Annotated in this window: 50 protein-coding genes (1 of these 50 only partly in view); 31 read left to right on the top strand and 19 right to left on the bottom strand. The window is 47.2% G+C overall.

Annotated features, from left to right (window positions below):
- Positions 1-231 carry the beginning of a class I SAM-dependent methyltransferase gene (locus ACYVGR_RS24140; RefSeq protein ID WP_460961564.1) on the bottom strand. 507 nt of this gene lie to the left of the window's left edge, so 231 of the gene's 738 nt are visible here — the first part of the coding sequence; it begins with the start codon at positions 229-231; its stop codon lies off the left edge, out of view.
- Between the two features lie 174 nt (positions 232-405).
- On the opposite strand from ACYVGR_RS24140, the gene ACYVGR_RS24145 reads away from it, so the two are divergent.
- The 3 genes from ACYVGR_RS24145 (at position 406) to ACYVGR_RS24155 (ending at position 2,183) form a co-directional block, all read left to right on the top strand.
- Positions 406-804 (top strand): c-type cytochrome, encoded by a 399-nt coding sequence (locus ACYVGR_RS24145; RefSeq protein ID WP_460961566.1) that lies wholly within the window; start codon positions 406-408, stop codon positions 802-804.
- A gap of 155 nt (positions 805-959) precedes the next feature.
- On the top strand, positions 960-1,421 hold the full coding sequence (locus ACYVGR_RS24150) for a hypothetical protein (RefSeq protein WP_460961568.1): 462 nt from the start codon (positions 960-962) through the stop codon (positions 1,419-1,421).
- A gap of 162 nt (positions 1,422-1,583) precedes the next feature.
- Positions 1,584-2,183, top strand: a complete 600-nt coding sequence (locus ACYVGR_RS24155; RefSeq protein ID WP_460961570.1) for an HD domain-containing protein — start codon at positions 1,584-1,586, stop codon at positions 2,181-2,183.
- A gap of 36 nt (positions 2,184-2,219) precedes the next feature.
- Here the strand turns inward: ACYVGR_RS24155 and rlmB are convergent, their stop codons facing one another.
- Together rlmB and ACYVGR_RS24165 are read right to left on the bottom strand one after the other, a co-directional pair.
- A complete protein-coding gene (gene rlmB / locus ACYVGR_RS24160; RefSeq protein WP_460961572.1) occupies positions 2,220-3,047 on the bottom strand; it encodes a 23S rRNA (guanosine(2251)-2'-O)-methyltransferase RlmB in 828 nt (275 codons plus the stop codon).
- Positions 3,020-4,459, bottom strand: coding sequence for a GWxTD domain-containing protein (locus ACYVGR_RS24165; RefSeq protein ID WP_460961574.1), 1,440 nt, complete (start codon positions 4,457-4,459; stop codon positions 3,020-3,022). Before ACYVGR_RS24165 ends, rlmB begins: the two co-directional genes overlap by 28 nt.
- 338 nt (positions 4,460-4,797) lie before the next feature.
- On the opposite strand from ACYVGR_RS24165, the gene ACYVGR_RS24170 reads away from it, so the two are divergent.
- From ACYVGR_RS24170 to ACYVGR_RS24180, 3 genes are all read left to right on the top strand, one after another.
- Positions 4,798-5,565 carry a class I SAM-dependent methyltransferase gene (locus tag ACYVGR_RS24170; protein WP_460961576.1) on the top strand — a complete coding sequence of 256 codons (768 nt, stop codon included), beginning with the start codon at positions 4,798-4,800 and terminating at the stop codon, positions 5,563-5,565.
- 102 nt (positions 5,566-5,667) lie between these two features.
- Positions 5,668-6,093, top strand: coding sequence for a hypothetical protein (locus ACYVGR_RS24175; protein WP_460961578.1), 426 nt, complete (start codon positions 5,668-5,670; stop codon positions 6,091-6,093).
- Positions 6,094-6,155: 62 nt separating this feature from the next.
- Positions 6,156-6,512 (top strand): hypothetical protein, encoded by a 357-nt coding sequence (locus ACYVGR_RS24180; RefSeq protein WP_460961580.1) that lies wholly within the window; start codon positions 6,156-6,158, stop codon positions 6,510-6,512.
- Positions 6,513-6,528: 16 nt separating this feature from the next.
- Here ACYVGR_RS24180 and ACYVGR_RS24185 read toward each other — a convergent pair whose 3' ends face one another.
- On the bottom strand, positions 6,529-7,800 hold the full coding sequence (locus tag ACYVGR_RS24185; protein ID WP_460961582.1) for an asparagine synthetase B: 1,272 nt from the start codon (positions 7,798-7,800) through the stop codon (positions 6,529-6,531).
- A gap of 142 nt (positions 7,801-7,942) precedes the next feature.
- Here ACYVGR_RS24185 and ACYVGR_RS24190 point away from each other — a divergent pair, with 142 nt between their 5' ends.
- Positions 7,943-10,504: a M1 family metallopeptidase gene (locus ACYVGR_RS24190; RefSeq protein ID WP_460961584.1), complete on the top strand. Its 2,562-nt coding sequence runs from the start codon at positions 7,943-7,945 to the stop codon at positions 10,502-10,504.
- A gap of 101 nt (positions 10,505-10,605) precedes the next feature.
- Here ACYVGR_RS24190 and ACYVGR_RS24195 read toward each other — a convergent pair whose 3' ends face one another.
- Entirely contained in the window at positions 10,606-10,908 is a 303-nt protein-coding gene (locus ACYVGR_RS24195; RefSeq protein WP_460961586.1) for a hypothetical protein, read from the bottom strand.
- A 142-nt stretch (positions 10,909-11,050) separates the two neighbouring features.
- Between ACYVGR_RS24195 and ACYVGR_RS24200 the strand changes: the two genes are divergently transcribed.
- Together ACYVGR_RS24200 and katG are read left to right on the top strand one after the other, a co-directional pair.
- On the top strand, positions 11,051-11,773 hold the full coding sequence (locus tag ACYVGR_RS24200; RefSeq protein ID WP_460961588.1) for a lysoplasmalogenase: 723 nt from the start codon (positions 11,051-11,053) through the stop codon (positions 11,771-11,773).
- Positions 11,774-11,927: 154 nt separating this feature from the next.
- Positions 11,928-14,219, top strand: coding sequence for a catalase/peroxidase HPI (katG, locus tag ACYVGR_RS24205; protein WP_460961590.1), 2,292 nt, complete (start codon positions 11,928-11,930; stop codon positions 14,217-14,219).
- A gap of 105 nt (positions 14,220-14,324) precedes the next feature.
- Here katG and ACYVGR_RS24210 read toward each other — a convergent pair whose 3' ends face one another.
- Positions 14,325-14,603, bottom strand: coding sequence for a YtxH domain-containing protein (locus tag ACYVGR_RS24210; protein ID WP_460961592.1), 279 nt, complete (start codon positions 14,601-14,603; stop codon positions 14,325-14,327).
- Between the two features lie 179 nt (positions 14,604-14,782).
- Between ACYVGR_RS24210 and ACYVGR_RS24215 the strand changes: the two genes are divergently transcribed.
- The 8 genes from ACYVGR_RS24215 to ACYVGR_RS24250 all read left to right on the top strand — a co-directional run bounded on the left by ACYVGR_RS24215 (position 14,783) and on the right by ACYVGR_RS24250 (position 25,045).
- Positions 14,783-15,637 (top strand): bifunctional transcriptional activator/DNA repair enzyme AdaA, encoded by an 855-nt coding sequence (locus ACYVGR_RS24215; protein WP_460961593.1) that lies wholly within the window; start codon positions 14,783-14,785, stop codon positions 15,635-15,637.
- An 84-nt stretch (positions 15,638-15,721) separates the two neighbouring features.
- On the top strand, positions 15,722-16,414 hold the full coding sequence (locus tag ACYVGR_RS24220) for a 2OG-Fe(II) oxygenase (protein WP_460961594.1): 693 nt from the start codon (positions 15,722-15,724) through the stop codon (positions 16,412-16,414).
- The gene (locus tag ACYVGR_RS24225) at positions 16,411-16,671 is read left to right on the top strand and encodes an Ada metal-binding domain-containing protein (RefSeq protein ID WP_460961595.1); all 261 of its coding nucleotides are present in this window, start codon (positions 16,411-16,413) and stop codon (positions 16,669-16,671) included. The genes ACYVGR_RS24220 and ACYVGR_RS24225 overlap by 4 nt, the downstream gene beginning before the upstream one ends.
- 312 nt (positions 16,672-16,983) lie before the next feature.
- Positions 16,984-18,096, top strand: coding sequence for a sensor histidine kinase (locus tag ACYVGR_RS24230; protein WP_460961596.1), 1,113 nt, complete (start codon positions 16,984-16,986; stop codon positions 18,094-18,096).
- 17 nt (positions 18,097-18,113) lie between these two features.
- Complete coding sequence (locus ACYVGR_RS24235; RefSeq protein WP_460961597.1) at positions 18,114-18,884, top strand: LytR/AlgR family response regulator transcription factor; 771 nt, start codon at positions 18,114-18,116, stop codon at positions 18,882-18,884.
- Between the two features lie 232 nt (positions 18,885-19,116).
- A complete protein-coding gene (locus ACYVGR_RS24240; protein WP_460961599.1) occupies positions 19,117-19,389 on the top strand; it encodes a hypothetical protein in 273 nt (90 codons plus the stop codon).
- Between the two features lie 537 nt (positions 19,390-19,926).
- Complete coding sequence (locus ACYVGR_RS24245) at positions 19,927-23,217, top strand: SusC/RagA family TonB-linked outer membrane protein (RefSeq protein ID WP_460961601.1); 3,291 nt, start codon at positions 19,927-19,929, stop codon at positions 23,215-23,217.
- A 91-nt stretch (positions 23,218-23,308) separates the two neighbouring features.
- A complete protein-coding gene (locus ACYVGR_RS24250) occupies positions 23,309-25,045 on the top strand; it encodes a RagB/SusD family nutrient uptake outer membrane protein (protein ID WP_460961603.1) in 1,737 nt (578 codons plus the stop codon).
- Positions 25,046-25,152: 107 nt separating this feature from the next.
- Here ACYVGR_RS24250 and dnaE read toward each other — a convergent pair whose 3' ends face one another.
- From dnaE to ACYVGR_RS24270, 4 genes are all read right to left on the bottom strand, one after another.
- Complete coding sequence (dnaE, locus tag ACYVGR_RS24255; RefSeq protein WP_460961605.1) at positions 25,153-28,788, bottom strand: DNA polymerase III subunit alpha; 3,636 nt, start codon at positions 28,786-28,788, stop codon at positions 25,153-25,155.
- Between the two features lie 157 nt (positions 28,789-28,945).
- Positions 28,946-29,380: a hypothetical protein gene (locus ACYVGR_RS24260; protein WP_460961607.1), complete on the bottom strand. Its 435-nt coding sequence runs from the start codon at positions 29,378-29,380 to the stop codon at positions 28,946-28,948.
- 149 nt (positions 29,381-29,529) lie between these two features.
- Positions 29,530-30,834, bottom strand: a complete 1,305-nt coding sequence (locus tag ACYVGR_RS24265) for a serine hydrolase domain-containing protein (RefSeq protein WP_460961610.1) — start codon at positions 30,832-30,834, stop codon at positions 29,530-29,532.
- A 125-nt stretch (positions 30,835-30,959) separates the two neighbouring features.
- Positions 30,960-32,249, bottom strand: coding sequence for a spinster family MFS transporter (locus ACYVGR_RS24270; RefSeq protein ID WP_460961612.1), 1,290 nt, complete (start codon positions 32,247-32,249; stop codon positions 30,960-30,962).
- 228 nt (positions 32,250-32,477) lie between these two features.
- Here ACYVGR_RS24270 and ACYVGR_RS24275 point away from each other — a divergent pair, with 228 nt between their 5' ends.
- The gene (locus ACYVGR_RS24275) at positions 32,478-32,702 is read left to right on the top strand and encodes a hypothetical protein (RefSeq protein ID WP_460961614.1); all 225 of its coding nucleotides are present in this window, start codon (positions 32,478-32,480) and stop codon (positions 32,700-32,702) included.
- A gap of 121 nt (positions 32,703-32,823) precedes the next feature.
- Here the strand turns inward: ACYVGR_RS24275 and ACYVGR_RS24280 are convergent, their stop codons facing one another.
- From ACYVGR_RS24280 to ACYVGR_RS24290, 3 genes are all read right to left on the bottom strand, one after another.
- Positions 32,824-34,113: an NAD(P)/FAD-dependent oxidoreductase gene (locus ACYVGR_RS24280; protein ID WP_460961616.1), complete on the bottom strand. Its 1,290-nt coding sequence runs from the start codon at positions 34,111-34,113 to the stop codon at positions 32,824-32,826.
- A 135-nt stretch (positions 34,114-34,248) separates the two neighbouring features.
- Positions 34,249-35,589 carry a TldD/PmbA family protein gene (locus ACYVGR_RS24285; protein WP_460961618.1) on the bottom strand — a complete coding sequence of 447 codons (1,341 nt, stop codon included), beginning with the start codon at positions 35,587-35,589 and terminating at the stop codon, positions 34,249-34,251.
- Between the two features lie 108 nt (positions 35,590-35,697).
- A complete protein-coding gene (locus tag ACYVGR_RS24290; protein ID WP_460961620.1) occupies positions 35,698-37,341 on the bottom strand; it encodes a TldD/PmbA family protein in 1,644 nt (547 codons plus the stop codon).
- A gap of 450 nt (positions 37,342-37,791) precedes the next feature.
- Here ACYVGR_RS24290 and ACYVGR_RS24295 point away from each other — a divergent pair, with 450 nt between their 5' ends.
- The 3 genes from ACYVGR_RS24295 to ACYVGR_RS24305 all read left to right on the top strand — a co-directional run bounded on the left by ACYVGR_RS24295 (position 37,792) and on the right by ACYVGR_RS24305 (position 39,856).
- Positions 37,792-38,283 carry a hypothetical protein gene (locus tag ACYVGR_RS24295; RefSeq protein ID WP_460961622.1) on the top strand — a complete coding sequence of 164 codons (492 nt, stop codon included), beginning with the start codon at positions 37,792-37,794 and terminating at the stop codon, positions 38,281-38,283.
- Between the two features lie 223 nt (positions 38,284-38,506).
- Positions 38,507-39,376 carry a hypothetical protein gene (locus tag ACYVGR_RS24300; protein WP_460961624.1) on the top strand — a complete coding sequence of 290 codons (870 nt, stop codon included), beginning with the start codon at positions 38,507-38,509 and terminating at the stop codon, positions 39,374-39,376.
- A gap of 3 nt (positions 39,377-39,379) precedes the next feature.
- A complete protein-coding gene (locus tag ACYVGR_RS24305) occupies positions 39,380-39,856 on the top strand; it encodes a nuclear transport factor 2 family protein (RefSeq protein ID WP_460961626.1) in 477 nt (158 codons plus the stop codon).
- Between the two features lie 124 nt (positions 39,857-39,980).
- Here ACYVGR_RS24305 and ACYVGR_RS24310 read toward each other — a convergent pair whose 3' ends face one another.
- A complete protein-coding gene (locus tag ACYVGR_RS24310; protein WP_182461052.1) occupies positions 39,981-40,496 on the bottom strand; it encodes an acyl-CoA thioesterase in 516 nt (171 codons plus the stop codon).
- Between the two features lie 303 nt (positions 40,497-40,799).
- Here ACYVGR_RS24310 and ACYVGR_RS24315 point away from each other — a divergent pair, with 303 nt between their 5' ends.
- The 8 genes from ACYVGR_RS24315 (at position 40,800) to ACYVGR_RS24350 (ending at position 51,147) form a co-directional block, all read left to right on the top strand.
- The gene (locus ACYVGR_RS24315; protein ID WP_460961629.1) at positions 40,800-41,807 is read left to right on the top strand and encodes a fasciclin domain-containing protein; all 1,008 of its coding nucleotides are present in this window, start codon (positions 40,800-40,802) and stop codon (positions 41,805-41,807) included.
- A 250-nt stretch (positions 41,808-42,057) separates the two neighbouring features.
- On the top strand, positions 42,058-45,129 hold the full coding sequence (gene polA / locus ACYVGR_RS24320; RefSeq protein ID WP_460961630.1) for a DNA polymerase I: 3,072 nt from the start codon (positions 42,058-42,060) through the stop codon (positions 45,127-45,129).
- Between the two features lies 1 nt (position 45,130).
- Positions 45,131-45,547 (top strand): element excision factor XisH family protein, encoded by a 417-nt coding sequence (locus tag ACYVGR_RS24325; protein ID WP_460961632.1) that lies wholly within the window; start codon positions 45,131-45,133, stop codon positions 45,545-45,547.
- The gene (locus ACYVGR_RS24330) at positions 45,532-45,873 is read left to right on the top strand and encodes an element excision factor XisI family protein (protein ID WP_460961634.1); all 342 of its coding nucleotides are present in this window, start codon (positions 45,532-45,534) and stop codon (positions 45,871-45,873) included. The genes ACYVGR_RS24325 and ACYVGR_RS24330 overlap by 16 nt, the downstream gene beginning before the upstream one ends.
- A 159-nt stretch (positions 45,874-46,032) precedes the next feature.
- Complete coding sequence (locus ACYVGR_RS24335; RefSeq protein ID WP_460961637.1) at positions 46,033-47,775, top strand: serine hydrolase; 1,743 nt, start codon at positions 46,033-46,035, stop codon at positions 47,773-47,775.
- A 318-nt stretch (positions 47,776-48,093) separates the two neighbouring features.
- Positions 48,094-49,269, top strand: coding sequence for an MFS transporter (locus ACYVGR_RS24340; RefSeq protein ID WP_460961639.1), 1,176 nt, complete (start codon positions 48,094-48,096; stop codon positions 49,267-49,269).
- A 94-nt stretch (positions 49,270-49,363) separates the two neighbouring features.
- Complete coding sequence (locus tag ACYVGR_RS24345; RefSeq protein ID WP_460961641.1) at positions 49,364-50,329, top strand: SPFH domain-containing protein; 966 nt, start codon at positions 49,364-49,366, stop codon at positions 50,327-50,329.
- Positions 50,330-50,418: 89 nt separating this feature from the next.
- On the top strand, positions 50,419-51,147 hold the full coding sequence (locus tag ACYVGR_RS24350; RefSeq protein ID WP_460961643.1) for a universal stress protein: 729 nt from the start codon (positions 50,419-50,421) through the stop codon (positions 51,145-51,147).
- 142 nt (positions 51,148-51,289) lie between these two features.
- Here ACYVGR_RS24350 and ACYVGR_RS24355 read toward each other — a convergent pair whose 3' ends face one another.
- The 4 genes from ACYVGR_RS24355 to ACYVGR_RS24370 are packed head-to-tail and all read right to left on the bottom strand — an operon-like array spanning position 51,290 to position 53,734.
- Positions 51,290-51,769 carry an OsmC family protein gene (locus ACYVGR_RS24355; protein ID WP_460961645.1) on the bottom strand — a complete coding sequence of 160 codons (480 nt, stop codon included), beginning with the start codon at positions 51,767-51,769 and terminating at the stop codon, positions 51,290-51,292.
- Between the two features lie 4 nt (positions 51,770-51,773).
- Positions 51,774-52,424, bottom strand: coding sequence for an FMN-binding negative transcriptional regulator (locus ACYVGR_RS24360; RefSeq protein ID WP_460961647.1), 651 nt, complete (start codon positions 52,422-52,424; stop codon positions 51,774-51,776).
- 41 nt (positions 52,425-52,465) lie between these two features.
- Positions 52,466-53,098, bottom strand: coding sequence for a LysE family translocator (locus tag ACYVGR_RS24365; protein WP_460961649.1), 633 nt, complete (start codon positions 53,096-53,098; stop codon positions 52,466-52,468).
- Positions 53,099-53,104: 6 nt separating this feature from the next.
- Positions 53,105-53,734 (bottom strand): pyridoxamine 5'-phosphate oxidase family protein, encoded by a 630-nt coding sequence (locus tag ACYVGR_RS24370; protein ID WP_460961651.1) that lies wholly within the window; start codon positions 53,732-53,734, stop codon positions 53,105-53,107.
- Positions 53,735-53,791: 57 nt separating this feature from the next.
- Here ACYVGR_RS24370 and ACYVGR_RS24375 point away from each other — a divergent pair, with 57 nt between their 5' ends.
- On the top strand, positions 53,792-55,369 hold the full coding sequence (locus ACYVGR_RS24375) for an aminotransferase-like domain-containing protein (protein ID WP_460961653.1): 1,578 nt from the start codon (positions 53,792-53,794) through the stop codon (positions 55,367-55,369).
- Positions 55,370-55,496: 127 nt separating this feature from the next.
- Positions 55,497-55,841 (top strand): thioredoxin, encoded by a 345-nt coding sequence (gene trxA / locus ACYVGR_RS24380; protein WP_182461038.1) that lies wholly within the window; start codon positions 55,497-55,499, stop codon positions 55,839-55,841.
- Between the two features lie 93 nt (positions 55,842-55,934).
- Here trxA and ACYVGR_RS24385 read toward each other — a convergent pair whose 3' ends face one another.
- Entirely contained in the window at positions 55,935-57,653 is a 1,719-nt protein-coding gene (locus ACYVGR_RS24385) for a pyruvate dehydrogenase complex dihydrolipoamide acetyltransferase (RefSeq protein ID WP_460961656.1), read from the bottom strand.
- Positions 57,654-57,671 lie beyond the last annotated feature (18 nt).

Raw genomic sequence — 57,671 nt, forward strand, 5'->3', positions numbered from 1 at the left:
CGGCTTTTTAACAGCCAGAAGGAGTTGCGTTTCGCTAATATCGGTAGCTTCTACCTGATCAAACATAGCGGCTAATGCCCCCGCGACCTGCCCGTTTCCAGTGGCGCAATCCCAGGCATTTTGTCGATTCCCAACCAATGAGAGCACAAAATCATATAATTCGACAGGGTAGTCGATTCGGTATTGGGCGTATAAGTTGGCGTGGCCAGAGAAGCGATCGAGAGGTTGCATAGGTTTTGTTTTCGCAAATTTTAAACGTTTTAAACGAATAGTTGTCTAATGTTTGGTTTAATAGGAAAAAGCGCAGTCAAAATTGGGTTATCGTTTGAAACCGTCTATTTTTGCGAGACTGACCTATAGGCCGATTATCAATCAATTCGTCCATTTATTGTTTACCCGATTCTCATGAAAAAAACGTTTGGCATTCTTATCGCTTCGGCTGCGCTCGCCGTTGCCTCTTTCGACGCTAACGCTCAGGCACCAGCCGATATTCCGGCAGATATGAATGCCCTGATGCAAAAGTACACCTGTATCGCCTGCCACCGCCCTAATCAGCGTCTGGTTGGACCAGCGTATGCTGATGTAGCCAAGAAAAAATATTCTGTCGATGAAATTGTGAAGTTGATTTATACACCTAATCCTTCGCACTGGCCAGGTTACCCCCCAATGGCACCAATGACCCAAGTGCCTAAGGAAGACGCAGTGAAACTGGCTACCTGGATCAATTCGCTCGACGATAGTCCAAAGACAAGCACCAAGAAAACGAAAACCACGACCAAGAAAACGACGAAGAAAACAGCCTAAGTTGCTTTCTTATTTGGTTTCTAATAAATCAAAAAGGCCATTCTCATTCGGGAATGGCCTTTTTGCATGAACAACTAACAGATGATTTATTTTATTCTAAAATACTACCTACTTCAATGTCACCATAAGTCAACATTTTACTTATATTTGCTTCCATGACACCCGACAAGAGACTTAACCAGATAGAACCTGTACTAGCTGACTTCGTGCAGAAAGTCGACCGCCTGATTGAAGGCAACGGCCAGATAATTAACGAAGTATCCAAAATTCCAGGTATTGAAAGTAAACTAGCTGATATTCAGCAACAAGTAGCTAAAATACCGGGTATTGAAAATAAAATATCTGGTATCGAACAGCAAGTAGCCAAAATACCTGGTATTGAGCAGCAAGTCTCCAAAATACCTGGTATCGAACAGCAAGTAGCCAAAATACCTGGCATTGAACAGCAAGTAGCCAAAATACCTGGCATTGAACGTACTGTTGCAATTACTGCCAAAGGGTTGGCTGAACTAACAGTGAATATCAATAACCGCTTTGATCAGTTTCAACAGGAATTAAGTGACGTTAAGACAGGTCAGCAACTTATCTTACAAATTCTTCGAGAAAAGCTACCCTAAACCAAGGCATTTGGTAAAAACTTAAGTTTCCAGATATAACCCAAAAAAGTCCCAACTTAACAGATCTGAGGTTGGGACTTTTTTTATGCAAAGAGCGGTTAACTTTATAGAGCCTGGAATTATTCCTGAATCTGATTTAGGGCAACTTTCAATCCGTCTACAATGCAGCCAGATCAGTTACTAAAGCAAATTGAATTTATCAAAGAGATCGACAAGATCAAATACATTCAACGGAAGACAAAGCTCTTCAACAGCGACCGAAACGAAAATGACGCTGAACACAGCTGGCATCTGGCAATGATGGCTATCGTGCTGGTGCAACACGCAAATACCCCCATCGATCTGTTGAAAGTGTTGAAAATGCTCTTGATCCACGACATTGTCGAGATTGATGCTGGCGACACGTTTATCTACGATTCCCAAAAAAACCATACGAATACTGACGAGGAGCGCCTAGCCGCCGAACGTATTTTTGGCCTGTTACCAGCCGAACAAGCTACCGAATTTATCGAGATCTGGGAAGAATTTGAGGCTAGCCAAACCGATGAAGCCAAGTTTGCCAGAGCTATGGATCGACTGGAACCTTTACTTCAAAACGCATCCAACAATGGCGGTACCTGGCAGGAGTTTGGTGTCGATTATAGCGAAGTTTACGCAAAGAAGCAGGTTATTAACTATGGGTCTGCTACCATCTGGCAATATGCCGAGCAACTCCTAAATGATAGCGTTGAACGGGGTATACTAAAAAAAGCGGCTTTATAAGGCCGCTTTTTCAATGTAAATTCGGTACGTTATGGATTACTCGGCTGCTTCAATGGCCATACTTCGTTGACGCACGGCTTCGTAAAGAACCACGCCCGTAGCCACCGATACGTTTAATGAACCAACTGACCCCAGCAGTGGAATCTTGACATGCGTATCGACCATTCGCAGCAATTCGGGCGAAATACCATCTTCTTCCGAGCCCATAATAACAGCGAGCGGACCAGTAAGATCGGTGTTCCGTTCGTACAGGTCACGGCTCGATTTTTCAGTACAGGCAACCACCGTAATACCGGATTCCTGTAAGTATTTCACGGTTTCAGTCAGGTCTGGTTCGCGGCAAACCGAAATATAGTTCAGTGCTCCCGATGATGTTTTCATGGCATCGGAATTGATTGCAGCAGCGCCCCGGCCAGGTATTACGATGCACTGAACACCCGTACACTCGGCTGTGCGGGCAATTGCACCGAAGTTACGGACGTCCGTAATCCGATCCAGCAACAGGAAAAAAGGCTGCTCTCCACGCTCATACACATCGGCAATCACGTTCGATAGCTTGACATACTGCACCTGAGCAATCAGACAGACAACGCCCTGGTGGTTTTTCCGAGTGAAACGGTCAAGGCGTTCGGCGGGTACTCGCTGAATCGTAACTCGTTTTTGAAAAGCCAGATTCTGGATATCGGGGTTACTTAATTCCTTATCCATGTATAGCTTGTCAATCTGTTGATCAGATCGTAATGTCTCGATGACAGACTGAATGCCAAACACCATCTCGTCGGGTTCGGGACGAAATTGCGGACGGGAATTGTTCGTTCGATTATGTTTGGGGCGATTTACTCGCGGATTGCGCCGGTTCTCCATGCTTCGACAATCGGATACCAAATTGGCTGATACTCAATATAGCGTACCAACTCGTAATGGTCCTCGACAAATTGATTCGGTTTCTTTGTGAATGTAAAATTAACCTCCGAGACATTAGCCCGGCGATTATAAACCCACACTTCGCGCTCTCGGTTCCGCTGCACCCGATCCGGTGCACCCAGCACAATGTAAATCATGCCTTTATCAGTTTTCCAACCTTCTTTGTAAGTCGTAAACAACCGATTGGCTTCTTCAACCCGATCAAAATAAGCTTTGAGCGTTTTTCGAGCCACATCTTCATTTCCCGACATCATGCTCAGCCAGTATCGGTCAAAGGCTTTCTTTGTATCCTGTGCCTGATTCAATTCACCAATCTCGCTGCTGGTGCTCATGTATAACACAGGTTTGATGAGTTTGGCAGGCCGGGTCAACTTAGGAAACCGTTTATCAGCTACAACCAACCCAATGCCTGTAGCGTCGGTTGTGTCTTCCACAAAATAGTAGAGTCCTTCCTGAGGTAATACAAAGGGCTGATTCGTGGTAATGCTCAGCGTCGAATCGATCGTCAACGATTTGGCACCTGAACGGGGCGAGGTATTCATCGGTGACGAAGCAGCTTCGAAATCATGTCGATAACGGACACCAAACAGGGTTTTACTGGTTCCGCTTACATCGCGAATAACAACTGTATCGCCTGCATTCACATAATTACGCAGTTGTGGCTGTTTATTGTCCCGACTAAACAAGGTAAATCGATCGCTCAATTTGGTGGTCGTAAACCGTAGCGACAAGTCATTACGAGCTTTAGTCCCGCTGTTTGTCTCGGTAATTTCAGTCAGCAGAACAGCATTAGTAGCTCCTTTAGGGCGTTTAATATCAAAGGTCAGCGTCAGATGATCGCCATCATGGCCTACGTTCTGCGTGGTTAATGGAACCGTCCCATAACCCAGCCGTTCGCGATTGTTGTAGTCAGGGTACATGACGTAAGCAATCAGGAAATGTTCCACAAAATCGGCGGGATTCAGGATAGCTTCGCCCGTTGGCGTTTTGGCTGTTAAGTCCATATACACTCGCACATTGGACGTATCGATGGCCAAAAATTTTCCTTTGATCGAGGTAACCACCCATTCTCCACCTTTGGTCGACATGGCAGGCCCTGTACCAATAGCGGGTCCATCATTCGTTTTAACGGGAGCAGGGGCCTGAGTCGTAGCCGGGCGCGAATCGGATGGTGTAGCAATCGTTGTACGCTGCCCATCGTCGGCACGGGGAGTAGCCGGACGGCTAGCCTGATTACGCTGGGCCTCCGTGCGGGCATCATAGGCCGCATTGACACGCGCCTGCTGCGTTTTTTTATTGCTTGAACAGGCCGACAGAATGGTAATAATGAGTAAAGCAGACAGAATACGCATAAACAACGGTACATTTCAGCTAGATAAGTCAGGGCGCGTTTGTCGTCTTTAACAACCGTAGCTGTAACTCATCCAATAGGTCTGGTTCTAAAAGTAATTCTTTCGTTGAACTAGTGCTCGTCCAATTTAGCTTCTATAGAATCAAAAGAATCTATAGAAACAGGTAGAATCTATTTTGTCAAAGCACTAGTTTATTGATAACGAAAAAACAGGCCGGTTCGCCTTATGAACCCGCTTCATTTTTCTTTCCTTCTACAAAAGAGTAATTTTACAGATTCAATTGCAACAAAGACGTTAACTAGTTAGCTATAGTCTACAGCAAACGTCCCGAACTAGCTATGTATAAGACCACAGAAATTACCTCAGCCGAAATCGCATCCGACAATCCAGTCCACCAGCGCCTGCTTTTCCCTTATGTCGAAGCAGCCGAAATGGTCGATGGAAATGTACTCGAAATTGGTTGCGGCTGGGGCCGTGGGTTAGAATTACTGACGAAAGCCGCTAAACATTATACAGGCATAGACAAGAATGAAGAGCTAATTAAGGCACTTCAGGCCGAATACCCTGGCTCAACGTTCATCGCTGCCAACATTCCCCCACTTAGCACGCTTGCTGACAATACGTTCGATTACATCGTAACGTTTCAGGTTATTGAACATATCGAGAACGACGATTTGTTTATCAAGGAAGCCCATCGCGTACTGAAACCAGGCGGTAAGCTGTTGCTGACAACGGTCAATAAAACGTTCTCGCTCACCCGAAATCCCTGGCACGTTCGGGAGTATTACGCCGACGGATTAAAGTCGTTAATCACGAAATACTTCCCCAAAATTGAAACGCGGGGAATTCACGGCAACGACAAAGTGATGACCTATTATGAGCAGAACAAAGAGTCGGTCAAAAAACTGACCCGCTTCGACATCTTTAACCTGCAATATCGTCTACCCCGCCGACTGCTCCAGGTTCCTTACGATCTGATGAACCGCCTGAACCGTAACCGGCTCCTGCAAGCCGATGGTCTGGCCGCTCAAATCAACTATACTGACTACCTCGTTAGTAACGACCCAGCCGGAAGTCTGGACTTCTTTTACATCGCAACGAAGTAATCGGGCACGGTTAAAGTGGTTGTACACCAGACTACCACTCCGGTGTTCCGATCCGTTCCAACGTTCCGATTAGTTAATGGGTCTCATCATAAAAAGTAAAAAATGATGAGACACTTTCTACTTATTTGCCTCGGTCTAACTGGTCTGTTAGGTTGTGAACAGGGTATTCAATCGGGATGTCGGTCAGTTTCAGAAACTGTAGATGTTAATAAACCGTCTCCTAATAGCATTGAACCCTTCAGTCCCGATTCGGCGCGGGTGTTTATGTTTGAATATAACTTCAACGAGCCGATATCTGTCCTGGTCAACGATAATCTTATAGCACAGAAACAACTGGAAGCTTCAACCAATGGGTTAGCTGGTAGGTTGTTGGTAAAAGCGCGGCCAAATGATGAAATAGTTCTTAAAACGACCAATGGCTGCGCTCATTTCAACCTAAAGGATGGTTATAAATACCTGTATATAACCCGAATAAATAATAAAGATTGGGCTATAGCCTATGCTAATTACGGCCGGGGTTATTTTTAAAACAGGTTTTCGACTGTTACCCTCAAGTTCTAAATACGATCATTTCCGATCGATACTCAACCATGAAACTATTTTTCGTTTTCTGTTTAAGTCTGTTCCTGGCCAACACGAGTTTTGCCCAGGTGTATGTTGATGGCGTGGCGATTGATACAACCAACACGCCTTTCTGCCAATTAGTCTGTACAAATGCCGGTGGTTTGTCCAGAGCGCGTGTCCTGATTGATTACGGACAACATTTTGTCGATAACGGCCTCAATCGTCAGAAAATAGCGGGTCCTGATAAGCAAGTAATTACATTCAATTCCAGCATCGATGCCCTGAATTTCATGATTCGAAACGGTTGGGAACTGGTCAAATTCAACCTCAAAGGCGAGACGTTTATTTATCTATTGCAGCGAAAGAAGGAGTTGAATAGATAAATCTCCCCTATCCTTTCTACGTTTTCCGTTTCTTCTTCCGGGCCGAAGGGAACAATACGTTATTCAAAATGAGCCGGTAACCGGGCGAGTGCGGGTGTAGATTCAAATCGGTGGGATTACGGAAGCCACCACCCCCACGCAATCCTTCTGGATCATGGCCACCATAAAACGTCCATTGGCCCTTACCAACTTCGCCGTAGAGGTAACGGTCCGACGATTTGCCTTCGCCCATGACTAAGCTACTCGGCTTCACAGCTCCCTTCCGAAAGGCCGTTGTCTGCCCAAAAAATTCCTTGATAATCGACTCGTGATTCTGCGTTAGCATAGCCGGAATGACATCCCACTTGGCCGAAAAATTAAATAGCTCAAAGAAACCCTGTGGCTGGTCGAAACCACGACCACCGGCAGAATTAATGTCTGAAAACGTTGAGAAACCCCGGTAGCCATTGTCCGATTCGAGCGTGAAATTGCCAAAGGCAAACGTTTTGGTAAAATCAAGCTTCTGTTGAGCATTGGGGTCCATATCGTCGCCATCATAGCTGCTCCCAACAATATCGACGCCATCGGCCGCCAGGGCAATGTCGAGCGTTTCGGCGGCTGAACACATGGCAAATAAATAGCCTCCACCCGCGCAGAATGCCTTAATGGCTTTAGCAACCGCCAGCTTCATCTGCGATACTTTCGCATAACCATATTTACGGGCAATGTCTTCCTGAGCTTTAATATCGGCTAAGGTCTGCCGGTGCATGTTTCGGCCATACTGCCCTGTAAAATCCTCGTGGTGTAAATGCAGCCAGTCATATTTTGCCAGATCACCTTTGAGAATTTCTTCGTCGTAAACGACTTCATACGGGATTTCGGCGTAGGTGAGCACCAAGAGCACAGCATCGGTATTTTCGAACTCAGCCGGGCTCACTTTTATTGGTGAATACACAATGATTTTTGCCGCTTTCTGAAGCGTCACCACATTCATATTCACATCAGGATCGGACAGTTGCTGACGAATGGAAGCGGCCTGCCCATCTGAAATTGTCTCGAACGAGACACCCCGAACCCGGCATTCGGTTTCGACGGCAGTGGTATACTTGATCATAAAACTGCCACCCCGGTAGTTCAGCAGCCAGTCAACGTCCTGATCGTCTTTTAAGACTTTGTACGCAATGCCATACGCTTTCAAGTGGTTGGTTTGCCGATCGTCCATCGGAATCAGGACGTAATTGGCCAAAACAGGCATAGTATTGCCCAAAATTGCCAGCAATAGCAGCAGAAAAGATAGGTGCTGTTTCATAGAGTACCTTATTTTTGACCAACAAATTAGTTGTCATTGATTGCCATACGCTGTCGGGAAGGTCATTCATTGGTAAACTACGGAATGACTACCGCGAGGACGCCCCCGCACTGACCATCACTGACTATTAAATGACCATTCTATGACTCGTTACGGCATCACTCTATTCCTCTTTTTCTTCATCGCCATGCTAGGCAACGCACAGTCTACACCAGCCGTCGAAACGGGCGTATCGCAAACACTGGCTAAAGCGCGCAGGCAACAAATCAGCCAACTGGCGTATGCACTAAAGTTCGACATTCCAGCGCAGAAAAACCAACTAATTCCAGCCAGCGAAACAATATCCTTTAACTGGGCCCGCACCACGGCTCCACTTCAGATCGACTTTAAGGAAGAACGTACTCATATCCAGAAAGTTTCCGTCAATAAAAAGGAGATTCCGATTGTATTTGAGAGCGAACATCTGCTGATTTCTACTGCTTTTTTGCAGCCTGGGAAGAACACAATTTCAATCCAGTTTACGGCGGGGAATCTGTCGCTGAATCGGAACGATGATTACCTCTACACACTGCTTGTTCCTGACCGTGCCCGAACCGTTTTCCCCTGCTTTGATCAGCCCGACCTAAAGGCCACATTTCAACTGTCGCTGACGATTCCAAAGCTCTGGCAGGCGATGGGCAACGCTTCGGTGAAAGACTCATCTATAATGGGCGAACGCAAAACGGTCAATTTCCAGGTCTCCAACATTATTCCCACGTACTTATTCTCGTTTGTAGCCGGTAAATTCACACCTGTAACCCGTACGCTTAATAGCCGTTCCATGACGCTCCTGCACCGGGAAACCGATACAACCAAAATTCGCCTGAGTACAGAGCCACTCTTTAAACTTCATGCCGATGCACTGACGTTTCTGGAAGACTATACCCAAATTCCTTACCCGTTCCAGAAGTTCGACTTTGCCGCCATTCCCGATTTTCAGTACGGTGGTATGGAACACGTGGGTGCCATCGACTACCGGGCATCGGCGTTGTTCTTAGACAATGGAGCTACGCGCGATCAGCGACTGGCACGGGCCAGTGTTATTTCGCACGAAACGGCGCACATGTGGTTTGGCGATATGGTTACGATGCGCTGGTTCAATGATGTCTGGCTAAAGGAGGTTTTCGCCAATTTCATGGCCGACAAAATCACAGAAGTCTCTTCAGCCGATGCCAATTACGATCTCCAGTTTGTAGTCGATCATTTTCCAGCCGCTTATGCCGTTGATCGAACTGAAGGCGCTAACCCAATTGGGCAACCGCTTGCTAATCTGAAAGAGGCTGGCACGCTCTACGGCGGTATTATCTACCACAAGGCACCTATCATGATGCGACAACTGGAGCGACTCATGGGAAAAACAGCCCTACGCGACGGCTTGCGCGAATACCTCAAAAAATATGCATTCGGCAACGCAACCTGGGCCGACCTGATTGCCATTCTGGACGCTCGAACACCCGCCGATCTGGCTACCTGGAATCACGTCTGGGTCAACGAAACGGGTCGGCCAAAATTTACGTACCAGCTTGATGGAAAGGGTGGCACGATTAAGCAATTCGTCATTTCACAACAAGCCGAAGATGGCTCCAATCGGTTCTGGCCGCAGCGTTTTGAATTATCTTTAGTCTATCGCGATCACGCCGAAGAATTTACTGTGGACATGAACCAGCCACAGATTACACTGAAAGAGGCAATCGGGAAGAAAACTCCAATTTACATCACCTTTAACTCGACTGGACAAGGTTACGGGATATTTCCGGTTGATACAGCAACAGTAATCCAAATAAATGTGACCAAAAATCCAGTTACGCGGGCTGCCACATACATTAATCTATACGAAAACATGCTCTCGGGCCAGGGCATTTCTCCCGCCCAATTAGCATCGGCAAATCAACAATGGCTCCGAACAGAATCAGAAGAATTGAATCTTCGACTGATTACTAACCAACTGTCAGATATTGTCTGGAATTTTACCCGACCTGAAAAGCGTCCGGCTCTCGCGGCTTCGGTTGAGCAGGCAGCCTGGCAAGCAATGGAGCAGGAAACCGCATCTGGTAAAAAGAAACTCCTCTTTCGCTTATACCAGAACATTGCGCTCAGTGATGAAGCTAAAGATCGACTGTATGCCATCTGGAATGAGCAGAAAGCACCCACTGGCGTAACGCTCACCGAAGATGATTATACATCGCTGGCTCTTGCATTGGCTGTACGAGATTACCCGGTTGAGGGAATTCTGACGAAGCAATTAGCACGCATCAAAAATCCAGATCGTAAAAAGCGGCTCACGTTTATGATGCCTGCTCTATCGGGCAATGTAGCTGAACGCGACCAGTTTTTTGCCTCCCTAGCCAGCGAAAGCAATCGGGAGCGCGAGGCCTGGGTTGTCGATGCCCTGGGCTATCTACATCATCCCCTACGAACCGAAACCTCAGCAAAGTATCTGCCTAAAAGTCTGGAGCTGTTGGACGAGATTCAGCGGACAGGCGATATTTTCTTTCCCGAGCGTTGGGTAAGCTCTACCTTATCGAGCTATCAAACACCGGAAGTAGCGCAGCTCATTCGCAAATTTCTGGCCGACCGGCCCAATTACAACCCGCGTTTACGAGCCAAGTTGCTGCAAGCCGCCGACAAACCATTTCGAGCTAGTAAGTTGGTTTACCAACCCTAGAATCTGGCTTTGTAAAATCATTTCGTTGTGCCCCCACAAAACTATAAAAGGCCAACTGTGTGAGTACAGTTGGCCTTTTACCTAATTGTTAATTATCCCCTTTAGCTAGCTGCTTCGATGGCCGCAGCTGCTTCGGCCGCTGCAAGGGCTGCGCTGTTTTTCTGGGCATAGTCGTCACGCTTACTTTCGAAGTGGGAAAAAATCTCGGTAATCGTGTCGAGGTTTTCGCCGATTTTACCGTGCATCGTACCCAGATTCTTCTCCAGATAAGAGTCATTTAACCCATTCATATTATCCACTTCAATCTTACCTATTTTCTCGATTAAAGCCGTCTGGCTGTTTTGCAGGTCTTCCAGTTCACGAACAATCTTGTTCATCAACTCAAACTTCTGTAGCTTATCCATATTATTTTTTGTTGAGTATTGTTTTATAAACGAGCTATCTACAAAATGGTTTGATTTTAGTCACTTTTGAGCAGCAAGCAGTAGATATGCTATCGCCCTTTATTCTGTATGCAAATGGACATTCTGCTGTTCGTTAACCACCATGTATACAAAGCCGCCCCTACTTTTCACCATCGCATTTATCGCCATAACCTGCCTCGAAATGCTGGGCGATACGCTATCCATCCAGTGGCTACATTATGGTTGTAAACCGCTTATTATGTTGCTGCTCCTGGGATATTGCTGGCAACAGTATCGAGTAGCAACTTTTCCGTTAGTAATCCGCTGGCTAATGATCGGCATGGTATTCGCCTTGTTGGGCGATGTTTTTTTAATGATTCGTGAAGTCGATTTGTTTGCCCCAGGGTTGGGCGCATTCCTGATCATGCAGTTGTGCTATAGTCGGGCATTCTGGTTATCCATTCGTCAATCCGGGATGCTACTCACCATTCAATCGGTATGGAAACCTGCGCTGCCTTTCCTGGTATACCTCGTTATTTTCCTAATCCTGCTTAGGCCAGCCTTTGCACAAAATCCAGCTTTGCAGGCCTTGTGGTGGCCAGTTGTGATATATGCTATCTGTCTGAATACGATGGGGTTGCTCGCCGTACTGCGTCAGGGTGCGTTAAAGTACGGCTGGGTAGTTGCTGGCGCGTTGTTATTTATCCTGTCCGACTCACTCATTGCTATCGATAAGTTCCTGCAAACCATCACGGGGGCAGTCTGGTTGATCATGAGTACATACGCGGCTGCCCAATATATGATTGTCAGGGGCACTCTGACCCATGAACAATCAACTCGACCACTCCATCAAGCTGGCAGCTAAACCATATAGTATTTATCGATACGATAATCAATTAAATCAATTTGATTTATAATTCTCATCCTAGTAACCTTGCACTTGTAAATCACTTCATCGTCTTTTCGAAAGTTATATTAACCTACATTTTCAGACAAGTCCTTAACAATAAGCTGTAAAAATGGAAAACAAATCAGGAGACATTAGTCAATGCCCGTTTCACAACGGAACGCTAAAAAGCGAGCCTGCTAAAAAAGTTAGCGCTGCTGGTGATGGAACCCAAAACCGCGATTGGTGGCCCAATCAGTTAAAGGTGAACATGCTTCGTCAGCATTCTTCATTGTCTGATCCCATGGGGGAAGGCTTCAACTACGCCGAAGAATTCAAGAGCCTTGATCTGGAAGCCGTGAAAAAGGACCTTCATGCGTTGATGACTGACTCCCAGGACTGGTGGCCAGCCGACTTCGGTCACTATGGACCTTTGTTCATCCGCATGGCGTGGCACAGTGCGGGTACGTACCGCATCGGCGATGGTCGTGGTGGAGCAGGTGCAGGGCAACAACGGTTCGCTCCACTCAACAGCTGGCCTGATAACGTCAGCCTCGATAAAGCTCGCCGGTTGCTTTGGCCAATTAAACAGAAATATGGTCGGAAAATCTCCTGGGCCGACCTGATGATTCTTACGGGCAACGTTGCACTGGAATCGATGGGCTTCAAAACGTTCGGTTTTGCCGGTGGACGTGAAGACGTTTGGGAGCCAGATCTGGATATTTACTGGGGTTCTGAAAAAAAATGGCTGGGTAGCGATCTGCGTTATGCGGGTGGTTCTGAGGGCGTAGATGAGCATAGTGTATTGGTATCCGACGAAGATCCAAATGGCAAAATCCACGCTCGCAATCTGGAAAAACCACTAGCGGCTGCCAACATGGGCTTAATCTATGTAAACCCAGAAGGACCAGACGGGAACCCCGATCCGCTTGCTTCAGCAAAAGACATCCGCGATACATTCGGACGTATGGCCATGAACGACGAAGAAACAGTTGCCCTGATTGCGGGTGGCCACACGTTTGGCAAAACCCATGGTGCGGCTTCGTCGGAACACGTAGGACCTGAACCAGAAGCAGGAGATATTGAATTACAAGGCTTTGGCTGGGCTAACAGCTACGGCTCAGGCAAAGGTGGCGATACCATCACCAGCGGCCTGGAAGTAACCTGGACGACTACACCAACGCAGTGGGGCAATGGTTTCTTTGAGAACCTGTTCAAATACGATTGGGAACTGAGCAAGAGTCCAGGTGGCGCTCACCAATGGGTGGCCAAGAATGCAGAAAGCATCATTCCTGATGCCCATGATGCGTCGAAAAAGCATGTACCAACCATGCTCACCACCGACCTGAGCCTGAAGCTTGATCCTGGTTTCGAAAAGATTTCACGGCGTTTCTACGAAAATCCCGACGAGTTTGCGGATGCCTTTGCGCGTGCGTGGTTCAAACTGACTCACCGCGATATGGGTCCTCGTGCTCGCTACTTAGGTCCTGAAGTTCCAGAAGAAGTACTGATTTGGCAAGACCCAATCCCTGCTGTTGATCATGCGTTGATCGATGAAAATGATGCGGCTGCGCTGAAAGCCAATATTCTGGCTTCTGGCCTGACTGTATCTGAGCTAGTATCTACAGCCTGGGCTTCGGCTTCTACCTTCCGGGGTTCCGATAAACGGGGTGGTGCCAACGGAGCACGTATTCGCCTGGCTCCTCAAAAAGATTGGGCGGTAAACAATCCAGCTCAACTCGAAAAAGTGTTGGGTATCTTAGGAAGCATCCAGGAAGAGTTCAACAGCACGCAGGCCAACGGCAAGAAGGTTTCACTGGCAGACCTTATCGTTTTAGCGGGTTCTGCAGGCGTTGAAAAAGCAGCCAAAGACGCAGGGCAGGATGTAACTGTGCCGTTTACGCCGGGTCGTATGGATGCGTCGCCCGAGCAAACGGATGTCGAATCATTTGCCGTACTGGAACCTATTGCCGATGGATTCCGCAATTACCTGAAAGGTAAGTTCACGGTATCGACTGAAGAGTTGTTGATCGATAAAGCGCAACTGCTAACCCTAACGGCTCCTGAACTGACTGTTTTGATTGGTGGTATGCGTGCTTTGAATACGAACTACGACGGTTCAAAACACGGTATTTTCACAGAACGACCAGGTGTGTTAACGAACGATTTCTTCGTCAATCTGCTCGACATGAGCACCGCCTGGAAAGCCGTAGCCGATCATAAAGAAGTATTCGAAGGACGGGACCGGAAAACGGGTGAGTTGAAATGGACAGGCACTCGTGCGGATCTTGTGTTTGGCTCAAACTCCGAACTGAGAGCCGTTGCCGAAGTGTACGGAAGCTCCGATGCCCAGGAAAAATTTGTGAAAGACTTCGTAGCGGCCTGGGCTAAAGTGATGAATCTTGACCGCTTCGATCTGGCTTAATTCGTTTCTTTCTCCAATACAAACAGCGCCGGGTAAACTACCCGGCGCTCGTTTTTTTATGACAACTTAAACAGGCTCATTAACATAGCAAGCCGTTTATCGTTGCTAGGCGGCATCTGGTTTCTTACCCAGAATATCATGGATAGTGGCTTCGGCATCCGGGAAATTGGTTTTTAGCATCTCCGCAAGCTGCGTTTTCAATTTCTCGAAATACTCGGGTGCGTTATCGATGGCCCCTTCGGCTTCTGTTTTGAGTTGCATTCCCTTCTCTTTCAGGTCGGCCATCAGTTTCTGACCATCTTCTGTTTGGGCATACTTGTTAAGGGCTACTCCGGCCGCAGCTCCGAGAATAAACGTGGCTAAGTGTTTCGCGTTGACAGACATTGGTTTTGTTTTTAGTTGGTTAAATTACCAGACCAACCTACCCAATAGTTTTTAGAATGCAGCATGCAATGTGAGCAGTTGTGCATTTAGACTGTTCAACGGTCAAAAACTCCGCAAGAATCGGGTTTCCTCCCAGTGCAGGTATTCCGACATTTGTATAGGTCAAACAACAATATCAGATGACAACTGCAAGCACCTACACCTATCAGCAAATTGCCCGCGCTATCGAACACCTCACCAATCACTTTCAGGAACAACCATCGTTGGGCGAACTCGCCGAGAAAGCCAACCTGAGTGAGTTTCATTTCCAGCGACTCTTCACTGAATGGGCGGGCGTTAGTCCTAAGAAATTCAGCCAATATCTAACGCTCGAACACGCGAAAACCCGACTGCGGAATGGGGCTCCGCTGAGCGATGCTGCTCATGAAGCCGGGCTTTCGGGTACGGGTCGGTTACACGATTTATTCGTCACGATTGAGGGGGTTACACCGGGTCAATTCAAACAGGCGGGTTCTGGACTTGTGCTTTCGTATGGTGTTTTCGAAAGCCCTTTTGGGCCGTATCTGCTAGGAGCAATAAAAGGTAAAATTGCTCTTCTTCATTTCTTAAACGAGGGCGATGAGCTTGAAACGATTCTGACAACCGCCTGGCCAGAAGTTGTATTACAGCAGGACAAAGAGGTTGTGCAATCGCTTGCCAATCAGATTTTTCCATCAACTAAGGGCGCAATCTCGACGCAATCGCTGCCGGTTTTGCTACGGGGTTCCGCTTTCCAGCTTAAAGTCTGGGAAGCTTTACTCAAAATTCCCGAAGGGCGGCTGGCCAGTTACGACCAGATTGCCGAAGCGATCGGGCAACCTACGGCCTCGCGGGCGGTTGGCACGGCTATCGGCAGCAATCCTGTTGGTTATTTGATTCCGTGTCATCGGGTCATTAAGAAAACAGGTCTGTTCGGTGGCTATCGCTGGGGAACAGATCGGAAACAAGCCATGCTAGGTTGGGAAGCCGCGCGCACAGAAGGGTTTGTTTACTAATTGTTTCAGGTTTCAGGTTCAATGTTCCATGTTGGTTTTTAACATGGAACATTGAACCTGAAACCCAATTAAAACAAGTTTCTTATGAACGCAACTATCGACTGGTCGACTTATCAAACGACGCTCTCCGAATCAGGATTTGTTTTACTCCCTCCACGCCTATCTCCCGACGAATGCCTTGAATTAGCTAGCCTGTTCGATGAACCAAATATCCATCGTAAAACGATTGTGATGCAGAAGCATGGTTATGGCAGTGGCGAATACAAATATTTCAATTATCCCCTGCCTGCCCGCCTTGATACGCTTCGTCATGAGCTATTTAAGCAAATAGCCCCCGTTGCCAACGACTGGAACGAAAAACTCGGCCTTACCCAACGCTACCCAACCGATCTTGACGAGTGGCTGGCAATTTGCCACAACGCAGGCCAGAAACGCCCAACAGCGCTAATCCTAAAATACGGTTCAGGTGACTGGAATGCGTTACACCAGGACATTTATGGCCAACTGTATTTCCCGTTTCAGGCCGTTTTATTTCTCAATCAACCAGGGCAGGATTTTTCGGGCGGTGAGTTTGTTTTAGTGGAACAACGCCCCCGTATGCAATCACGAGCTATCGTACTCCAACCTGAACAGGGTCAGATTCTCATTTTCACAACAAAATTTCGGCCATCCAAAGGAGTACGCGGCTATCATCGGATTGGGATGCGTCATGGCGTCAGTGAAGTAAAAACAGGGCAACGGATGACCATTGGGCTCATTTTTCATGATGCCGCATGATTCGCCAGACAGCCCTGGGAGCAACACGTTTTGCCCAACTCCGAGCTTTAGTAGCTCTTATCAACCAAAAAGTAATCTCGTTAGGCGGTCATCGTCCGGGTAAAATTTATGGCACGCTCACCTGCCGGACGGGCAAACGCATGAAGCCAGAAAATCGTGTCTTTTTTCAAGATGAGACCGAAGCCCTAAAGCTTGGCTATCGGCCTTGTGCGGTCTGTATGCCGGAGAAATATAAAGTCTGGCGAACCAGTCAATAATTTAACGATTAAAGGAGTAGTCCGAGCCGCTAAAAGCGGCTTTTTTTATGCTTTCTCAGATCATGTATAACCGCAACCTAGTGCATTTATCGCGTAAAATAAACCGTTCGGAAGCGTCTGTAGAATACGGGGGAGAAATAGAATCACAAGTTTAACGATAAAATCTACAGTACAACTTTGCGTAAAAATACTTATAGAGTCGACTTAGGATAACCTTCTTCCAAGGCCCCTAAAAAGTGACTACCTATCCACAAATAACATTTACCAAAGAACCTTGATCAGAAAAAAGAGATTGCCTTAGCTTCGTTGCGCATGAACAATAAAATTGAGAACCAGCTAACCTATAAACAAAAATGGCAGCTTGCTACAACTGTGTTTGCCATTTACTGGCCTATTCGTATCTACGTTCATATAAACCACTTTTCGCTCGAATTAGTCCAACGGGTATGGCCTTTCTGGATCATGGAAATTATCGTGACGATCCTGTTCTTTGGCCTGTGGCTCACGGTTACGGATTGGATTCAGCAACGTTTTTTTAGCAAGATGAACAGGGAATTTCTGATTGAGTTTGACTTACCCGCTCAGCTAGCTACTTTAGTCGTGGCAGGAGCCCTGGCTGTCTTATTTAATATAGCTTTTCACCGGATGTGGATTATAATGGCAGGTGTGGAACGTTTTCATTTTTCGCAGCCAATTCGTACTTCAGCGCTCACCTTAAGCCCTGAAGAGAGTAATCAACGAAAAAAAATTGATAACGGATTAACTATCATGGCTATGCTGTCGGCGTTCTATCTGGCGGCTAACCGAAGAGGGTACAAACGATTGGAAGCCATAAAAGTAAACGCGGAGCAACTTAAACAGGAGGCTATCCAGGCTCAGTTTATGGCGCTTAAAAACCAGGTAAATCCCCATTTTCTTTTCAATAGCCTAAGTATTCTTTCCTCACTCATTGAACCTAACCCTAAACTCTCTATTCAATTTGTTGGTCAACTGGCAAAGGCGTTTCGTTACATTTTAGAACAACGGGATACCAACTACATTAAACTTCAGGATGAATTAAACTTTACGAATGCCTATACGTTTCTACTTCAAATTCGCTTTGGTGAAAAGTTGAAGATTAGAACCGATGTATCGGCATCCATAGCGACTAAATACAACATTGCTCCATTGACCCTACAGCTATTAATTGAAAATGTAGTAAAACACAATCAAATGTCGAGCGAAGAGCCTCTTCTGGTAAATATACAAACTGAAGACGATTATTTATTGGTTACCAACCCTATTCGATTGAGACCCCAGAAAGAGACTTCGACCGGGCTGGGTTTAAAAAATATAGCTGATCGGTACCGACTACTTACCAAACGTCCTGTTTGCTTTGGCGATCAGGACGGCATATTTATTGTTAAAATTCCGTTGCTTGTCTAGTTGCCATTTAAAACGTTATGAATGTATTAATCATTGAAGATGAAGCATTAACCGCTCAGCGGCTATCCACATTGCTCCATGAGTATGACCCCACCATTAAAGTACTAGCTTTCCTACCATCTGTAGCCAAATCGATCAACTGGCTAACCACTCCTCAACCTGCTTCACCAGATTTGATTTTTCTGGATATTTTTCTGGAAGACGACTTAGGGTTTAGCCTGATTGAGCAACTTAATTTAACGATTCCAATCATTTTTACGACGGCCCACGAGAACCACGCCTTACAGGCCTTTAAAGCCAATAGTGTCGATTACCTACTAAAACCTATTGGTATTGAGGAGCTTACGGCAGCTTTAAATAAATTCAAATTATTTCGTCAATTGCCCAATGAGCCGGGGACGGAGCACCTTGTTGTGGATCAACTCGCAAGAGGAGATGAATCCAAAACCTACCGCGACCGATTTATGGTTAGCGTTGGGCCCAAACTTCGCAGCATTCGAACCGATGCAATAGCTTATTTCTTTTTTGAGAACAAAGCGACCTACTTAATGCCCCAGGTTGGCCCTCCTATATCGATTGATTATAGCCTGGATAAGCTAAGCCAGCTAGTCGATCCTGGTCAGTTCTTTCGTGTCAATCGTTCGTATTTAGTGGCTATTGATGCAATCCAGTCTGTCCATACCTACTCGGGCAGTAAACTCAAAGTTGAGCTACAGCCAGCGGCCCGTCAGGAAGTGTTTGTCAGTGTTGAGCGTGTCACTGAATTTAAAGACTGGCTAGGTCGATAAGCTATTAATACCTCTTTCCTCCTCCCGGTTTCAACCGCCAAAATCCCGAATTCAACCCCCCAAACCCGGAATCAGTCATCTTTTTTTTCGTCTTCACTAACCGCCGGGCAAAATTAGCAATGTCTTTCTGCCGGATTTAGTTGGCGGATGGACAACCTGACAACTGCTGACAGGTGCAATTAGCCACTGTCATCGGTAGTTCTCAACGGTTACACAACTGATTACAGGGGTTATGAATTACTATTTCTATGCGTATTTCCGCAATCCAAAGGTAACGTTACATGTAGGTAGCTGCCGGTTTTGTAATAATGGCAAAGGGATGCAACCCAAAAAGCTTGGTTATTTAACGGGTCGTTGGCGAGGTGGTTATGCTAGCTTTGAGCTCGCTCTGGAAGCAGCTCAAGGATTCAGTCAGGATTTGGGTGTAAAGCCTGTCTATTGTCAGCGGTGCTTTCCAGGATTAGCAGAATCCAGTACGACCCAACAAGCGTTATCACACAATTAACGTACGCAAGCAGGCTCGAAAAGCTCAATTAAATCATCTGATAATTAGTGGATTCAGCGAGTCTTAAGGTAACGAATTCCATTAGAGCGGTACGTTATAACGTTTATTTTTCTAAACCCTAACCTTTATAAGACTAGACAACAAAAATCACAGTATGTACTAAGTAATTTAGTTAAGTATTAACACTTAATTTTCGTTAATTTAGCTAGATATATTAACAAAAAAGCTCGTAAAAAATCAATTTTTCAAAAACGAAAAATTGATTTTTTACGAGCTTTTTTGTTGAAAAAATTGGACAAAAGTACTTTCATTAATTAAATTTTAATTCAATAAAAAAAAGATAATTTAATTAACATAAAATTTAATGTAACTAATTGAAAATCAATATATATACACAATTAAAATTTAACTTTTCTGATAATTAGATTATTAGATGAAAAAATAGACCATAGTACTATTTATATATCTTTTTGAAATATAATTCCCACTCTTTAATATTGGCCCGATTACTCATTTTAAAAAACCAACCTAATCTTCATGAAAGCAACGTTCTACAGATTTCTGCAGACAGCTTTTCTGGGTGCATTATTATTGCTGGGAAACTTTAAAGTTTCCGCCCAGGACCGTCGTTTGACGGGTAAAATTACAGGTAGTGATGGCGCTGTGCCAGGTGCCAACATCGTGCTAAAAGGTACCCAAACCGGTACCAGTTCCGATGCAAATGGTAGTTTCTCGTTGAACATCCGGGGAGCCAGTCCAGTGCTTGTTATCTCAGCTATTGGCTTTAAGACGCAGGAAGTTTCGATCGGCAATCAAACTAATATTGACGTCCGACTCGAAGACGATGCGACTGCCTTAAGTGAGGTTGTTGTAACGGGGTACTCCACTGAAAACCGCCGGGATGTGACTGGTGCTGTTTCGACAGTGAAGCCCGCCCAACTGAAAGTGGTCCCTTCAGCCAACGTTGAGCAACAGTTACAGGGCCGCGTTGCGGGGGTAACCGTGATCACCAACGGTCAGCCAGGTACATCCAGCCAGGTTCGGGTTCGCGGGTTCGGTTCGTTCGGGGGTAACCAACCGCTGTACGTAGTAGACGGCGTGCCTACGCAGAACATCCAGTACATTTCACCGGATGATATTGAAAGCACCACCGTTCTGAAAGATGCCGCTTCAGCTTCGATCTATGGAGCACGGGCTGCTTCGGGTGTGATTGTCCTGACCACCAAGAAAGGACAGCGCCGGGCTCAGAAGCTGAGTATCAGCTACGACGGTCTATTTGGGGCAACCGACCCAGGTAAAAGCCTACCGATTTTGAATCCACAGGAACAAGCTGACTGGACCTGGCAGGCTCGTAAAAATGATATTTATCAAGCTGGTGGTACAATTGGCCCTGACAGTTTCACGGGTATTGCTAGCGGTCAGTACGGTAGTGGTCCAACTCCTGTTTTACCTGACTACCTGCTGGTTGGTAGCCGTTCGGGCTTATCGGCCTCACAGGTTGACCTGACAGCCGAAGCGGCTAAGTATAACATTAACCCAGCTAACGGTGCAATCTATAACGTGATTCCATCGAACAAAGCGGGTACCGATTGGTACGCTGCCATCACTCGGGTTGCTCCTATGATGCGTCATTCATTAGGCTTCTCGGGCGGTACCGAATCCAGCCGTTTCTACGTCAGCCTGGCTATGCAAAAACAAGCAGGTATCGTTATTTTCAACGATTATTCTCGCTATACACTTCGTGCTAACACCGAGTTCGATATCACCAAAAAACTCCGTTTCGGTGAAAATTTCCAACTAGCGTACATCGCCAATAAAGGTGTGTTAGGTGGAGTAGGTAACCAATTTGGTAACTCCACCAACAACAACTCGAGCTCATCTTCAGATGAGAATGAAGTATTGACAGCTTTCCGTACTCCTCCAATTATCCCGGTTTATAACTCGTTTGGTGGCTACGCGGGTACTGCCGCTCCTGGTTTTAACAACCCACACAATGCAGTTGCTGACCGGACCGCTAACGCTAACAACGGTAACTTCAACATCTACGGTTTTGGGAATGCCTACTTAGAGTACGATGTGATTCCTTCGTTAACGTTGCGTAGTAGTATTGGTGGTAACTACTTCACCAACTACTACAATAGCTACGGTCGGGTGCAGTACGAAAACTCGGAAAACAACACCACCTACACTTACAGCGAAGGATCAGGATACGGTTTAGCCTGGACGTTCACCAACACGGCTACTTTCAAACAGAAGTTTGGTCGTCATGACATCTTTGCCTTAGGGGGTATCGAAGCCTTAAATAATGGTGCAGGACGCAGTATTAGCGGTTCAGGTCAGAACCCCTTTTCGACCGACCCGAACTACGTGACTATCAGCACCACAACACCCGGTGCTACCCGTCAGGTGAACAGTAGTTATTACTTAGGTAACAAGTTCTACTCGCTGTTTGCCCAGGCTCGCTACACCTACAACGATAAGTACATCCTGACTGGCGTAATCCGCCGGGATGGTTCGTCGCAATTTGCCGCTACCAACCGCTACGGGGTATTCCCGGCCTTCTCGGCAGCCTGGCGTTTATCGTCCGAAGAGTTCATGAAGAACCTGCCCTGGGTATCTGACCTGAAAGTACGTGGTGGCTACGGGATCATGGGTAACTCTAACTACCTGAGTGCAACTAACCAATATAACCTCTATGGTGGTGATGCTAGCCAGGGTTATGACATCACGGGCTCGAACGGATCGATTGCATCAGGTTTCTATCGTACCCAGATCGGGAATGCAGGCGCTAAATGGGAGTCTAGTATCACGTCGAACATTGGTATCGATGGAGCTTTCTTCAACAACAAGTTAGAAGTCGTGCTTGATTTCTGGCAGAAGGATACCAAAGATCTACTATACCCACTGTCGCTACCTGGCGTAGTTGGGGTTCGCTCTAATGCTCCTTACAAAAACGTAGCGAGTATGACCAACAAAGGGATCGACATTTTGGTGACCAACCGCGGTACTTTGGCAGGCGATCTGACCTATGAAGTAACCGGTATTGCTAGCTTCCTGAAGAACCAGATTACCGCAATTGACCCATCGGTTCCTTACTTCACCGCGGGTGGTACTCGTTTAGGTACACCTGTTGTACGTAACCAACCAGGCCATGACCTCTCGTCGTTCTATGGCTATAAAGTAATTGGTCTGTTCAACAGCAAAGAAGAAGTAGCCGCTGCGCCAACGCAGGATGGTGCCGCTCCAGGCCGCTTCCGCTATGCTGATACCAATGGTGATGGCAAAATCAATGATGATGACCGTCAGTTCCTGGGTAGCCCAATTCCGAAGTTCACGGGTAGTATCACCCTGACGCTGAAGTACAAAGGTTTCGACCTGAACACGAACGTGTATACTTCTTTGGGCAACAAGATCTTCAACAACCAACGTTGGTTCACCGACTTCTACCCATCCTTTACGGGTGCAGCGGTTAGCGGACGGGTGAAAGACTCGTGGTTACCGACTCACACCAACACGACGGTGCCCATTTTCGAAAGTGCTTCGAACTTCAGCACCAACACCCAGGCAAACTCGTACTACGTAGAAAACGGTTCGTACGCCCGGATGCAGTATCTGAACCTGGGCTATACCTTCCCAGCCGTGATCCTGAACAAAGTAAACCTGAGCCGGTTGCGTTTATCAGTATCGGCTACCAACCTGTTCACCATCACCAAATACTCGGGTCTTGACCCAGGCGTAGGTGGATCAGCTGACCAGAACTTTGGTATCGACATCGGTAACTACCCTGTTCAGCGTGGCTACAACGTAGGCTTAAGCTTTGGATTTTAACCTGATTCAGTCATCACAACAGGCTGTGAGTTTACCCAAATTAACAGCCTGTTTCCTCAAAAACATTCTTATTTCTTAGTCAACTCGCACTATGAAACAATTTATAACCAAGGGAACCGTAGCCACTGCCATGATGGTCATGGTTACCTTCGCTTGCCAGGACAAATTCCTTGACGTGCCCGCCACCGGACAGCTTGCCGGGATTAATCTCACGTCAAAAGCGGGACTCGACGGACTCCTGATTGGTGCCTACGCTCAGTTGAACGCCCGTGGCTTCTCTCAATCAGCCAGCTCCTTCAACTGGGTACGCGGTAGTATTTCTGGTGGAGATGCCAACAAAGGCTCTAACTCAGGGGACTTTAACGCCCTGACCCCTTATCAGACTTATCAGTTGCTGCCTTCCAGCGGTGAGGTGAATGCCAAGTGGAATGCCATGTACGAAGGCATTGCTCGCTGTAACTCCACCCTGCGCTCGTTAGCCACAGCCGGTTCTGACGTGACAGCAGCTGATAAAGCCCGCATCTCGGGAGAAGCTCGCTTCCTGCGTGGCCACTACTATTTCGAGTTAAAGCGCGCCTTCAACATGGTTCCTTATGTTGACGAAACAAAGGATTATGGTACAGGTATTGAAGCCGTTCCTAATAGTTCTGATATCTGGCCTAACATTGAGGCTGATTTCAAATACGCAGCTGATAACCTGCCAGTGAGTCAGGGGGCTGTAGGTCGAGCCAACAAATGGGCTGCGACTGCTTATCTGGCTAAGACCTATCTCTACCAGAAGAAATATGCGGATGCCAAAACCCTCTTCGATCAGGTGATTGCCAGTGGCATGACTTCCGATGGCAAAAAGTACGCTCTGGTAGCTAACTTCCAGGATAACTTCAATGCCGCTAAAGACAACAGCTCAGAGTCTGTTTTCGCCATTCAGGCGGCTGCCAACACGGGTAGCTCAGACAATGCCAACCCGGATCTGGTGCTGAACTTCCCTTACAACACGGGGTCGAACGGTCCTGCGGGTTGCTGCGGTTTCTTTGCCCCTAGCTTTGAGTTAGCCAACTCCTTCCGGGTGGATGCCAATGGTTTGCCATTATTGGATGGTTCGTATAACAGCAGTGCCAACCAGTTGAAAACGGATATGGGTATTGCGTCGAGTGCTGCCTTTACACCTGATGCAGGTCCAGTCGATCCTCGTCTGGACTGGTCGGTTGGTCGTCGGGGTATTCCTTACCTGGATTGGCAGGTTCACCCAGGTCAAGACTGGATTCGTGACCAGACGTTTGCCGGCCCTTACTCGCCGATCAAGTTTGTTTTCTACAAATCGCAGGATAAATCCCTGACCGATGGTAGCTCGTGGACGGATGGTTATTCAGCCATCAACTACAACATTATCCGGTATGCCGACGTCTTATTGATGGCGGCTGAGTGTGAAGTGGAAGTGGGTAGCCTGGCAACGGCACTGTCGTATGTAAACCAGATTCGCAGCCGGGCCAAAGGCACGACTTATGTAAAAACGGCTGCTGGCGCCAATGCCGCCAACTATCAAATTGGTTTATACACGGCTTTTGCCGATAAGGCAACGGCTCGGACAGCGGTTCAGTTTGAGCGTAAGTTGGAGCTATCGGGCGAAGGCCACCGGTTCTACGATTTAGTCCGTTGGGGAACCGCTTCAACAGTTATGAACGCCTTCATTGCCTACGAAAGCAAATTGTTGTCAGTGGGTTACACAGGTGCTAAGTTCACTGCGGGCAAAGATGAGTACATGCCGATTCCGCAGACTCAGATTGACTCGCAGGGCAAGAGCGTACTCGCTCAAAACCCTGGATATTAATCCATTACTATACAACAAAGAAGCCCAGCCTGATCATCAGGCTGGGCTTCTTTGTTGTATAGTAATGGATTAGGAAACTAACAATATCTCCTCCTTTTAACTGCGACCTACGCCACCTTACACGTCACGCCATCTATCGCTTCCAACGCCTTCAGGAATGAGTTAGCTGGAGAAACTTTCAGTGTTCTTGCCTGTAAACTGATCTCGATGCGCTCAATTGGGTCGACGACGTTGAAGGAAAGCGTACAGGTGCCGGGGTGCGCATTAGCCAGCTCGTTGAGCTTCGCAATGACCTGGGCATTCAGGGCGTCGAGCGTTAGCGATACACGTAATTCCTTGCAGAACTTTTCACGCATGTCGTTCAACAACCGAATGCTCACAGGCTTGAATTCCAATTGCTCAGAGCCCCATTTGTTCTGGGTTTTACCTGTAATGTGCAGGAAGCGGCCTACTTCAATGTATTGCACCAGTCGGACGTAATCATCACCGAACAGAGCCATTTCGAGTGACGAGTTGTAGTCTTCTATCTTGAAGATACAGAACGGGTTACCGCTTTTAGTTACCCGCATTTGTACCGCCGACACAATTCCACCGACTTTAATTTCGGGCTGTTTGGTCTCAAAAATATTGGCAAGCGTACAATTACAGAATCCATCCATTTCGAGTTTAAACTCGTCGAGTGGATGGCCTGTGATATAAAAGCCGACAACGTCTTTCTCAAACTTCAATTTTTCAATCTGATTCCACTCCTCTACCGTAGGGGCTTTGGGTCGGGCAAGCATAGGTTCGCCATTCATCATAGCCCCAAACAACGACTGTTGAGCGGCTGCCTTCTCAGCATGGTAGTTGTTGGCATACCGAATGATTTTATCCAGAAATGGCGATGTATCGCCTTCGGCCATGTTGAAATACTGCGCCCGGTGGTACTCGTCAAGGTTATCGAATGCCCCCGCATAGGCCAGCGATTCCCAGGTTTTCTTGTTCACCGTTCGGAGGTTGACGCGAATGGCAAAGTCGAATATATCTTTGAAGGGACCGCCTGCTTTTCGTTCCTCAATAATGGCTTCGACGGCCGCATCACCCGCTCCTTTGATACCACCCAATCCAAAACGAATTTCCCCTTTTTGGTTAACCCCAAAGAAGCGCTCTGATTCGTTTACATCGGGCCCAAGAACGGGAATGTTGATATTCTTACATTCCTCCATGAAGAACGTAATCTTGTCGATCGTGCCCAGGCAGCTTGTTAAAACGGCCGCCATATACTCCGAGCGGTAATGGGCTTTCAGGTAAGCCGTTTGATAGGCAACGAAGGCGTAGCAGGTCGAGTGCGATTTGTTAAAGGCGTACGACGCGAAAGCCTCCCAGTCGGTCCAGACTTTTTCACAAACTTTTAGGGGCAAATTGTTGGATGCACAACCATCCATAAACTTACCCTTCATTTTATCCAGCGTGGCCTTGTCCTTCTTCCCCATCGCCTTCCGCAAAATATCGGCGTCGCCTTTGGTGAAGTTGCCCAGCTTTTGCGAGAGCAGCATCAACTGCTCCTGATAAACCGTAATCCCGTAGGTATCAGCCAAATACTCCTCCATTTCTGGCATATCGTATTTAACTTCTTCGCGACCGTGTTTCCGGTTGATGTAGTTCGGAATGTAAGCAATCGGACCTGGGCGGTAGAGGGCATTCATGGCAATGAGGTCACCGAAGCGGTCAGGCTTCAGGTCTTTCATGTGCTTCTTCATGCCGTCGGATTCAAACTGGAATACGGCGTTGGTTTCACCCCGCTGGAAGAGTTTGTAGGTTTCGTCGTCGTCTAGCGGAATATCATCGATATCGGTTTCGACACCATTGACGAAAAAGCCGCCGTGATTCTGCTTGATGAGCCGCAGGCACTCCTTGATGATGGTCAAGTTGCGCAGACCCAAAAAGTCCATCTTGATTACACCCGCGTCCTCAATAACTTTACCCTCATACTGGGTAATAATCAGGTTCGTATCTTTTGAGGTCGAGACCGGAACAATATCCGATAAATCGCTGGGGGCGATGATAATTCCTGCTGCGTGCAGGCCTGTATTACGAACCGTACCTTCTAGCTTTCGGGCCTGTTTGAGTACCGCCGATACCTTTTCATAATCGACAATGCGCATGGCCTGCGCGGCACTCCTGTCGCCTGCTTCAAGCGCACGCATTCGCTTCACATTATCAACCTCTTCGGGCTGAATAACGCTGGCCAAACCGCCCGGCCCATCAATCGGGTCTTCGAAGATACGCTTGAGGGTCATGTTGTAGGTCGGCTTATCGGGCACGAGCTTCACAACGGCGTTGGCATCCTGCAAAGGCAAATCCATAACCCGCGCAACGTCTTTGATCGACGATTTCGAGGCCATCGTACCGTAGGTCACAATCTGGGCAACCTGCGATTTTCCGTACTTCTGCACCACATAATCAATCACCTTCTGGCGGCCTTCATCATCGAAGTCTGTATCGATATCGGGCATTGACTTCCGGTCGGGGTTCAGGAATCGCTCGAACAGAAGATCGTATTTAATGGGGTCAATATTAGTAATTCCGGTACAATACGCCACCGCGCTACCAGCCGCCGAACCACGACCAGGGCCAATCATAACCCCCAAATCGCGACCAGCTTTGATGAAATCAGACACGATCAGGAAGTAACCCGCGAACCCCATTGTCTTGATGGTAAACAACTCGAAGTCAAGGCGTTCCTGAATATGCGGAAGAATATCTACATAGCGCTGTTTGGCCCCTTCATACGTAAGGTGGCGCAGGTATTCCCACTGGTTGAGTACATCGTCGGTATGCTGCTGGAACTCCTTCGGAATGGGAAAGTTGGGCAGCATAATGTCCCGCTTCAACTTCAGCGTATCTACTTTGCCAACAATCTCGTTGGTATTGTCGATGGCTTCGGGAAGGTCTTTGAAAAGCGTGGTCATCTCCTGCGTGTTCTTGAAATAGAACTGATCGCTGAAGAAGGCAAAACGCGTATTTTTGGGCATCACCTCATCGTCGCTGAATTCTTTCATCGACGGTGTGCTTTGCTTCTCGTTGGTGTTGACACACAGCAGGATATCGTGCGCTACCCAGTCGTCCTGATCGACATAGTGCGAATCGTTGGACGCAATAATTTTAACATTATACTTCCGGGCGAACTTGATCAGTACTTCGTTGGCTTTGATCTGATCAGGAATTTCGTGGCGCTGTAACTCTACGTAGTAATCCTCGCCAAAGCGATCGAGCCACCATTTGAATTCAATTTCGCCCGCTTCTTCGCCTTTTTTAAGAATTGTTTTTGGAACAGATGCTCCGATACAACAGGTGGATGCAATCAGCCCCTCTTTATATTGGTCGATCAGTGCTTTGGTAACACGGGGATATTTGCCGTACAAACCCTCCATATACCCTAGTGAGCAGAGCTTCGCCAGATTTTTATACCCCTGTGCGTTCTTGGCCAACAGCAGTTGGTGATACCGAACATCTTTCTGTTCCTTGGTAAACTGCTTTTTATGGTGATCCTCCACCACGTAGAATTCACATCCCACAATCGGCTTGATGCCCTGCTTGCTGGCTTCAGCCACAAACTCAAATACCCCGAACATGTTGCCGTGATCCGTGATGGCAACGGCAGGCATATTGTCGGCTTTTGCCTTCTTAATCAGCTTCTTAATATCGGCCTGACCGTCGAGCAGCGAGTATTGTGTGTGGCAGTGAAGGTGTGAGAATTGCATACGTCTGAACCTGGATTTTCCTGATTATTACGATTTACAGGATTTTGTACTTCTGTAAATTTAAGAAAACTGACGGGGAGACAGACGAGGTATGGTCAGGAATTTTGAAAAGATTTTGGTAACGTATTGAGTGGCAATCTACTTGAGATTATACTGCTTACTGATTCTGCAACGCCCAAACATAACAGCCAGAATTGGCAGTGGGTCGTTTCACAAAGGCGAAGTATCTGGACGGTAGGTCTTTCCCATCACAATTGATCGTCACCTGTACCACAAACTTAGGGGCATCTTTTAAAACGGTTTCGGAGATAATAATTTGTTGATTTGACGCATTGGCATAGGAGCTTTTTGTCAGATCACTGGAGAGGGTATCTTTTTGAACGAAGATATAATAGATGAACTGAGTAAACTCTCCTCCTACATAATTTGACGCTACTAATTGAGCACCTGGGTATCCGCTTTCGCAGGGAGCTTTGGCAACAAGGGTAGTTGGCGGCTGGCAGTTTGTGGCCTGAGGTTCATCTTTTTTCTGACAACCACCAAGCAATGCAATCATCAGAAGAGAGCTAGTATAAAGTCGAGCGATGTTCATAGTTAGCTGGTGAATAAACTGTTTGACAGATAACTAATTGCAGATGTTTTTGTCTTACTATTTTTATACTATCCCCTTAAAAAGTCAAATAAAGGCCACCAATAAGCGGTAAATAGATTGAGATTAACAGATCTTATAACTTTTGCTCATCAGTCATTGATCGCCTGATATACCAACGGCTTAAAGGCTTTATCAGTGTTGGAAACGTACGGTCCCCACATATTTCGATAGATTAACACCAGCATATCTTCTTTAGGATCGACCCAATACGAGGTCGAAAAAACGCCACCCCAGGAGTACGTACCTGCCTGACTGGGGGTAAACTTGCTCCCATTTTCAGAAATAACCAGAAAACCGAACCCGAATTTATTATCAAGGGCATGCTCGCCGATATTGGGATTTAGGTCGCCAATTTGATTCATAGTCATCAGACGCACCGTATTGCGAGCCAGTAGACGCACACCATTGTACTCCCCATTATTTAGCAACATTTGCAGGAAAATAGCATAATCATAAACCGTGGATGACATGCCCCCTCCACCCGAAAAATAGTCGTGTTTTTGAAGTGGGTAATTCATATCAAGAGCACCCCCAAAGACCGAAGCCTGCTTTTTGATGGTTCCTGCAGAATCGCCCTGGAAAAAGTTGACCAGTCGGGGGCCTTTCTCGGGAGGAACGTTAAAATAGGTGTCTTTCATGCCAAGTGGCTGACAAATACGCTTTTGGAAAAAATCTTCCAGAGACATACCGGACCATTTCTCAATCAGATAGCCTAATACGTCCATATTCAGCCCATATTTCCATTGCTCGCCGGGTTGAAAAAAGAGTGGTAGAGTACCCAAGCGAGTCATGGCGTCAGAAAGTTTTTGGCCTTTGACACCAACTCCACCGGTCATATTACTTTTCGCATAAATGGCGCTTTCTGCCGGAGGCCCGATGGCGGGGTAACCTAAACCCGATGTATGGGTCAGCAGATCGCGAATCGTGACGGGTCGTTTGGCTGGAACAGTCGTGTAGCTAGTGTCTTTGGCGTTGAACGTAGCCAGCACTTTTTGATTAGCAAAGGTTGGAATGAATTTAGAAACCGGATCATCCAGCGAGAATTTTCCCTCTTCCCATAGCATCATGACGGCAACCGTAGTGAGCGCTTTCGTTTGGGAAGCAACCCGAAATATACCGGTCTTGTCAAGAGGAGCTTTTGTAGCTGGGTCGTTATAACCGTGCGCTTTGTAGAACACAATTTTGCCATGACGAGCGATTAAAACCACAGATCCATTCACCCATTTCTGGTTAACCCAAGCTTGCATGCTAGCATCCAATCGGGCAAGACGAGCCGCCGAAAAGCCACCAGCCGCCGGAGCCGCTTCAGTCAGTATTTTTGGTTGTGCCTGTACCGTTTGTTCGTAAACGATACTGGAAAACAGAATCAATAGGGCGATTAGGGAACGAGTCATAGCTTTGAAGTAGGATATGTTTTTGCGTAAATGGATCATGAACAATGTAAAATGGATAACAACCTATTGACAGTCATACCATTATCCGTCTATCATTTCATTTTACATTGTCCATCTACTTAATGTCAACGCAGTGACTGTAGATCGGTCGCTAATTTTTTGGAAGCGATCAAAAAGAGAGTAGTCGATCCAAAACTGATAAAGATTACGATCGACATCGCCCATCGTAGCGACTCATTGCCTAGAGTCGGAGTCAGCCAGTCACTGAGCATGCCGACAACCAATGGCCCAAATCCCAACCCAACCAGATTGAGTACAAAAAAGAGAATCGCAGACGTAAGCGAACGCATCGACGACGGAACCAGACTATGAGCTACTGCAATAGATGGCCCCAAATACAGGCTTTGCAGAGACGCGGTTAGTCCCAGGCCAACCAGTGAATAAGTCGTATTTTCCAGAAAAAGGGCTCCTGTTATGCATGGAATAGAGATGATAATAGCGTAAGCTGGAATTCTGAGATACAGCCGTTTATCTATTTTTCCGAAGTGATCGGTCAATAACCCACCTGCATAAGAGCCGATGGCCCCACCAATACCAAAAAGTGGACCGAGTAAAGCACCTATTTCCGTATTCTTCATACCATGAATCCTCGCTAGAAAAGAGGGTGCCCAGTTATTCACGCCATACAGGCAAAAGACATGTAATCCTGTAGCCAGCGCCAGATACACGAAAGTTTTGGTGGCATACAGTCGCTTTAACACCTCCCGCAATGAGGGCGACTCAGCAACCAATGTCGGATTTGTATCAGTAGCTCCACGTTTAGGCTCTTTCACCAACGCAAAAAACAGCAATGAAAAAACAACTCCCGGGATACCCACCACAAAAAATGCGTTTCGCCAACCAAGGTGTTGATTCAAATATCCACCCATTAAATACCCCACCAATATCCCGAAATAAATACCCGTTGAGTAGATAGAAAGAGCCGTGGCTCGTTTTTCGGGTGGGAAGTAATCGGATATCATGGCATGAGCCGGAGGACTGCCTCCTGCTTCTCCAACACCCACGCCAATTCGGGCCAATAGCAACTGAAAGAAATTTCGCACCAGACCCGAGCTGGCAGTCATTATACTCCATAGCCCCAGCGATGCGGCTACAATATTTCTACGGTTGGTTTTATCAGCAAGGCGCGCAATGGGAATGCCCAGCGTAACGTAAAAAAGTGCAAACGTAAACCCAGAGAGTAACCCAAGCTGGGTATCGGACAATAGCAACTCCTTTTTTATCGACTCCTGGAGGATGACGAGCAATTGCCGATCAACAAAGTTGAAGACGTACACGAGTGTCAGCATCGCCAGAACGTAATTCCGGTACAGGCTGCTCACTTCCTCAGTAGCAGTGATTCCACGGGTTTGCATAAAGGTGTTGAGGGGAGTGTACGGTTCTAACTAAACGTACTATGCCGAAAAGGAAAAGAGGGCTTCCAGTTACTTCGCTCGCGCCGAAAAATATGACAAAAACGCGTTAGAGTTGGCAGTAACTCAGTTTTTGGTAACGCGCCAAAATCGGCTATTACTAGCAAACACAAAGGGGCAGGACGGAGAAATCCGTAAAGAGAGGGATTTTGGCCAAACAGACCAAAGACAATGAAAACAACACGACAATTTATTAACGTCCTACTCACGAGCTTACTCATGATTGCCCCCATCATCAATGCCAAAGCACTAGCCATCGTACCTGGCGATTCTACTACCAAAAAGAGTTCGTTTGAGGTTGGTCTGTATATGGGTGCCGAAAAGACGTTAAATATCATACTGGACATTCATACACAACGGTACATCACGTATGGCGCACAGAGCATTCATGAATAAACGGCTCGAAATCAAATATGACCCCTTCAGGGTCACATGTTTATAGTAAAAATTGCCTCTATAAACATGTGACCCTGAAGGGGTCATACAAACAATAACACTATTTACATCTCCGTAAACTTTACCCAATCAACCGCTTCAACGAGAATTTCTCCAACTTAGCTTTCTCACCCACTACGGTATTGGCAGCCATCTCTCCGAACGAAGCGCCCTGTTTATAGCCGTGTCCAGAGTCGCCACCCATCACCCAGAGATTGCTGGCTTCCGGATGTGTATCCAAGATGAAATCAGAGTCGGGGGCCATGGTCACCTGACAAACGCGCTGTTCGATCAGCGGCTGGCCTATCATTTTGGGGAATCGTCGTTTAATGACGCCCAAGGCCAATTCAAATTCCTCCGGTTTTACAAAGCGGTTATAGGTATCAAACCGATCCGTTATGTTGTTATCTGGAGGAGTCAATCCCAATTTGAAACCACGAAAATCGCTGCCCGGTACCCCAAACGAGCGAAACGGCCCAGCCATATCCCGATCCATCCAAGTTGGCAATTTATTCTCCATAAAATCGGATTGACCTGTTGGGCTGGCAAAGAAGAATACCAGGGCTCGGGTCACCACAAGTTTTTTCGTGAGTTCTGGGAAAAGACGCGTTTGCCACGGACCACAGGCAAATACGAACTGATCGGCCTCCAATACAGTGCCATTGGCAAGTGTGATGGAAGTTGCCTTCCCACCTTTAATGGTTTCTTGTTTTACCTGTTGTTGCAAAAATGTGCCCCCTTCTTTTACAAACAGATTACAAACAGCCTGACATCCTTTGCGGGCATCCAGATACCCAGCCGTCGGATCGAACATGACGTGATCCAGGCCTTCGGTACCAATTTGTGGCCATCGTTTGACGGCATCCTCTAAACTCACTTTTTCGAGCGGAAGCCCCAATCGTTTATAGATCGAAACGGCGGCTTCAGCTTCGGCCTTGCTAGATGGGTAATTGAAAAGTAAAAGGCCATTCTGGTGTAGTATTTTTTGCCCCATCTTCGGCTCGTTCTCTTTCCAGAGCTGAGAAGCCCGTATGGCCATATCGGCATAAAGCGGATCAGCATAATACGCCCGAATCAGGCGGGTTTCACCACCTGAACTTGACTGATTGTTGCCAGGGCCAAATTGATCAACAAGCGTTACGTTGTAGCCTTTTCGTAGTAGATGTAAAGCTGTCCAGCCCCCAAACGCACCCGCTCCAATAACAATGATTTTGCCATTTTTAGCTGGCTCTTTGATGAAATTTGGAACATGGGCTTGTGCGGAAGCAGTAGAGCCTAATGTGCTCACTACGGCGCCCTGAAGGCTATATTTTAATAACTGACGCCGATTTATACGATCTGTTTCTAGGTCGTTTTGGATACCGGTTGACATGCTGATAATGTGTTAAGAACGTTATAGGATTACCCTCACCCCAACCCCTCTCCCAAAACGGGAGAGGGACTAAAAATTGACCGAGTTGGCTCCCCTCTCCCGTTTTGGGAGAGGGGTTGGGGGTGAGGGTATCTATCACACAGCGTCCGACAAACTTGTGAACGTAAACTCACGAATCTTCATGGACGGAATGAGGTAATTACTAAAGGAGCCTTCGCTACTGACCACCCGTTCTACCTTTCCTAGCGTTTCCAGATTGTTGAGCATAATCACGGGGCTTTCATTGAACCGGAAATTTTTGATCGGGTGTTTGATCTTGCCGTTTTCAATGTAAAATGTACCATCGCGGGTCAGGCCGGTAACCAGCAGCGATTGTGGATCGACAGAGCGGATGTACCAAAATTTGGTAACCAGAATACCCCGTTGCGTGCTTTTGATCAGTTCATCTAACGAAGCCGTCCCGCCCACCATCATAAAATTGGTTGGGGCCGGAACAGCCTTGACACTTTTTTTCTGCGCCCAATAGCGGGAATACGACAGGTTTTTAACGACGCCTTTTTCAATCCAGTTAAGTTTCTCCTGCGCACGCCCATCTGCACTCCAGGGCGAAGCGGGTAATTCTGGGTTCGTTGGGTCGGAATAGATCGTTACCCGTTCGTCCATGATTTTCTCGCCGAGCTTAGTCTTTCCACCTGGCTTGCTCAGAAATGAGCGACCCTCATCGGCACTACGCGCATCCAGACTCCGGAATAAGTGTTCGAGTAAAACAGCCGCAGCCAGTGGTTCCAGAATAACGGTGTATTTGCCCGGCTCGATAGCGCGCGCGCCTACCGAACCCAGCGCTTTTTGTAAGGCAATCTGCGTAGCCGATGCCGTATTCAACTTTGGGAAATCACTTACCCCCTGCGTGGCATAGCCCGAACCAGTTCCATTATCGGTACGAATAGTGGCGCTGAAATTGACTTTTGTACTGGGGTAATATGCAAACAACCCTTTGCTATTCATCATCGCCGAATAGCCAACACGGTCTTCCAGATAACCCGCTACCGTTTGCTTTTGTGACTTGGCAATCTGAATACTTTGAGCCACCGCTTTAGCCCGATCAACTGCCGACATGTTCGCTGTCGAGTCGAAAAATCCACTGGCAGGAAGGTATTGCTGAGGGCCTAACAAACCAAGGTATTCAGGATTTTCGGGAGCTAACTGAGCGACTTCTTCCGAACGACGAACGGCCTTTTCCAAAGAAGCATCGTCAAATTCATCGACCGTAGAAACGCCCACTTTTTTCCCAAAGGCCGATTGAACCGAAACTGTTTTATAGGTTTTCGAGCCGCAGGTGGTCACTTTGTTGAGGGCATACCGAATATTGCTCCACTCTTCGCCCTGTAAATTAACTTCGCACTCATCGGCTTTGGAGTAGCTCAAAACCTTTTGCAACAGCGTCTTTGCGTCTGCTTCAGTTAGAATGATAGACATTTCGTTAAGTAGGTGGGAGTTAGAAGTGAGTAGCGAGAATCCATCCAGTAGCCATTGACTTGTGCCAACCATTCTCGCGACTCACTTCTCGCTCCTAATTCCTATTAGTTATATTTTCCGGGCTGTATTGATCACATTGACGCCGTTGAAGCGAGCGGTTGCGCTGCCGTGCGAGACAGCGTTGATCTGGATGGGCTGCCCCTTTCCGTCGAAAAACGAGCCACCTAAGCGGTAATCGCGTTCGTCGCAGACTTTCACGCAGGAGTTCCAGAATTCCTGCGTATTGGATTGATAGGCCACATCTTTGAGCATACCAACGATCTGTCCATCCTTGATTTCATAGGCTAATTGCCCGCTGAACTGGAAGTTATAGCGTTGTTGATCAATGGAGTAGGAGCTATCGCCAATGATGTAAATACCCTTCTTGACATCTTTAATTAGCTCATCAACCGAGAGGGGTGTTTTACCGGCGGCCAACGACACATTAGCCATGCGCTGGAACTGAACCGAGCCCCAGTTGTCGGCATAACAACAGCCCTGCGATTCCTTTTCACCCAACATGTGAACCTGATCCCGGATGGCCTGATAGTTAACCAGAATCCCATCTTTAACCAGATCCCAACGTTTGGTCTGAACGCCCTCATCATCGTACCCAACAGCCCCTAAAGAACCAACCTGGGTTTTATCAGCAAACAGCGTAACCTGATCACTGCCATAATTAAACCCTTTTGTCTTCCACTTATCGATAGTCGCAAAGGAAGTTCCGGCGAAATTGGCTTCGTAGCCCAACACACGATCTAACTCCAGTGGATGCCCAACCGATTCGTGAATGGTCAGCCAGGTATGCGATGGATCAAGAACCAGATCGTATTTACCCGCTTCGACCGATTTGGCGGTGAGTTTTTGCCTCGCCTGTTTGGCTGCTGCTACCACATCTTCGAGCATGTCGTAACCTTGGTTGTATCGAGTGGTAATGCCCGGTATTTTGTCGGCGGGGTTCGTTTGCAGGTATTCGTAGCCCATACCCATTGGCGCGCTCAGGGCATCTCTCGTTTCAAACTTCCCGGTTTTGGGGTCGATAACTGTAACTGTGAAACTGGGCCATAACCGATGAATATCCTGATCGATATACGAGCCATCGGTCGATGCGAAGTACTTCTGTTCGTTTATTAGAAATAGCTGGGAGTTAACAAAGCTGGCCCCGTTTTTCGTAGCAGCCCCGTTAACCGCCATCAGCAAATCAACTTTCTCTTTTATAGGAATCTCGAAAGCGTTTTTCTGGATGGGCGTTTTCCAGCTTATCTCCCCAAAGCCTTTCTGCGGAGCTAGTTGCACCGGATCGCCTGACAGTAATAAAGCGTTTGCTTTGGCCATAGCAACGGCCTTCTCAGCGGCTTTAGCCAACTCCATTTCGGTTTTAGCATCGCCAACAGCTGCAAACCCCCAACAGCCGTCGGCAATAACGCGAATACCTACACCATACGATTCTGTACTCGCAATATTCTGAACCTTGTCTTCACGGGTGATAACGAACTGATTCAGGTAGCGACCAATACGAACGTCAGCATAGGATGCTCCTTTTGACTTGGCGGCATTCAAGGCCGCATCGGCCAGACGTTTCTTTACGGCCACCTCCAGACCAGGAGCGAGTAGGGCTTCTTCGGAGACGGGGCGCCCGAAAACGGGGAGTTGTGATAGCATCAGTGTACCGGTGCCTAGGCCCGCTACCTGCATAAAATCTCGTCGATTCAAGAGCTTTTCCTGCGTTTAGACTATGTATTGGTTGACTTCAATATTTTGGTTTTAGCAAAAATGCTATTTCACCAAAAAGGCAATGCAATACCGATGCAGGAAGGTATAAAATTCTACAGATATTCAAAATATAATTTGTAATATTAAATTTATTTATAGATAAAATTCTACAATTTCTACTTAATAGAAAATAAATACAGTTTTTACATTTATTATAATCTTTTAGTACGAGCTAAATAGTAGCGGCCCTAACTAACACAAGGTTTCTTAATAAAATACTCAGAAAGGGTCACAGCCAGCTTGTCTGCTCCGTAAGAAAGTTAGTTGCGGTATCGTTCTGCTATAGCGTAAACCTACGTAAATTTGCACTTTTCGTGCGGTTTTATACTTCACCAACCCGGCACGACGTTTGATAGACATCATATGGACACAACCCATCTATACCAAACCATGGCTACTTCTTTCGCCGTCCGGCCTTTCCGGAATGCGCTCTTTCTAGTACTTGCAATCGCTCTACTAACTACATCCTGTAAAAAATCGGGGGGCGCCGATGGAGTTGATCCGCGTGATCAATACGTTGGTACGTACGTAGGCGGCTTTCAAACCTCGTTTACGGTGGGGGGCGTTGAAAGTGCGCCAGAATCAGGAACAGCTACGATTACTATCACCAAAGGATCGAATGCGAAAGAAATTTATATCGAAACAACAGTACCCCGCCCAACGACCTTAAAGGTAACGGCTCAGTTGGATGATACTGGCAAAGCATTTACAGTCATTGATCGCACGCAGGATCAGATGTCGGTATTGAATAAGACGTTTACGGGCGACTTTACCGCAACCGGCGTTTTTGACAATAATCAAATTGCTATAACGACAACTACTGAAACAGTTCAGGGGGGGCGCATCAGTCGGTACGAATCTATCACCGGTACCAAGAAATAATCAGCGATTCAGTAATTCTGGCACTGTGATTGAACATTAACCGGCCAACTAGCCGGTTTTTTTGTACCCATCTACCTGTATTAACTAAACAAATTAGACTGACTATGCTTTTATAGCCAAGAGCAACCTGACATGATTCGTTGGCAACTTGTTTTTTTGAATCGTTTTAACCGAGCTGGTGCTCTAGAAACGAATGCACCGGCTGCCTAAACAGTATAGCCTTATGATCCGCTCAACCCTACCCCTATTCATCACCTTTATTGGTTTTTATAGTTGTACCACTCCCGATTCAGATTCTGAATCGGTTTCGGCAAGGCAATTTCTACAGCCTACCGAGCGGGTAAGTAAGATGACGGTCTACTACACCTCTCCATTAACGAGTCTTAACTACGTTGGAAAAGATACAGTAAATGGTCAGGTTTTTAATTTTGTTGATGCCGATGCCTACACATTTCGATACGACAGCCAGAATCGGCTGATTAATCATACATTGACCCAGACCAGTGCTTCAGACGCGGGGGTATACACCCACAAAAATCAGTACAGCTATGTGTATGCCAACGGTCGAATGACTGAAACGCAAACTAGTGATGCTGGTACACAATCCTACTCCTTTATACTCGACAGTACTCAAAGCCGGGTTCTTGCTTATACCAAACATCTTTACACCGCTTCTGGACCTGTTTATACACCTACCCCTCTCGATACCTTAAGGCAATACTCAGCCGAGGGAATTTTGAAAAGTGTACTCAGAGGCTCTAATCGACAGACGATTACGATCGATACGAAAAATATTACTCAGATCGATGAATACAGCAACAGAACAGGTAAGTTGGATAACACTACGGCTTTTGTGTATGATATGGATCATTATGCACCCCCTGCCTATTTTACCTTTCTGGGAGAAACAAGCCGAAATGCGGTTGTAAAACGAACCATTAACTATGGTAGTCAGGGACAGGCAGATGTTTATATCTCAACCTATCAAAATACGTATGATACCCAAAAACGTTTAGTTAAACAGGTTGAATTTTCGCAGTATCCCGGCCAGGCTAAGCCTACCGTCGCGACCGTAACCACCTATTCCTATTAATCAATGAAATTCACGTTAACCTTAGGTTTATTCTTCGCCCTTCAGTTTGTGCGGGCGCAAACATCAGTATCGCCCTCAGCCGCTGCGTCGGCCTCATTTACAGCTACATCGGCGGACGAAAAGGCCGTTATTGAAACCGAAAAACAACGGTTCGCAGCACAGGTAAAAGCTGATTTAGGCGTACTAGACCGTGTGCTTGCGAATGATCTGGTTTACGCTCATTCGAATGGCGGCACCGATACGAAGCAATCCTATCTTCAGTCGATTCGGGATGGGAAAACAAAGTACAGCTCCATCGATATCGAAGAACAGAAAGTACGAATCTACGGCAGTACAGCAGTGATTAATGGACTTTGTTCACTAGTCGCCATCAACAACGGCGAAGCACTAAACAGCCATTTACGCTATCTATCGGTTTATGCTCGTAATGCGGGTCAATGGCAGATGGTGGCCTGGCAGTCGTTGAAGCTGGCCAAATGAAACCGGGATTTTTATGATTTTATTGACTGACTATGATTTCTTTTTTGCTTTCGAAGAAAGCTTAGTTCTAAAAATTATAGTCGGTCAGTAAAATCACAAAAATCCCGCGGGGCCGCCCGTGCGGTCAGACTTTCAAAAACTCCCGCAACTCTGTGGCATCCTGTGGATTCATGCGGCCAGCCAGCACCAACCGCAACTGCCGCCGACGGAGGGCACTGGCGTAACGATCTTTTTCTTCGTCGGTTTCGGGGATAACAGCTGGCACTTCAATGGGTCGTCCACTCTGATCGACAGCCACGAACGTATAGAATGCGCTGTTCGTGCTAACCCGAATACCGGCAGGGATATCTTCAGCCCACACCTCAATAAAGACCTCCATCGACGAACTGAACGCCCGCGTTACCTGCGCTTTCATAGTCACAATATTGCCCAACCGAATCGGTTCGGAAAAGGATACATTATCAACCGATGCCGTGACCACAATCCGGTTAGAATGTTTTTGCGCGGCAATGGCAGCGGCAATATCCATGAAGTGCAGCAGTCGCCCGCCCATCAGATTGTTAAGTGTATTGGTGTCGTTAGGCAATACCATTTCGGTCATAACCGTCATGGATTCGTGGGCGTACTTGGGTTGAGGCATTTGTTGATGATTAATAACCTGTGTCTGGCAAACAACTATGTAGTTGCAAACCAACCACCGAAAACCGACTTGGGCAAGCGAAGTATAAAGAGTTTTGCGACCTGCGATGTAGCTGACTCAACAAAACGTCCGTTTTCGCGAACATAGATAAGTTGAGCCAAAATCTGGAAAGCATCACCGAAAAGTTAGCAGGTCAGTAGAAATTGTCAAATTAATGCTGTTGTCAGATGAACAAAACCAAAAAATGTCTGTTCTGCCAACAGGCAGTACATTACTCCCTTACTCATTAATCACCAATTCATTATGTCAATCCGTCAATACACGTCCGCCGGACGTAGTTGGGGCTTACTTCTCACGTTATTTACAGCTCTAACACTTTCCTTTTCAGCCTGTAAGAAACAGGACGACACCACACCTGCTTTATCAACCATTACAGAGATCATTAATAACGGCAGTAAGTTTACGCTTCTGAAAGCTGCTCTTGTTAAGGCCGGGTTAGATGGAACGTTAAGCCAGGCGGGCACCTATACCGTTTTTGCCCCCACAGACGATGCCTTTAAGCTGTTTGGCTATGGCGATGTGGCGGCTATCAATGCGGCCCCCGTCGATATTCTAAAAGCCGTTTTACAATACCATGTGCTCCCAACTCGTATAGAATCGTCGGCCATCCCCTTGGCTGTCAATACCGCTCAGCAAACATTACTCTCTAACGCTGTGCTGTACACCTCTAAAGTATCATCGAGTACGTCGATCTCGTCTTCATCTACCACATTATCAGTAAATGGCGCCCATATTTTACAGGCCGACGGGCTGGCTAGCAACGGGGTACTTTATGCGATTGATCGGGTTTTGTTACCCCCTCTCTTTGGCAACGTTGCCGCTACGATTCAGAGTATTCCACTCTTGTTGCCTACCGCATCCTTTAAGCTCCTTCAGGCAGCCGTATTGAAAGCCGGAACGCAAACCACAGCCACCTTAACTGCCACGGGTCCAATCACGGTTTTTGCGCCAACAGATGCAGCCTTTAAAGCAATGGGCTATGATTCTGCAACGATTGCGAACGCTCCCGCAGGAGCGCTGGCTAATGTCTTAAGCTATCATGTACTGAACAGCCGTACATACACGCCGTTGATTACCAATGGCTCAAGTTTGACTACCTTACAGGGTGGCACGATCACGGCAGGTATTAGCACCACGGCACTGACTGTAACGGGACGTGGAAACGCCAATACAGCCTCGAATATTACCGGCCCAGATATTACAGCAACCAATGGCGTTGTGCATATCATAGACCGGTTACTAATACCTTAAAAAGATATTTTTCAACCGCAAGGGGCACTAAGGAAACGCAAAGGCCGTAGAGGAAAAAGATTACAATTCCTCTACGACCTTTGCGTTTCCTTAGTGCCCCTTGCGGTAAATTTTAGGAATCAAAAGCAGCTTACATCTGTTCTGTTTATAGATAATTACTCCTGTAAAACTTCGCAATTTGTCAGACCAAAAGCGCGCGATTGTCCGCAAGACTGTCGACCTTTGGGGTCTTGATATGTGACCGTTTCGAATGGCTAAACCACAAAAAAAACTCTTCCTGCTCGATGCGCTGGCTCTGATTTACCGCGCTCATTTTGCATTCAATAAAGCTCCCCGTATTTCATCACGTGGCATTAATACCTCCGCCGTATTCGGCTTCATGAATGCCATGATCGAGGTGTTAACGAAGGAGAAACCCACCCACATCGGCGTCGCGTTCGACTCAGCAAAAAAAACCTTCCGGCACGAGCAGTTTCCGATGTACAAAGCTACCCGGCAATCGCAGCCCGAAGATATTAGTGTAGCCATGCCTTACATCAAACAGATTGTGGAGGCCATGCACATTCCCATTCTGATTCTGGAAGGCTATGAAGCGGATGATATCATTGGTACGATTGCCAAGAAAGCCGCCCTGGCCGACTTTGAGGTGTACATGATGACACCCGATAAAGACTATGGTCAGTTGGTCGAAGAGCATATTCATATTTACAAGCCAGCGTTCATGGGCAAGCCTGCCGAAAAACTGGGGGTTAATGAGGTACTGGACCGCTGGCAGATTGAACGAATCGATCAAGTGACGGATATGCTCGGTCTAATGGGCGATTCGGTCGATAACATTCCGGGGATTCCGGGTATTGGCGAAAAAACGGCTCAGAAACTTATTGCCGATTTCGGTTCGATCGAAAACCTGATTGCCCGCGCCGATGAACTCAAAGGGAAACAAAAAGAAAACGTTATCAATTTCGCACAACAGGGCCTGCTGTCGAAACAACTGGCAACGATTCATTTAGATGTTCCCGTTCCATTCGATGAAGAACACCTTCGCCATACGGAATACGATAAGCCTCGGCTAGCTGCGCTTCTGGATGAACTGGAGTTTCGGCAGATGAAAACCCGCTTGCTGGGTGCTGATTATGACGAGAAACCATTACCGGCGGCTTTTAAAGCACCGGCAGTAGGGCAAATGAATTTGTTCGATTCACCTGGGGGCAATAGTCCTGCGTTCATACCCTTCCCAAATATGGGAGCGGTTAATCCATCAGGGGCGGATGACTTGCCGTTTGATTTTGGGAGTGTACCCTCACCCCCAACGGCGGACCGCCCAAACCAGGAGAGGGGAGTCAAATCGAAGAAAACACCCGTCAATGTACCTGTTGCGTCGGGTACTGCCGAGACGCCGGATCAGGTTACCGAAACGATTACGACTGACGATTCCACGGGTACAGAAGAACCCGCTTATCTGGATGTTTATCCTGATTATGAGATTGATCCAGTACAACCCGAACGGCGGAAAACAATTTTATCGGTTAAGCACGATTATCGGTTAGTCGATACGGCCGAGTTACGCGCTAGTCTGGTACATTATCTGGGTCTTCAGGAAAGTATCTGTTTCGATTCTGAAACCACCGCTGTCGACCCGGTAGAAGCCGATTTGGTTGGTTTGTCGTTCGCATATCGAACAGGTGAAGCGTTTTATGTACCTGTTCCTGCCGACCGTGATGAGGCCCAGTCGATTGTGGACCAGTTTAAGCCCGTTTTTGAGAACGCCACCATTAGCAAGATTGGGCAGAACCTGAAATACGATCTGCTCATGCTGAAAAAGTATGGCGTGGAAGTTCAGGGAAAATTGTTCGACACGATGATCGCCCATTACCTGATTGAGCCAGAAATGCGCCATAACATGGACATGATGGCGATGACCTACCTGAATTACAGCCCCGTTGAAATTGAGTCGCTGATTGGTAAGAAAGGCAAAGGACAGTTGACGATGCGTGATGTGGATATTCAGAAGGTGGTGGACTATGCCGCCGAAGATGCCGACATCACGCTTCAGCTCAAGGATGTTTTCGCGCCCAGACTCGAAAAAGACAGCCTCCACAAACTCTTCGATCAGGTCGAGATGCCGCTCGTGCAGGTACTCACCGACCTGGAGTTAGAAGGTATAACACTGGACACAAATGCGCTGGCCGAACTATCGGCGACGCTGGAAGTCGACATGCGACAAGTGCAGCAGGAAATTTTCGACATTGCGGGTGAGCCATTCAACATCGGTTCGCCAAAGCAGTTGGGCGAAGTTCTGTTCGATAAATTAAAACTCGACAAAAACGCCAAAAAGACCAAGACGGGTCAATACGCCACGGGCGAAGAAATCCTGTCAAAAATGGAAGCCGATCACGAAATTGCCCGAAAAATCCTGGACTATCGGGAGTTAGTAAAACTTAAGAATACGTACGTTGATGTGTTGCCCCAACTAATTAGCAAACGCACCGGGCGAATTCATACCTCATTCAATCAGGCTGTTGCTGCAACAGGCCGCTTGTCGTCAGTCAATCCCAATCTGCAAAATATTCCGATTCGGACCCCACGTGGAAAAGAAATTCGGAAAGCGTTTGTACCTCGTGGGCCGGAGTTCGTGATTATGTCGGCCGATTATTCGCAAATCGAATTGCGAATAATGGCGGCTTTCAGTGGTGATCAGACAATGCTGGAGGCATTCAATAACGGTGTCGATATTCACACACAAACGGCTAGTAAAGTCTTCCACGTCGACCTTGATGAAGTCACGAGCGACATGCGTCGGAAAGCCAAAACCATCAATTTTGGTATTATCTACGGCATTTCGGCCTTCGGACTGAGCCAGCGGTTAAAGATTCCCCGTAAAGAAGCGGCTCAGATCATCGAAGAATATTTTGCCGGTTTTCCAGCGGTGAAAGACTATATTGACCAATGCATCGAAAAAGCACGCGGCTTTGGCTATGCTGAAACCATTCTAGGTCGTCGCCGGTATCTACGCGACATCAATTCGCGGAACCAAACCGACCGGATGTTTGCCGAACGTAACGCCGTGAATGCACCCATTCAGGGTAGTGCCGCCGATATGCTCAAGATTGCCATGATTCAGATTCACGAGTTCATGCAGCAGGAGAATTTGAAGTCAAAAATGATCCTAACTGTACACGATGAATTGGTATTCGACGCCCACCGCGACGAAATTGAGATTCTCCGTGTCCGTGTCGATGAAATCATGCGCAACGCCATCCCGATGGGGGTTAAGATGGAAACTGGCATCGGCACCGGCGAAAACTGGTTACTGGCGCACTGATATGGCAAGAGATATTTTTCATCCCATCGTTCGGGAAGTTCTTCTGAACGACGGTTGGACAATTACACATGATCCATATTTCATTGACGTTATGGATCGTAACTATGAGATTGACTTGGCAGCTGAGCAGCTTGTTGGGGCGCAGAAAGGCTTAGAAAAGATTGCTGTTGAAATAAAGAGTTTCCTATCGCCTTCTTTTACGTATGAATTTCACACTATACTAGGTCAGTACCTCAATTACCACACATTTATGGGTATTCAGGAGCCAGATAGAGTATTATACCTTGCTGTTCCTCGAGGCATATACGATACATTTTTTACTGATGCCGCAACTCAGTTGATATTGACTAAATTTGGTATGAATGTACTTGTGTATGACGTAGAAGCTAAAATTATAGAACAATGGATACGAAAATAACAAAGTATGCAGCTATCCTTACCGAATGGCTTGATGCATTTGTGAATCGTCGAAACACGGGCCAAGAAATCGAGTACGAATTAATTGCCGATGATAAACATCGTCATTATCAGGTGATCAGAACGGGCTGGCGCAAAGATGTTTTTGAATACAACGTCGTTTTCCATTTTCAGATCAAACCGACCGGCAAAGTTTGGTTATTGGTTAATAACACAGATATTTTAGTAACCGACGATCTAATCGAGCGGGGTATTCCGGCCTCAGATATTGTTATCGGTTTTCTACCAGAATTTATGCGAACTCATTCGGGCTTTGCGGTGGCATAGCTACAACAAGTGTAGATCAATCCAAATCCGCCTTACTTTAATTTAAGGCGGATTTTTTATGCCCATTGACCATTTATCCTCACCCCTCACCGACTAATAAATTTGTGAGTGATCAAAAGGGTGAAAAAAGCAATCTTAGCGAATCATCATACACTCCCTATGAAAAAGATACTATTAAACAGGTATATAGGTCTGGCCATCATAGCCATTCTTCTAACGACGGCTTCATCCTTCGCGCAAACGAAAGCCGATAAAATCGACGCGCTTGTTCAGCAATACGTTGATAATCGTCAGTTTAATGGGAGCGTGTTAGTAGCCGAACACGGGCAGGTGATTTTCAAAAAAGGCTACGGGATGGCCAATATGGAATGGAACATTCCGAATGCCCCCGATACCAAATTCAGACTAGGCTCCATTACCAAACAGTTTACGGCCATGCTCATTATGCAGCTGGTTGAAAAAGGAAAGCTTAAACTGGATGGTAAAGTCACCGACTATTTGCCAGATTACCCGAAAGCTTCTGGCGACAAAATCACCGTTCATCACCTGCTCACGCATACATCGGGCATTCCCAATTACACCAATTTCCCGAAGTTTTTTGAAATGGAGAGTCGAGAGCCAGTTACGCCCAACGGATTCATCAAAAAATTCGCGGATATGCCTCTAGATTTCGAGCCGGGTTCCAGGTTCTCATACAGTAACTCAGGTTATTTTCTACTGGGTGTCCTCATCGAAAAAGTCTCTGGAAAATCGTATGCTACCCTTTTGAAAGAGACTATCCTCACCCCTTTGCAACTCAAAGACACAGGCTATGATTTATTTGGCCCGATTATCCCTAAACGAGCAACTGGTTACGAAAAACAGGGCAGTACCTATGTAAATTCGGCTTATCTGGATATGACAATTCCATATGCTGCCGGGTCATTGTACTCAACCGTCGAGGATTTGTACCGCTGGGATCAGGCCTTGTATACGGATAAACTACTGTCGGCCAGTGCGAAAGCAACCATGTTTACGCCTTTTTTAGATGGTTATGCGTATGGATGGGGAGTGAGAAAAACAAAGATTGGCGACCTGAAAGATAGCTTACAGATTATTGAACATACGGGCGGAATCAACGGCTTCAACACGATCATCAGCCGAATTCCCAAAGACAAACAACTGGTAGTCTTGTTGAACAATACGGGTGGGGCACCACTAGGCGCTATCCGCAAAAATATTCTTAATATCCTCTACAATCAACTCATCGAACCACCCAAAAAGCCGATTACAGATTTACTACGGCAGTCGGTTTTATCGGAGCCATTGGCCAAATCGCGGGAGAAATTAACTAGCTGGAAGAATGATAAAGCCTACAATGTCGATGAAGGTGACATCAATAGCCTGGGCTATGAGCTTATGCGGGATGGGAAGTTAACGGAGTCGATCAACGTGTTTACGCTTAACGTCGAATCCTATCCAAAGTCATTTAATGTATATGATAGCCGGGGAGAAGCCTACATGACGGCAGGCAACAAAGCGGCTGCTATTCAGGACTACAAAAAATCGGTAGAGCTTAATCCTCGAAATACCAATGGATTCGACAAACTGAAAGAATTGGGCGAAACTATCGAAGCGCCTAAGGAGATAGCCATTACTGTAGACGCAGCCACGCTGGAATCATACGTTGGCAACTATGAACTTGCCCCTTCGTTTGCGATTGTGATCACACGTGAGGGCGATAAACTCTTTGGTCAGGCCACAGGTCAACCCAAATTCGAGCTTTTTGCCGAATCGAAAACGAAGTTTTACCTGAAAGTGGTTGACGCTCAGATAACGTTCGAGACAAACGACAAAGGAGAAGTTCAGCAGCTGATTCTGCACCAGAATGGACGAGATATGCCAGGCAAACGAGTTCGTTAAGCTGTCGTTTAATTAGTTATCAAGAAGCTATTCATAATTTCGTTTTATGAGTGATTTGTCATTCTGACGACAGGAGGAATGACAAAAACTGTAATTTCTCAACTTTAAGGGAAGCCTCATATCACGACTTTTCAAGAATCGGAACTTGCTATCACCTTAATTGCACCGACTAACTAATAAATTATACCTTTCCCAGACGAGGGAACGATTTTGCACTTTTTTTATTTGCCAGATAAAATAGACTTCATTTCGTGAGGTTTATTGTGAGTTTTCCAAGTTTAGCAAACTCACGCGCTGTCAAAAAATAGAAAGCTGCAAATGAAAAAGGAATTACTGCCTCTTACGATAGGAGGCTTTGGCATTGGCATGACGGAGTTCGTCATGATGGGTATTCTGCCCGATATTGCAACCTCATTACAAATCTCGATTCCACAGGCTGGCCACTTAATTTCGGCCTATGCGCTGGGTGTTGTGCTCGGCGCTCCTCTACTGGTGGGATTTGCCGGAAATTATCCACCTAAGAAAATCCTGTTGGGCCTTATGGCCTTGTTTACCTTTTGTAATGCCCTTTCGTCCTTCGCGCCCAATTATGAACTTATGATGGTAACTCGCCTGTTATCGGGCTTACCACATGGCGCTTTTTTTGGTGTAGGTGCCGTAGTAGCCAGTCGGTTAGCCAATAAGGGAAAAGAAGCACAGGCCATTTCGATGATGTTTGCCGGACTTACCGTAGCCAACATCATTGGTGTACCGCTAGGTACTTACATTGGTCACACCATGAGCTGGCGAATCACGTTTTTGATTATCGCTGCGGTTGGCCTGATCACGTTAATATCTATTCAAAAACTGCTGCCGGTAATGCCTGTAGCGAACCAGACCAATTTGCGTAAAGACCTCAAACTGTTTACGCACGTAGAGCCCTGGATAATTTTAGGCATCACCGCCATTGGTACGGGAGGCCTGTTTGCCTGGTTCAGCTACATTGCTCCCCTATTGACCGAAGTGGCTCACTTTGGTAGCAATCAAATTACCTGGATTCTGGTATTGGCCGGTTTAGGCATGGCGGTTGGTAATCTAATTGCCGGACGCACCGCCGACAGTACTTCCCCAATTAAGGCAACGGCTTTGTTTTTATTATTGATGACCCTTTGCCTGCTGCTGGTGTACTATGTTGCTCCGTTTCAGATACCGCTTCTTGGCATGACATTCCTTACCGGAGCGATTGCCTTCTCGTTAGGGCCGCCAATCCAGATTTTGATGATTCGGGCAGCCAATGGTTCCGAAATGCTGGCATCATCAGTTAGTCAGGCAGGTTTTAATATTGGCAATGCACTGGGTGCTTACCTGGGTGGCTTACCAATTGCTGCTGGTCTGGGCTATTCGTCCCCTCAATTGGTAGGTGCTATGCTGGCATTTACTGGATTTGGTTTAGCCATGATCATGTACTTCCGGCAACGGGAAGAAGAAAACTTCGAATTGTCGCCCGGACACTAAGCAACGACCGATTATACAAATTTCCAGTCAGGCTATCAACGGATTCCGTACCTTAAATGCGGAATCCGTTTTTGTTTTCTAACCTTTACTATATATGAGCTTTCTGGGCATAATTTTCGTATTAGCCATTATTGTCGTCTATCTATCAGTCGTCATTGTGCAACAGGGCACGGTGGCTGTTATCACTGTTTTCGGGAAATATACCCGTGTTATGACACCGGGTCTGAATTTCAAAATCCCGTTTATTGAATTCATTTACCGACGCATTTCGATCCAGAACCGTTCTGCCGAACTGGCATTCCAGGCCATTACTGCCGACCAGGCTAATGTCAACTTCAAGGCCATGCTCGTTTATTCGGTACTGAACCAGAGCGAGGAAGTCATTAAAAACGTGGCCTTTAAGTTCATTGATGAGGCTTCGTTTATGCAAGCACTGATTCGGACAATCGAAGGCTCTATTCGTAGCTTTGTGGCTACAAAACGCCAGTCTGAAATTCTGGCCCTCCGCTCCGAAATCATTGAACACGTTAAATCGCAACTCGACGTTTTGCTTGAAAGCTGGGGATATCACTTAACCGATCTGCAATTGAACGACATTGCGTTCGACGAGGTCATCATGCGGTCGATGGCGCAGGTAGTGGCCTCTTCCAACCTGAAAGCAGCTGCCGAAAATGAAGGACAGGCGTTACTGATTACCAAGACAAAAGCCGCGCAGGCTGAAGGGAATGCCATTCAGATCTCAGCCGAAGCCGAGAAAACCGCGTCTCAACTACGTGGTCAGGGTGTGGCTTTATTCCGGGAAGAGGTGGCCAAAGGTATGGCGGAGTCGGCTAAAGTGATGAGTGAAGCCAATCTGGATGCATCGCTGATTTTATTCTCGATCTGGACGGAAGCCATCAAGCATTTTGCCGAGAACGGAAAGGGCAATGTTATTTTCCTTGATGGCTCAACCGAGGGTATGGAGAAAACCATGAAGCAGTTGCTCGCCGTTGAAAAAATGAATCGGGGTGGCGATTCGGGTGGTATCATTACCCCACCGCCAGCAACGGGCAGACGTTAAACATAGTTGGAGGTTTACGGTTTTTGGTATATAGTTTTGGGTGATGCGTCGACCACCGAAAACTATATACCAAAAACCGTAAACAGTTTATGACCAACTTACTATTCCCTACCGATTTTTCGGCTAACACAACAGCCGCTCAAGACTGGGTTCGCCTTTTTGCCAGGAAAACGGGCGCCACCATCACACTATTACACGTTTTTCAACCTATGGTTCCCGATTCCACCTTACCGACTATGGGCGATCCGGGATTAGGACTTATAGCCTCTCAGGAAATTGAAGATATCAGCCGCGAACGGCTTGGTAAATTAGCCGATCAACTCCGTGCCGAAGGGCTATCAGTTGAGGTAGAATGGCGCATTGGGTTTGTGGATGATGGTATTCTGGATGCCGCCAGGGAACGCTCAGCCGATTTGATTGTGATGGGCCGAAGTGACTTGAGCACGTTCTTCGACCGATTAGCGGGTAGCGCTGTTACGGATGTAGCCGATGATGCCCAGTGCCCCGTGCTGATTGTTCCCACTACCCCCGATGGCCATGCCGTTCGTCCAGCACAGGTGCACACCATTGCCTACGCCATGCAGCCCGAAACGACGCAAGCCAAGGTAACTTTTCAAACAGAATCGCTCGTTGAAGCATTTGATGCCCAACTCCTTATTCTGACTGAAGATAAGCTCGAAACCGCTCATGCCGACCTGATTGTCATGGAACTACAGCCCGCATCAGGTTTTCTGGATAGTTTATTTCACCCCAATCATCTGGCGAAACTGATTGAAAAATCAGAAGTACCCGTGTTGGTTTACCACGAACAGAAATAATTCTTCTTCGTGAAGGCAGATTCTTTACAGTGGTGTCGGGTACTAATACCCGACACTAGAGGTTTCTCAAAACCTACTCGTAGCACCAATAGGTTTTGAGAAACCTTACAAGGCAGATTTAAGAATCTGACTTCACGGCAAACTATCCTTCATTAATAACCCGACAAGTCGGTTGGTGATGCACTGGGAAATTGCAGGATTTGGCAATGAAACACAGTTTGTTAGCCTGATGATGCAATTCGTTGGCTTTAGCGATCATCGATTCCTCGGCCACAACCACAAGTGGATACAGCGTAACTTCAGTAAAGTGGCCTCCCCCATCCGACGTTTCGACCATAGTACCAGCCGCTTTGTCGGTATATTCCACGACAACGATACCCGCTTCGGCACATAGGTGCAGGTACCAAAGCATATGGCAGCTGGATAATGACGCGACTAATAATTCCTCAGGGTTATACCGTGTCTTATCACCCCGAAAGGCAGGGTCCGAAGATGCCAGAATATCGGATTTATTTTCGGCGGAAATTGTATGACTCCGATCATAGCCCCGGTATGTACTAGTTCCTTCTCCTTTATTACCAGTCCAGGTTATTGTCAGGTTGTATTGGTGTTGTTTTGCCATAAAATCAATATTGCTTATTGGGTTCCTGAGCAACCGCTGGTCGGCGAGCGGCCATTTCATCGGCGACCTCGCCCGCGCCGGGATGGCCCGTTTGTCGCAGTTCGGAGATGATGTTTTGGTAGTTTTTATCATCCCGATTCTGGCTCAGTTTAGCTGCTCCCTGAATGGTATCGATCGTCATTGTAAACGCTACGATTCCGCGCATTTCTTTTCGTACGTAGCTCTCCGTCATGCTTTCGACCGAAACTGGGCATTTTGAGTGAACTTCGTATTTATCAACCTGTTGCCGCAGAACCTCCAGTGCTTCGTCGTCCGATAAAACGCTTGTTCGACCCGTAACCTGTACGGCCAGATAGTTCCAGGTGGGCACGTTGACATGGTCGTACCAGGAAGAGGAAATGTAACTGTGCGCCCCCGAAAATACAGCCAGTGCAGGGATTTCGCTACCCAGCAATTTCCATTGTGGATTCGCCTTCGCCAGATGACCCACTAACCGAAACTGGCCCTCTGTATCCAACTGGAGTTCCATGGGTACGTGTGTAGCAACAGGAACTCCATCCGAGCCAGTTGTGATCAGTAGCCCAAATGAATTATCCCGAATAAACTGATACAAGGTGTCGCGATCCGTTTCCTGAAACGCTTTGGAGATATACATAAGCCGTAAGTTATTGATTCTTTAGATACATTCAGATACGATTACTTTCCTTTGTCGATGGCCATACGCACAGCTAAACCGGTCAGAATACTCGCCATAAGCCATTTTTGCGCGCGTATGTAAGCCGGCCGCATCTGGAACCAACGCGCCATACGTGCCGCCGATAAGACAATCAAAAAATTGATGGTAGCACTTACCAACAATTGCGTAAGGCCTAATTCAACATTCTGAGTCAGTAGCGAGCCATATTCTGGTCGCGTAAACTGTGGAAAGAAAGACAGATAAAAAACAGCCACTTTGGGATTTAACGCATTGGTCAGGAAGCCCATCTGAAAGAGTTTCCAATCCGAATCATGGGGCAGATTACGCGTCTCAAAAGGCGACGTTCCACCCGGCTTAACGGCTTCCCAGGCCAGATAAAGCAAATACCCAATACCGAGCCAGCGCAGCAGTTCGTAAGCCATCGGAATAGCCATAAATACGGCCGTCAGGCCGACCGATACCAGAAAGATATGCACTAAAAAGCCGGTCAATACACCCGCCAGCGAAAGCAATCCAGCGCGTCGTCCCTGCGTAATGGAGCGGGAAATAATGTAGATCATGTTCGGACCGGGGCTGAGCACTAAACCCAGAGCAGCCAGCGCAAACAGGACTAACTCGTTGAAAGGTATCATGGCAAATCAACTTGGTTGCAAATAATCGGGTAAGGAAATTTCTACGCTGATCTCCGCCGGAACGGGCGTTTGGCGTACCGTTTTCAATGGAATCACCCCCGACCAGGTAGGGAGATGTTCATCTTCTGGATCGTCATTTGGGCCACCCGTACGCACCTTGGCAGACGCTTCGGCCAGCGAGAATGCTAACACCGTTGTCTTCCTCATCTCACTGTCGGTTGTTGGGCGCAGATCATCCCAGCGATTGGGTATAAGGTGATCCGTGATCAAGGCCAGTGCATTCATTCGCTCGGTTTCGTCGGTCACTTTTTCGGCATTGGCAAAAATCACTACCGACCGATAGTTAACCGAGTGATGAAAGGCCGATTTAGCCAGCACCAGTCCATCGGCCAGCATCACCGTAATGCAAACCGGTGCTCCATGTTCAATGGCACGGATAAAATGACTACCCACCGAGCCATGGATATACAGTTTATCGCCTTGTCGGGCAAAGGCCGTAGGAATAGCCATCGGCTGCCCATCGACGGCAAAACTGACGGTACAGAATAGGGCTTCATCCAGAATAGGGTGAATCGTGGCCTCATCATAATGAGCGCGTTTGGCCAGTCGGCTGGGCGTTGTGCGAGCGGTTTGCATATCGTAGAGACGCCACCCTTGGCGTCTATTTACGTGTTCTAGTAATTTCTAAAACAAATGTCGTTCTTTGCCGGACTAGCAAAATCGTCCAATTTAAAGAAAACAGCTAGTCCGGTTATGCTACCCTTCAAATCGCTAATCCAGATCGATAAATCGTTGGCCACTCCCGTTTTTCTGCAACTGAGCGATCAGCTAAGTCAACTTATTCGCAAAGGTACGCTAGCACCAGGTTATCGTTTGCCGGGTTCCCGGCAACTGGCCGAGTTACTTTCATTGAATCGCCAAACGATCGTGGCTGCCTACGATGAAGGCTTGGCGCAGGGATGGCTCGAAAGCCGATCAGGTAGTGGTACGTATGTAGCAGCGCATGTTCCGGAGGTGAAACCACAAGCGTTGACGATGGATAATAGTTACGCCATAGCTTCGAGATACGGTGTAACTGAAGATCAGAATAAGCAACCAGGCTATTCCTTTGAGTCAATCAATTTTCTACTTCGGCCCGTATTAACCAATCAGTCGGGGTTACGCCTGGATGACGGTTTCCCGGATATTCGATTAGCGCCTATGGACGAGTTGAGCCGGGCGTATCGATCCTATTTCCGGTGGGGCGATCCGCAGAAACACTTCGGCTACGGGGATACGAAGGGGAATTTATTGCTTCGGGAGCAACTCTCCATTCATTTAAATGAAACCCGTGGTCTACGCACCACACCTGATAACCTGCTCATTACCCGAGGCAGCATCATGGGGCTGCACCTGACCTGCCAGGTATTATTACGCCCCGGCGATGTGGTAGTCACCGGCGAAACGACCTGGGCTGGTGCTACGATGAACATCCTCAAAACGGGTGCATCGGTAGTAACGGTGCCCGTCGATCAACATGGAATGGATATCGATGCGTTGGAAATTCTTTGCCAAAATCAACGAAGCGTCGCCCAACCCATTCGAATGGTTTTCGTGACACCCCATCATCACTATCCAACAACAGTAACCCTACGCGCTGATCGTCGAGTTCGTCTATTGCAACTCGCTGAACAGTACGGGTTTGCCATTCTGGAAGATGACTACGATTATGACTTTCATTACCTCAGTCGCCCGATTTTACCCCTGGCAAGCGCCGATCAGCAGGGCATGGTTGTGTATGTTGGTTCCCTGACAAAATCGGTAGCCCCGGCTTTTCGGATTGGGTATGTCGTGGCCCCAACAGCCGTGATTGACGAACTAGCCCGACTCCGACGCATCATTGATCGGCAAGGTGACCCCATGCTTGAATTTGCCATTGGTCAACTCCTGAAAACAGGCGATTTAAAACGTCATTTCCGCAAAGCGCTACGCACCTATCATGCCCGGCGTGACCACTTCTGTGAGCTATTAACCACGGAGCTAGCAGATCGTATTCAGTTTACAAGGCCCGACGGAGGTATGGCCGTCTGGTCAACGTTCGACCCAGCCATTGACATGGAATTAATGGCCCAACAAGCTGGTCGTGAGGGTTTATCATTATCGAATGGTGTAGCCCATAACCCGCCCGGCCAGCGACTCAACGGAACGCGACTAGGCTTTGCCTCAAGTACAGAAGACGAGTTGACGCAGAGTGTAGGCGTCCTGAAGAAGATCCTACACCGCCTTACTTAAGGCCCATACAGCCGGGTTGACCGAAAAGTAGAGTCGGCTTTCAAGGTCAGGTAAACTTCGGAACTAATCGCTATGAAACGGGTTTATGTCCATGAAACAAGTTCAACATAACAAACTCATTTCAATCATGGCAGCAGGATCAAATGCCGTAGAAGCAACCGACGCTAACTTCAGCGAACTTATAAATTCAGATAAACCCGTTTTAGTAGACTTCTGGGCCGAATGGTGTGGCCCTTGTCGGATGGTAGGTCCAATCGTTGAGCAGCTTGCTGGCGAATACGAAGGGAAAGCTATCGTTGCTAAAATGGATGTTGACCAGAACTCAGCAACACCTGCCAAATTTGGTATCCGCAGCATTCCTACGCTGATGGTTTTCAAAAATGGTCAGTTAGTCGATAAAGTAATTGGCGCTACGTCGAAAGGCGTATTAGAGCAAAAGCTGGTAGCCGCTATGGAACCCGCTACGATCTAATTTTTAGAGGGAGAAAAGGGAAGAGGGGGAAGAAAGGGAGAATGGATAAAACCACTTACTCCCTTTCTTCCCCCTCTTCCCTTTTCTCCTTTTTTATACCAGCATCCGCATTGGATCTTCGAGCAACTGCTTAACAGTCTGCAGGAAGGCCGAACCCGTAGCTCCATCAACCACACGGTGGTCGCAAGAGAGCGTTACTTTCATAACGTTCGTTGGTTTTGCAACATCGCCTTCAAACTTAACTGTCTGCTTGATAGCACCAACAGCCAGAATACAAGAATCAGGCGGGTTGATGATTGCGGTAAATTCTTCGATACCAAACATACCCAGGTTCGAAATTGAGAAGGTGCTTCCCTCCCAGTCTTTCGGCTGGAGTTTTTTGTCTTTGGCTTTACCGGCCAGATCTTTCACTTCGCCCGAAATGGTCGACAATGTTTTCTGATCAGCGTTCCGAACAACGGGTACCAGCAAGCCTTCATCAACAGCAACAGCTACGCCGATATTCACATATTTGTACTTCCGGATTTTATCGCCAAGCCACGATGAGTTCACATTCGGATGTTGTTTCAGCGCCAAAGCAGCAGCCTTGATCACGAAATCGTTGAACGAAACTTTCACCGGACTAATACCGTTGACGGTGCCACGCAGTTCCATCGCCTTGTCCATGTTGATTTCCATGGTCAGGTAGAAGTGCGGAGCCGTGAACAGACTCTCACTCAACCGACGGGCAATCGTTTTGCGCATCTGGCTAACTGGAATATCTTCGTAATCACCGGCTGGCGTTGGTACAGGTGCCGGAGCCGATGGCTGAGCAGCCGGTGCTGGCGTAGCGGTTGGCTGAGCGACCGGAGCCGCCGGTTGGGCCGCTGGGGCTGCTTTACCCGGTACGAACGACTCAACATCGCTTTTCACGATACGACCTTCTGGGCCGGTACCATGAACCTGAGACAGATTAATGCCTTTATCTTCGGCAATCCGCTTCGCTAACGGCGAGGCTTTCACCCGGCCATTCGATTCTGAAACATCACCAGCACCACCTGCCTGCGACAGATCGGTATCGGCATTAGCAGGCACACTAGCCTGTGGATTTTGTTGAGCAGTGGCGCTTCCGCCTTCACCAGTAGCAGCCTGTTGGCCAGCACCGCCATCCAGCAGAACTTTGAAGTTGGCACCTTTCTCACCAACAACAGCAATAATGTCGTCAACAGCTACCGACGAACCTTCTTTTACACCAATATAAAGTAACGTACCTTCTTCGTAGGCTTCTAGGTCCATCGTGGCTTTGTCGGTCTCAACTTCGGCCAGAACATCACCCGATTTCACGGTATCACCTTCTTTTTTATGCCAGGCCACAATAGTGCCTTCGGTCATGGTGTCGCTCATTTTTGGCATCCGAATAACCGACGCGTTGACTTTCTCGGCCGGAGCCGCCGAAACCGCTTTGGGTTCGGGCAACTTCGTAGCGACCGCACTGCTTTCACTCGCTGCGGGTGCAGGAGCAGGCTCTGGCTTTGGGGCAGGGGCTTCCTGGCTACCGCCACTTGAGCCATTCAACAACGCTTTGTAATCTTCACCATCGGCACCAATGATAGCCAGAACGCCATCTACCGGAACTGAAGCACCTTTTTCAACACCGATATAAAGTAGTGTACCTTCTTCGTAGGACTCCAGGTCCATCGTAGCTTTATCGGTTTCAACTTCGGCCAGTACGTCGCCGGATTTTACTTTATCGCCCACCTTTTTATGCCACTCTGCAATGACGCCTTCGGTCATTGTGTCGCTCATCTTGGGCATTCGGATTAATTCAGCCATAATTAGCTATGTATGTAA

The sequence above is a fragment of the Spirosoma litoris genome (genome assembly GCF_054776755.1).

What these genes read in the sequence shown, in the direction of transcription:
- ACYVGR_RS24145 (WP_460961566.1), top strand. Translation starts at nt 406, where the DNA reads ATGAAAAAAACGTTTGGCATTCTTATCGCTTCGGCTGCGCTCGCCGTT.
- ACYVGR_RS24150 (WP_460961568.1), top strand. Translation starts at nt 960, where the DNA reads ATGACACCCGACAAGAGACTTAACCAGATAGAACCTGTACTAGCTGAC.
- ACYVGR_RS24155 (WP_460961570.1), top strand. Translation starts at nt 1,584, where the DNA reads ATGCAGCCAGATCAGTTACTAAAGCAAATTGAATTTATCAAAGAGATC.
- rlmB (WP_460961572.1), bottom strand. Translation starts at nt 3,047, where the DNA reads ATGGAGAACCGGCGCAATCCGCGAGTAAATCGCCCCAAACATAATCGA.
- ACYVGR_RS24165 (WP_460961574.1), bottom strand. Translation starts at nt 4,459, where the DNA reads ATGCGTATTCTGTCTGCTTTACTCATTATTACCATTCTGTCGGCCTGT.
- ACYVGR_RS24170 (WP_460961576.1), top strand. Translation starts at nt 4,798, where the DNA reads ATGTATAAGACCACAGAAATTACCTCAGCCGAAATCGCATCCGACAAT.
- ACYVGR_RS24175 (WP_460961578.1), top strand. Translation starts at nt 5,668, where the DNA reads ATGATGAGACACTTTCTACTTATTTGCCTCGGTCTAACTGGTCTGTTA.
- ACYVGR_RS24180 (WP_460961580.1), top strand. Translation starts at nt 6,156, where the DNA reads ATGAAACTATTTTTCGTTTTCTGTTTAAGTCTGTTCCTGGCCAACACG.
- ACYVGR_RS24185 (WP_460961582.1), bottom strand. Translation starts at nt 7,800, where the DNA reads ATGAAACAGCACCTATCTTTTCTGCTGCTATTGCTGGCAATTTTGGGC.
- ACYVGR_RS24190 (WP_460961584.1), top strand. Translation starts at nt 7,943, where the DNA reads ATGACTCGTTACGGCATCACTCTATTCCTCTTTTTCTTCATCGCCATG.
- ACYVGR_RS24195 (WP_460961586.1), bottom strand. Translation starts at nt 10,908, where the DNA reads ATGGATAAGCTACAGAAGTTTGAGTTGATGAACAAGATTGTTCGTGAA.
- ACYVGR_RS24200 (WP_460961588.1), top strand. Translation starts at nt 11,051, where the DNA reads ATGTATACAAAGCCGCCCCTACTTTTCACCATCGCATTTATCGCCATA.
- katG (WP_460961590.1), top strand. Translation starts at nt 11,928, where the DNA reads ATGGAAAACAAATCAGGAGACATTAGTCAATGCCCGTTTCACAACGGA.
- ACYVGR_RS24210 (WP_460961592.1), bottom strand. Translation starts at nt 14,603, where the DNA reads ATGTCTGTCAACGCGAAACACTTAGCCACGTTTATTCTCGGAGCTGCG.
- ACYVGR_RS24215 (WP_460961593.1), top strand. Translation starts at nt 14,783, where the DNA reads ATGACAACTGCAAGCACCTACACCTATCAGCAAATTGCCCGCGCTATC.
- ACYVGR_RS24220 (WP_460961594.1), top strand. Translation starts at nt 15,722, where the DNA reads ATGAACGCAACTATCGACTGGTCGACTTATCAAACGACGCTCTCCGAA.
- ACYVGR_RS24225 (WP_460961595.1), top strand. Translation starts at nt 16,411, where the DNA reads ATGATTCGCCAGACAGCCCTGGGAGCAACACGTTTTGCCCAACTCCGA.
- ACYVGR_RS24230 (WP_460961596.1), top strand. Translation starts at nt 16,984, where the DNA reads ATGAACAATAAAATTGAGAACCAGCTAACCTATAAACAAAAATGGCAG.
- ACYVGR_RS24235 (WP_460961597.1), top strand. Translation starts at nt 18,114, where the DNA reads ATGAATGTATTAATCATTGAAGATGAAGCATTAACCGCTCAGCGGCTA.
- ACYVGR_RS24240 (WP_460961599.1), top strand. Translation starts at nt 19,117, where the DNA reads ATGAATTACTATTTCTATGCGTATTTCCGCAATCCAAAGGTAACGTTA.
- ACYVGR_RS24245 (WP_460961601.1), top strand. Translation starts at nt 19,927, where the DNA reads ATGAAAGCAACGTTCTACAGATTTCTGCAGACAGCTTTTCTGGGTGCA.
- ACYVGR_RS24250 (WP_460961603.1), top strand. Translation starts at nt 23,309, where the DNA reads ATGAAACAATTTATAACCAAGGGAACCGTAGCCACTGCCATGATGGTC.
- dnaE (WP_460961605.1), bottom strand. Translation starts at nt 28,788, where the DNA reads ATGCAATTCTCACACCTTCACTGCCACACACAATACTCGCTGCTCGAC.
- ACYVGR_RS24260 (WP_460961607.1), bottom strand. Translation starts at nt 29,380, where the DNA reads ATGAACATCGCTCGACTTTATACTAGCTCTCTTCTGATGATTGCATTG.
- ACYVGR_RS24265 (WP_460961610.1), bottom strand. Translation starts at nt 30,834, where the DNA reads ATGACTCGTTCCCTAATCGCCCTATTGATTCTGTTTTCCAGTATCGTT.
- ACYVGR_RS24270 (WP_460961612.1), bottom strand. Translation starts at nt 32,249, where the DNA reads ATGCAAACCCGTGGAATCACTGCTACTGAGGAAGTGAGCAGCCTGTAC.
- ACYVGR_RS24275 (WP_460961614.1), top strand. Translation starts at nt 32,478, where the DNA reads ATGAAAACAACACGACAATTTATTAACGTCCTACTCACGAGCTTACTC.
- ACYVGR_RS24280 (WP_460961616.1), bottom strand. Translation starts at nt 34,113, where the DNA reads ATGTCAACCGGTATCCAAAACGACCTAGAAACAGATCGTATAAATCGG.
- ACYVGR_RS24285 (WP_460961618.1), bottom strand. Translation starts at nt 35,589, where the DNA reads ATGTCTATCATTCTAACTGAAGCAGACGCAAAGACGCTGTTGCAAAAG.
- ACYVGR_RS24295 (WP_460961622.1), top strand. Translation starts at nt 37,792, where the DNA reads ATGGCTACTTCTTTCGCCGTCCGGCCTTTCCGGAATGCGCTCTTTCTA.
- ACYVGR_RS24300 (WP_460961624.1), top strand. Translation starts at nt 38,507, where the DNA reads ATGATCCGCTCAACCCTACCCCTATTCATCACCTTTATTGGTTTTTAT.
- ACYVGR_RS24305 (WP_460961626.1), top strand. Translation starts at nt 39,380, where the DNA reads ATGAAATTCACGTTAACCTTAGGTTTATTCTTCGCCCTTCAGTTTGTG.
- ACYVGR_RS24310 (WP_182461052.1), bottom strand. Translation starts at nt 40,496, where the DNA reads ATGCCTCAACCCAAGTACGCCCACGAATCCATGACGGTTATGACCGAA.
- ACYVGR_RS24315 (WP_460961629.1), top strand. Translation starts at nt 40,800, where the DNA reads ATGTCAATCCGTCAATACACGTCCGCCGGACGTAGTTGGGGCTTACTT.
- polA (WP_460961630.1), top strand. Translation starts at nt 42,058, where the DNA reads ATGGCTAAACCACAAAAAAAACTCTTCCTGCTCGATGCGCTGGCTCTG.
- ACYVGR_RS24325 (WP_460961632.1), top strand. Translation starts at nt 45,131, where the DNA reads ATGGCAAGAGATATTTTTCATCCCATCGTTCGGGAAGTTCTTCTGAAC.
- ACYVGR_RS24330 (WP_460961634.1), top strand. Translation starts at nt 45,532, where the DNA reads ATGGATACGAAAATAACAAAGTATGCAGCTATCCTTACCGAATGGCTT.
- ACYVGR_RS24335 (WP_460961637.1), top strand. Translation starts at nt 46,033, where the DNA reads ATGAAAAAGATACTATTAAACAGGTATATAGGTCTGGCCATCATAGCC.
- ACYVGR_RS24340 (WP_460961639.1), top strand. Translation starts at nt 48,094, where the DNA reads ATGAAAAAGGAATTACTGCCTCTTACGATAGGAGGCTTTGGCATTGGC.
- ACYVGR_RS24345 (WP_460961641.1), top strand. Translation starts at nt 49,364, where the DNA reads ATGAGCTTTCTGGGCATAATTTTCGTATTAGCCATTATTGTCGTCTAT.
- ACYVGR_RS24350 (WP_460961643.1), top strand. Translation starts at nt 50,419, where the DNA reads ATGACCAACTTACTATTCCCTACCGATTTTTCGGCTAACACAACAGCC.
- ACYVGR_RS24355 (WP_460961645.1), bottom strand. Translation starts at nt 51,769, where the DNA reads ATGGCAAAACAACACCAATACAACCTGACAATAACCTGGACTGGTAAT.
- ACYVGR_RS24360 (WP_460961647.1), bottom strand. Translation starts at nt 52,424, where the DNA reads ATGTATATCTCCAAAGCGTTTCAGGAAACGGATCGCGACACCTTGTAT.
- ACYVGR_RS24365 (WP_460961649.1), bottom strand. Translation starts at nt 53,098, where the DNA reads ATGATACCTTTCAACGAGTTAGTCCTGTTTGCGCTGGCTGCTCTGGGT.
- ACYVGR_RS24370 (WP_460961651.1), bottom strand. Translation starts at nt 53,734, where the DNA reads ATGCAAACCGCTCGCACAACGCCCAGCCGACTGGCCAAACGCGCTCAT.
- ACYVGR_RS24375 (WP_460961653.1), top strand. Translation starts at nt 53,792, where the DNA reads ATGTCGTTCTTTGCCGGACTAGCAAAATCGTCCAATTTAAAGAAAACA.
- trxA (WP_182461038.1), top strand. Translation starts at nt 55,497, where the DNA reads ATGGCAGCAGGATCAAATGCCGTAGAAGCAACCGACGCTAACTTCAGC.
- ACYVGR_RS24385 (WP_460961656.1), bottom strand. Translation starts at nt 57,653, where the DNA reads ATGGCTGAATTAATCCGAATGCCCAAGATGAGCGACACAATGACCGAA.